General features: G+C 73.7%; 40 protein-coding genes, 1 tRNA gene and 2 pseudogenes (1 of these 43 running past the window's edge). 16 read left to right on the top strand and 27 right to left on the bottom strand.

All coding sequences use genetic code 11. The features are described 5' to 3' along the window. The 8 genes from IF129_RS19095 to IF129_RS19130 all read right to left on the bottom strand — a co-directional run. The coding region (locus tag IF129_RS19095) for a S8 family peptidase (protein WP_224755240.1) at positions 1-1,115 on the bottom strand (1,115 nt) is incomplete at its 3' end. Between the two features lie 177 nt (positions 1,116-1,292). After that, on the bottom strand, positions 1,293-1,967 hold the full coding sequence (locus IF129_RS19100) for a histidine phosphatase family protein (protein ID WP_191210956.1): 675 nt from the start codon (positions 1,965-1,967) through the stop codon (positions 1,293-1,295). Then, positions 1,964-3,052, bottom strand: coding sequence for a phosphotransferase family protein (locus IF129_RS19105; RefSeq protein WP_191210957.1), 1,089 nt, complete (start codon positions 3,050-3,052; stop codon positions 1,964-1,966). The genes IF129_RS19100 and IF129_RS19105 overlap by 4 nt, the downstream gene beginning before the upstream one ends. Continuing rightward, complete coding sequence (locus IF129_RS19110) at positions 3,049-3,801, bottom strand: SDR family oxidoreductase (protein ID WP_191210958.1); 753 nt, start codon at positions 3,799-3,801, stop codon at positions 3,049-3,051. The genes IF129_RS19105 and IF129_RS19110 overlap by 4 nt, the downstream gene beginning before the upstream one ends. After that, complete coding sequence (locus IF129_RS19115) at positions 3,798-4,670, bottom strand: SDR family NAD(P)-dependent oxidoreductase (protein WP_191210959.1); 873 nt, start codon at positions 4,668-4,670, stop codon at positions 3,798-3,800. Before IF129_RS19115 ends, IF129_RS19110 begins: the two co-directional genes overlap by 4 nt. Then, a complete protein-coding gene (locus IF129_RS19120; protein WP_191210960.1) occupies positions 4,667-5,926 on the bottom strand; it encodes an acyl-CoA dehydrogenase family protein in 1,260 nt (419 codons plus the stop codon). Before IF129_RS19120 ends, IF129_RS19115 begins: the two co-directional genes overlap by 4 nt. Before the next feature lie 129 nt (positions 5,927-6,055). Then, positions 6,056-7,732, bottom strand: coding sequence for an FAD-dependent oxidoreductase (locus IF129_RS19125; protein ID WP_191210961.1), 1,677 nt, complete (start codon positions 7,730-7,732; stop codon positions 6,056-6,058). A gap of 30 nt (positions 7,733-7,762) precedes the next feature. Continuing rightward, positions 7,763-8,686 carry an AurF N-oxygenase family protein gene (locus tag IF129_RS19130; RefSeq protein ID WP_191210962.1) on the bottom strand — a complete coding sequence of 308 codons (924 nt, stop codon included), beginning with the start codon at positions 8,684-8,686 and terminating at the stop codon, positions 7,763-7,765. A 332-nt stretch (positions 8,687-9,018) separates the two neighbouring features. On the opposite strand from IF129_RS19130, the gene IF129_RS19135 reads away from it, so the two are divergent. Then, on the top strand, positions 9,019-10,575 hold the full coding sequence (locus IF129_RS19135; RefSeq protein ID WP_191210963.1) for a PstS family phosphate ABC transporter substrate-binding protein: 1,557 nt from the start codon (positions 9,019-9,021) through the stop codon (positions 10,573-10,575). Between the two features lie 96 nt (positions 10,576-10,671). Here IF129_RS19135 and IF129_RS19140 read toward each other — a convergent pair whose 3' ends face one another. The 5 genes and pseudogenes from IF129_RS19140 to IF129_RS19155 all read right to left on the bottom strand — a co-directional run bounded on the left by IF129_RS19140 (position 10,672) and on the right by IF129_RS19155 (position 19,196). After that, positions 10,672-14,292, bottom strand: coding sequence for a TIM-barrel domain-containing protein (locus IF129_RS19140; protein ID WP_191210964.1), 3,621 nt, complete (start codon positions 14,290-14,292; stop codon positions 10,672-10,674). A 160-nt stretch (positions 14,293-14,452) separates the two neighbouring features. Next, positions 14,453-14,751: pseudogene (locus tag IF129_RS26505) on the bottom strand (hypothetical protein). Between the two features lie 94 nt (positions 14,752-14,845). Further along, positions 14,846-15,376, bottom strand: coding sequence for an NUDIX domain-containing protein (locus IF129_RS19145; protein WP_191210965.1), 531 nt, complete (start codon positions 15,374-15,376; stop codon positions 14,846-14,848). 125 nt (positions 15,377-15,501) lie between these two features. Next, positions 15,502-17,997: a leucine--tRNA ligase gene (gene leuS, locus IF129_RS19150; protein WP_191210966.1), complete on the bottom strand. Its 2,496-nt coding sequence runs from the start codon at positions 17,995-17,997 to the stop codon at positions 15,502-15,504. A 194-nt stretch (positions 17,998-18,191) separates the two neighbouring features. Continuing rightward, positions 18,192-19,196, bottom strand: coding sequence for a LacI family DNA-binding transcriptional regulator (locus IF129_RS19155; RefSeq protein WP_191210967.1), 1,005 nt, complete (start codon positions 19,194-19,196; stop codon positions 18,192-18,194). A 197-nt stretch (positions 19,197-19,393) separates the two neighbouring features. Here IF129_RS19155 and IF129_RS19160 point away from each other — a divergent pair, with 197 nt between their 5' ends. The 6 genes from IF129_RS19160 to IF129_RS19185 all read left to right on the top strand — a co-directional run bounded on the left by IF129_RS19160 (position 19,394) and on the right by IF129_RS19185 (position 27,574). Continuing rightward, complete coding sequence (locus tag IF129_RS19160) at positions 19,394-21,010, top strand: HAD family hydrolase (protein ID WP_191210968.1); 1,617 nt, start codon at positions 19,394-19,396, stop codon at positions 21,008-21,010. Between the two features lie 81 nt (positions 21,011-21,091). Next, positions 21,092-22,018 carry a hypothetical protein gene (locus tag IF129_RS19165; protein ID WP_224755241.1) on the top strand — a complete coding sequence of 309 codons (927 nt, stop codon included), beginning with the start codon at positions 21,092-21,094 and terminating at the stop codon, positions 22,016-22,018. Next, positions 22,015-23,769, top strand: coding sequence for an ABC transporter ATP-binding protein (locus IF129_RS19170; RefSeq protein WP_191210969.1), 1,755 nt, complete (start codon positions 22,015-22,017; stop codon positions 23,767-23,769). Before IF129_RS19165 ends, IF129_RS19170 begins: the two co-directional genes overlap by 4 nt. Then, entirely contained in the window at positions 23,766-24,596 is an 831-nt protein-coding gene (locus tag IF129_RS19175) for an energy-coupling factor transporter transmembrane component T family protein (RefSeq protein WP_191210970.1), read from the top strand. Before IF129_RS19170 ends, IF129_RS19175 begins: the two co-directional genes overlap by 4 nt. A gap of 253 nt (positions 24,597-24,849) precedes the next feature. Next, on the top strand, positions 24,850-26,694 hold the full coding sequence (locus IF129_RS19180; protein WP_191210971.1) for a GmrSD restriction endonuclease domain-containing protein: 1,845 nt from the start codon (positions 24,850-24,852) through the stop codon (positions 26,692-26,694). Between the two features lie 223 nt (positions 26,695-26,917). Next, on the top strand, positions 26,918-27,574 hold the full coding sequence (locus IF129_RS19185; protein ID WP_191210972.1) for a DUF6308 family protein: 657 nt from the start codon (positions 26,918-26,920) through the stop codon (positions 27,572-27,574). Positions 27,575-27,695: 121 nt separating this feature from the next. Here the strand turns inward: IF129_RS19185 and IF129_RS19190 are convergent, their stop codons facing one another. The 4 genes from IF129_RS19190 to IF129_RS26800 all read right to left on the bottom strand — a co-directional run bounded on the left by IF129_RS19190 (position 27,696) and on the right by IF129_RS26800 (position 32,690). Beyond that, a complete protein-coding gene (locus IF129_RS19190; protein WP_191210973.1) occupies positions 27,696-27,884 on the bottom strand; it encodes a DUF397 domain-containing protein in 189 nt (62 codons plus the stop codon). Positions 27,885-27,998: 114 nt separating this feature from the next. Beyond that, positions 27,999-29,936, bottom strand: a complete 1,938-nt coding sequence (locus IF129_RS19195) for a M4 family metallopeptidase (RefSeq protein WP_318153831.1) — start codon at positions 29,934-29,936, stop codon at positions 27,999-28,001. Between the two features lie 492 nt (positions 29,937-30,428). Then, positions 30,429-30,500 (bottom strand) — tRNA-Arg (locus tag IF129_RS19200). A gap of 75 nt (positions 30,501-30,575) precedes the next feature. Further along, positions 30,576-32,690 carry a helix-turn-helix transcriptional regulator gene (locus IF129_RS26800; RefSeq protein ID WP_318153832.1) on the bottom strand — a complete coding sequence of 705 codons (2,115 nt, stop codon included), beginning with the start codon at positions 32,688-32,690 and terminating at the stop codon, positions 30,576-30,578. Between IF129_RS26800 and IF129_RS26520 the strand changes: the two genes are divergently transcribed. Next, positions 32,676-33,017 carry a hypothetical protein gene (locus IF129_RS26520; RefSeq protein WP_224755291.1) on the top strand — a complete coding sequence of 114 codons (342 nt, stop codon included), beginning with the start codon at positions 32,676-32,678 and terminating at the stop codon, positions 33,015-33,017. The genes IF129_RS26800 and IF129_RS26520 overlap by 15 nt on opposite strands. A gap of 339 nt (positions 33,018-33,356) precedes the next feature. On the opposite strand, the gene IF129_RS19210 is transcribed toward IF129_RS26520, so the two are convergent. Both IF129_RS19210 and IF129_RS19215 read right to left on the bottom strand, forming a co-directional pair. Further along, on the bottom strand, positions 33,357-35,486 hold the full coding sequence (locus IF129_RS19210; RefSeq protein WP_191210974.1) for a Xaa-Pro dipeptidyl-peptidase: 2,130 nt from the start codon (positions 35,484-35,486) through the stop codon (positions 33,357-33,359). A gap of 457 nt (positions 35,487-35,943) precedes the next feature. After that, a pseudogene (locus tag IF129_RS19215) lies at positions 35,944-37,239 on the bottom strand (M20/M25/M40 family metallo-hydrolase); the annotation flags it as partial. 261 nt (positions 37,240-37,500) lie between these two features. Between IF129_RS19215 and IF129_RS19220 the strand changes: the two are divergent. From IF129_RS19220 to IF129_RS19235, 4 genes are all read left to right on the top strand, one after another. Then, complete coding sequence (locus tag IF129_RS19220; protein WP_191210976.1) at positions 37,501-38,445, top strand: AurF N-oxygenase family protein; 945 nt, start codon at positions 37,501-37,503, stop codon at positions 38,443-38,445. Positions 38,446-38,519: 74 nt separating this feature from the next. Then, complete coding sequence (locus IF129_RS19225; protein ID WP_191210977.1) at positions 38,520-39,233, top strand: TetR/AcrR family transcriptional regulator; 714 nt, start codon at positions 38,520-38,522, stop codon at positions 39,231-39,233. A 10-nt stretch (positions 39,234-39,243) separates the two neighbouring features. Continuing rightward, the gene (locus IF129_RS19230) at positions 39,244-39,501 is read left to right on the top strand and encodes a hypothetical protein (protein WP_191210978.1); all 258 of its coding nucleotides are present in this window, start codon (positions 39,244-39,246) and stop codon (positions 39,499-39,501) included. A 126-nt stretch (positions 39,502-39,627) separates the two neighbouring features. Further along, positions 39,628-41,175: an NlpC/P60 family protein gene (locus IF129_RS19235; protein WP_318153833.1), complete on the top strand. Its 1,548-nt coding sequence runs from the start codon at positions 39,628-39,630 to the stop codon at positions 41,173-41,175. Here the strand turns inward: IF129_RS19235 and IF129_RS19240 are convergent. The 5 genes from IF129_RS19240 to IF129_RS19260 all read right to left on the bottom strand — a co-directional run bounded on the left by IF129_RS19240 (position 41,165) and on the right by IF129_RS19260 (position 47,068). Continuing rightward, complete coding sequence (locus IF129_RS19240; RefSeq protein WP_191210979.1) at positions 41,165-42,397, bottom strand: styrene monooxygenase/indole monooxygenase family protein; 1,233 nt, start codon at positions 42,395-42,397, stop codon at positions 41,165-41,167. The genes IF129_RS19235 and IF129_RS19240 overlap by 11 nt on opposite strands. 94 nt (positions 42,398-42,491) lie before the next feature. Next, positions 42,492-43,094, bottom strand: coding sequence for a GTP-binding protein (locus IF129_RS19245; RefSeq protein WP_224755260.1), 603 nt, complete (start codon positions 43,092-43,094; stop codon positions 42,492-42,494). A gap of 118 nt (positions 43,095-43,212) precedes the next feature. Continuing rightward, entirely contained in the window at positions 43,213-43,626 is a 414-nt protein-coding gene (locus tag IF129_RS19250) for a DUF742 domain-containing protein (protein WP_191210980.1), read from the bottom strand. Continuing rightward, a complete protein-coding gene (locus IF129_RS19255; protein WP_191210981.1) occupies positions 43,623-44,111 on the bottom strand; it encodes a roadblock/LC7 domain-containing protein in 489 nt (162 codons plus the stop codon). Before IF129_RS19255 ends, IF129_RS19250 begins: the two co-directional genes overlap by 4 nt. Then, a complete protein-coding gene (locus IF129_RS19260) occupies positions 44,108-47,068 on the bottom strand; it encodes a sensor histidine kinase (RefSeq protein ID WP_191210982.1) in 2,961 nt (986 codons plus the stop codon). Before IF129_RS19260 ends, IF129_RS19255 begins: the two co-directional genes overlap by 4 nt. A gap of 733 nt (positions 47,069-47,801) precedes the next feature. Here IF129_RS19260 and IF129_RS27115 point away from each other — a divergent pair. After that, positions 47,802-48,275 carry a hypothetical protein gene (locus tag IF129_RS27115; protein ID WP_381479750.1) on the top strand — a complete coding sequence of 158 codons (474 nt, stop codon included), beginning with the start codon at positions 47,802-47,804 and terminating at the stop codon, positions 48,273-48,275. A 71-nt stretch (positions 48,276-48,346) separates the two neighbouring features. On the opposite strand, the gene IF129_RS19270 is transcribed toward IF129_RS27115, so the two are convergent. Both IF129_RS19270 and IF129_RS19275 read right to left on the bottom strand, forming a co-directional pair. Continuing rightward, complete coding sequence (locus IF129_RS19270) at positions 48,347-48,799, bottom strand: MarR family winged helix-turn-helix transcriptional regulator (protein ID WP_318153834.1); 453 nt, start codon at positions 48,797-48,799, stop codon at positions 48,347-48,349. A 201-nt stretch (positions 48,800-49,000) separates the two neighbouring features. Beyond that, on the bottom strand, positions 49,001-49,855 hold the full coding sequence (locus IF129_RS19275; protein WP_224755242.1) for a rhomboid-like protein: 855 nt from the start codon (positions 49,853-49,855) through the stop codon (positions 49,001-49,003). 241 nt (positions 49,856-50,096) lie between these two features. On the opposite strand from IF129_RS19275, the gene IF129_RS19280 reads away from it, so the two are divergent. The 3 genes from IF129_RS19280 (at position 50,097) to IF129_RS19290 (ending at position 56,132) form a co-directional block, all read left to right on the top strand. Further along, positions 50,097-50,861: a response regulator transcription factor gene (locus tag IF129_RS19280; protein WP_191210984.1), complete on the top strand. Its 765-nt coding sequence runs from the start codon at positions 50,097-50,099 to the stop codon at positions 50,859-50,861. Positions 50,862-50,868: 7 nt separating this feature from the next. Beyond that, positions 50,869-51,984, top strand: a complete 1,116-nt coding sequence (locus IF129_RS19285; protein ID WP_191210985.1) for a sensor histidine kinase — start codon at positions 50,869-50,871, stop codon at positions 51,982-51,984. 308 nt (positions 51,985-52,292) lie between these two features. Then, positions 52,293-56,132 carry a multifunctional oxoglutarate decarboxylase/oxoglutarate dehydrogenase thiamine pyrophosphate-binding subunit/dihydrolipoyllysine-residue succinyltransferase subunit gene (locus IF129_RS19290; RefSeq protein WP_191210986.1) on the top strand — a complete coding sequence of 1,280 codons (3,840 nt, stop codon included), beginning with the start codon at positions 52,293-52,295 and terminating at the stop codon, positions 56,130-56,132. A 91-nt stretch (positions 56,133-56,223) separates the two neighbouring features. Here IF129_RS19290 and fxsT read toward each other — a convergent pair whose 3' ends face one another. Then, positions 56,224-57,671: the end of an FxSxx-COOH system tetratricopeptide repeat protein gene (gene fxsT, locus IF129_RS19295; RefSeq protein ID WP_191210987.1), read on the bottom strand. It continues 1,576 nt past the right edge of the window; 1,448 of the gene's 3,024 nt are visible here — the last part of the coding sequence; its start codon lies beyond the right edge, outside the window; its stop codon occupies positions 56,224-56,226.

Genomic DNA, 57,671 nt, shown 5'->3' on the forward strand with positions numbered 1-57,671 from the left:
CTCCCCTCCAGATACAGGGCCGCCGCACCGGCGGCGTGCGGGGTCGCCATCGACGTCCCGCTCATCGTGCTGGAGCCGGTGTCGGAGCTGTGGCTCGCGGAGGTGATGTTGCCGCCCGGGGCGAAGAGGTCCAGGCAGCGGCCGTAGTTGGAGAAGCCGGAGCGGCCGTCGCCCCGGTCCGTCGAGCCCAGCGTGATCGCCTCGGGGACGTCGCCGGGCGAGGTCCCGCAGGCGTCGGTACCGGAGTTGCCCGCCGCGATGGCGAACTGGATGCCCGCGTCGATCGCCCCCCGGGTGGCGTCGCGCAGGGCCTGCGGTTCGGCGTTCGGGCCGCCGGAGGTGAGGCTCATGTTGCCGACGGAGGGGCCGTCGGCGTTCTGGGCGACCCAGTCCAGGCCCTCGATGGCGTCGCGGTCCGGTGCGCTGCCGTCACAGCCGAGGACGCGGACGGCGACGAGGTCGACGTCCTTGGCGACGCCGTACTCCGCGCCGCCGATCGTCCCGGCCACATGGGTGCCGTGGCCGTTGCAGTCCTGCGCGGTGCCGTCCTCGTCGACGAAGTCGTAGCCGTGCGAGGCGCGGCCCTCGAACGTCCGGTGGCTCGTGCGGATACCGGAGTCCAGCACGTAGGCGGTGACGCCCGCGCCCGTGGCGGGGTAGGCGTAGGCGTCGTCCACGGAGCCGTCCACCCGGTCCAGCCCCCAGGACGGCGGCGAGGGCTGGGTGCCGCCCGCGGCCCGCACGAGCTGCGACTGCTGGACGTACCTCACCTGCGGGTCGGCGGCCAGTCGTCGGGCCTGCGCGGCGGTCATGTCCGCCGCGAAGCCGCGCAGGACGCTGGTGTAGACGTGGTCCGCCGTCCCGCCGTAGCGGTCGGTCAACTCCTCGGCCTGCGCGGCCACCCGCGCCTCGGCGCTCGCGGCGAGCGACGTCGCGCCGTCGAGGACCACGATGTACTGGCCCTCCAGCGCCCCCGGCGCGCCGGCGCCGACGACGGTGCCCTCGGCCGCGTGCGCCGGACCCGCCGCCAGGCCCACCCCGGCCAGCGCACCCGTCATGGCCAGGCCCGTGCACCAGGCCGTCAGCCGACGGCGCCGTGTTCGGACGAGCTTCATTGCCTGCCTCCGCATCGATGGCGACACCACGGCGTCCCCGGCCGTGGCGCCCCCACGATGGGGCCGGGGACGGGCCGGAACAATCCGGGCAACGGTAGGTAGGTGCCGGGTACGTGGCCGTGCGGGTGCTGCGGAGGTGCCCCGTGGGTGCCGTGCCCAGGCGCCCCGGAACCGCCGTCAGCGGTAGGTGAGGAGGGCGGGCGTGGCGTCGAGGTGGTCGTGGGCGTTGAAGGTGACGCAGGTCAGCCCGCGTCGCCCGGAGACGACCTTGGTGACCCCGGTGTTGACGGTGACGGGGTTGAGGACGCGCCACAGGGAGGCGTCACCGGCCAGGAGGCGCGAGACGACGAGCGAGACGGGTCCGCCGGACGTCACCACCAGCGTCGTCCCGCCCCGGGCGGCACGCTCGGCGGCCCGCGTCAGGGCGGCGTGCACGCGGGTGGTGAAGGCGCCGAACGGCTCGGCGTAGTCGGCGTCGTGCTCCCCGCCCGCCCAGCGGGCCGTGGCCCGCTCGAACAGCTCCTGGAAGGCGCGCGGGGAGGAGGCCGGACGCCCGGCGGCGTCCGCGAGCGGGGTGTGCGCGTCCACGACGTCCAGGTGGTCGAACTCGTCCCAGCCCGCGTCGGTCTCGACCTCGGGCGGGACCGTCCAGCCCGCACCCGCCAGCAGCGCGGCCGTCGTCTGGGCGTGGCGGGTGAGTGCGCCGCGCACGAGACGCCCGGGGACGACGCCCCGGGCGGCCAGGGACGCGCCGAGGAGGCGGGCCTGTTCGTGGCCCGCCTCGGAGAGTACGTCGTAGTCGGCGGCGCCGAAGGACGCCTGGCCGTGGCGGACGAGCAGGAGGACGCTCACCGCCGCGCCCGCCGCATCACGCGCAGGCAGCGGCGTTCGAGCAGCCGCGTCATGACCCAGAAGTGCCGGAACGCGGGGTTCGTGGTCTGCCGGTGGTGGTAGCGGTAGTAGATCTGCTGGCAGATGACGGCGAGCCGGAAGAGGCCGAAGACCTCGTAGAACGCCCACTCCCGCTCGGTGAGGGTCAGGCCCGTGCGGGAGGTGTAGTACGCCACGACCTCCGCGCGGGTGAGCATGCCGGGCAGGTGCGTCGGCTGGCGGCGGAAGCGCCGGAACACCGGCCCGTCGCCCGCCTCGACCCAGTAGGCCAGGGCGCCGCCGAGGTCCATCAGGGGGTCGCCGAGGGTGGCCATCTCCCAGTCGAGCAGGCCGACCGGCCGCGTCGGGTCGTCGGGGTCGAGGACGACGTTGTCGAAGCGGAAGTCGTTGTGGATGAGGCAGATGCGGCGATCGCCCGGCTGCTCCGCGTCCAGCCAGGACATCACCTTCTCGAACGAGCCGGTGTTCCACGTGCGGGCCCTGCGGTAGCGCTGCGACCACCCGGCGACCTGCCGTGCGACGTAGCCCTCGCCCTTGCCCAGGTCGGCGAGGCCGGCCTCGTCCGGGTCGACGGAGTGCAGGGAGATCAGCAGGTCGAGGACGTTGACGCACAGCTCCCGGGTCCGCTCCGGCGTGAGTTCGACGTCCGGTGGCAACTCCTTGCGGGGAATGGGCCCGACCAGCCGTTCCATGACGTAGAACGGCGAGCCGATGACGGACTCGTCCGCACAGAACGCCACCATCGCCGGGACGAACGGGAAGACGGGGGCGAGCCGCTCCTGGATGCGGTACTCACGGCCCATGTCGTGCGCGCCCCGCGCCTTCTGGCCGCGCGGCGGGCGGCGCAGGATCAGGTCGCGGCCGGGGTGGCGCAGCAGGTACGTGAGGTTGGACGCGCCGCCGGAGAACTGCCGCACCCGCGGCCCGCCCTCCAGGCCGGCCGGGTCGTCGGCGTGCTCCCGCAGCCATCGGGCGACGGCGTCGACGTCGAAGGCGTCCTCCTCGCGGACCTCACGGGCTCCGGAGACGCGCTCGGCCCCGCTCACACCAGCCTCCGGACGACGGAGAGGGGCAGGACGCGCAGGGCCAGCCCGATCGGCACCCACGGCCAGGCCGGGACGTACGCCGTGACGCGGCGCCGCTCGATGGCGGCGACCATCGCCCGGACCCCGGTGGGGGTGTCGACCATGAAGCGCGTCTTCTGCGCGACGTGGGCGTTCATCTCCGAGCGGATGTAGCCGGGGTAGACCACCGAAACGTCCAGTCCGGGCACGCGCTCCGAACGCAGCCCCTCGGCGAGCGCGGCGACGCCCGCCTTCGTGGCGGCGTAGGTCGTCATGGCCTTGCGCATGCCGCGCAGCGCGGACATCGAGGAGATCATCACCAGGTGGCCCCGGCCCTGCGCGCGGAAGACCTCCAGGGCCGCCTCGCTCTGGGCGAGGGCGCCGACGAAGTTGGTCATCGCCGTCTCCCGGTTGGCGTCGTGCCGTCCGGTGCCCAGGGCCGCGCCCTTGCCGAGGCCCGCGTTGACGATGACGCGGTCGATCGTGCCGAAGTCCTCGGCGAAGGCCCGGAAGACGGTGTGGACGGCCTCCCCGTCGGTGACGTCGAGGGCGCGCGCCTCCACCCGACGGGCGGGGTGCGCGGCGGCGATCTCCTCCACCAGCGCCTTCAGCCGGTCGCTGCGCCGGGCGCACAGCGCCAGGTCGTACCCGAGCGCGGCGAACTGCCGCGCCATCTCCTCACCGAGGCCGGCGCTGGCCCCGGTGATGAGGATCGTGCCCTTGCCGCTCATGCCTTTCGCTCCCGCTCCCGCTGCTCGTCCGTTGGCCGGTCCGTTCCGTGCCGCCGGTCCGCTCCGTCCTGCTCCGCTCGTGCCTCGCCCTGCCGGATGCGTTGCCCGAAGCGGTACATCTGCCGGTCGTAGAGCGGCCGCAGGAGCCGTTTGGCCCAGTACGCGCGCCGTCCCGGCCCGTCGGTGAGGATGACCGGTCTGCCCGTACGGACCCCGGCCATGACCTTGGCGGCGATCTGGTCGGCGTCCAGCGGGGACCGGCTGATCAGCCGGGTCGCCACCTGCTCCATCAGCGGGTCGCTGCCGGGCAGGGACGCCGCGAGGTCGGTGCGGAAGAAGGACGGGCAGACGACGGACGTCGTCACGCCGTAGGGCGCGAGCTCGTAGCGCAGCGTCTCGCTGAGCGCGACGACGGCCGCCTTGACGGCGTTGTAGGAGCCGCTGGCCGGCGGGTGCGTCAGCCCGGCCATGGAGGCGGTGTTGACGATGTGCCCGGAGCCCTGCCGCTTCATCATCGGGGTGAACGTGCGGCAGCCCCGCACGACGCCGAAGAGGTTGATGTCGGTGATCCACCGCCAGTCGTCCATCGGGAGGACGTCGATGCGCCCGCCCGCCGCGACCCCGGCGTTGTTGACGAGGACGTCCAGACCGCCCCAGTGCTCCTCGACCCAGGTGTGGGCGTCGGCCCAGTCGGCGTCGGAGGTGACGTCGAGCCTCAGGAACGCCTCGCCCGGGGGCGGCGCGCCGGGCCGGTCCGCCGGGTCGGTCCGGTCGGTGACGAGGACGCGGTCGCCCGCCCGCGTGAAGGCGGCCGCCAGCGCCGCGCCCAGCCCGGAGGCGCCGCCGGTGATCAGGACCCGCCGGCTCATCGCCGCGCCCCGTACTTGGCCAGCTCCAGCCGGGCGACCATGCCCCGGTGGACCTCGTCGGGCCCGTCGGCCAGCCGCAGGGCGCGGGCGGTGACCCAGGAGGCGGCGAGCGGGACGTCGTCGGAGAGCCCGGCGCCGCCGTGCAGTTGCATCGCGAAGTCGATGACCTGCTGCGCCATGTTCGGGGCCGCGACCTTGATCTGGCTGACCTCGCTGAGCGCGTGCAGCGGTCCGCCCTGGTCGAGCTTCCAGGCGGCGTGCAGCACGAGGAGCCGGGTGGCGTCGATGGCGATGCGGGCGTCCGCGACGCGCTCGCGGTTGCCCCCGAGGTCGACCAGCGGCTTGCCGAAGCCGACCCGGGACAGGCCGCGCTCGCAGGCGAGTTCCAGGGCCTTCTCGGCCAGGCCGATGAGGCGCATGCAGTGGTGGACGCGGCCGGGGCCGAGGCGCCCCTGGGCGATCTCGAAGGCGCGGCCCGGTCCGGCGACGACGTGGGACAGCGGCACGCGGACGTCGGTGAAGGAGACCTCGCCGTGGCCGTGCGGCTCGTCGTACACGCCCATGGTCGGCAGCATGCGCTCCACCCGCACGCCCGGGGTGTCGCGCGGGACGATCACCATGGAGTGCCGGTGGTGCCTGTCGGCCTCCGGGTCGCTGAGGGCCATGACGATGAGCACGTCGCAGTCGGAGTGCCCGACGCCGGTGGACCACCACTTGCGGCCGTTGACGACGACCTCGTCGCCCTCGACGTCGGCCCGCAGCGCCATGTTCGTCGCGTCGGAGGAGGCCACGTCGGGTTCCGTCATGCAGAAGGCGCTGCGGCTGCGGGCGTCGAGGAGCGGTTCGAGCCACCGCTCGCGCTGCTCCGCGCTGCCGTACTTGAGCAGGACCTCCATGTTGCCGGTGTCGGGGGCGTTGCAGTTGAAGACGTGCGGGGCGAGGAAGGAGCGGCCGGTCTGCTCGGCGATCGGCGCGTAGTCGGTGTTGCTGAGCCCGGCTCCGCCGTCGGTGCCGTAGCGCTCGGCGTAGGGGCCCTCGTGCCCGGCGGGGAGGAAGAGGTTCCACAGCCCCTGGGCACGGGCCTTGGCCCGCAGCTCGGCGATGAGGGGCAGCGGCTCCCAGGGGTCGCCGGCGCCCGCGCGGCGGGCGGCGATCTCCCGGTGGTAGGCGGCTTCGGCCGGTTCGATCTCGGCGCGGATGAAGGCTCGCACGCGCTCGGTCAGGTCGGCCGCACGAGCTGAGGGGGCGAAGTCCATGGGCCGACCCTAGGACCTTGTTGAGCGTTGCTCAATAGCGCCGGGATCAGAATCACACCGGCCGCACTGTGCACGTGCACAGTGCGGCCGGAGGTGGGGCCGAAGGTCGGCCGGGCGTGCGGACGCCGGTCAGCGCGGCAGCAGACGGCGCGGGCCGCGCGCGGTGGCGACCAGCTCCTCCACCGTCGCCAGCTTGACGCGCGGACGTCCGTCCCGGCGCCCACGGGCCTCCTCGGCCCGTTCGATGGCGGCCAGCCCCCGGGCGTCGACGAGGTGCCGGCTGCGGCGCCGGGCCAGCCGGCGGAAGGCCCTCGCCCCGCCGGACGGCGCGGGCAGCGTCCCGGCGGCGGCGTCCGCGATCAGCGAGCCGACGGTCTCCGCCGCGCACGTGCGGTTGGCCCCGATGCCTCCGGACGGACCGCGCTTGATCCACCCCACGACGTACGTCCCCGGCCGGCCCGCGACCCGGCCGGCCTCGTGCGGCACCGTGCCGCTCGCCTCGTCGAACGGCAGCCCCGGCACCCCGACCCCCCGGTAGCCGACGGCCCGCAGCAGCATCCCGGCCGGGATCTCCGCCTCGCCGTCCGCACCGCCGACCCGCAGGGCGCGGACGCCTCCCCCGCCCTCCCCGGCTCCCTCGGCGCCGCCACCGAGGGCCGCCACCGGCGCGGAGCGGAACCGGAGGACGATGCGGCGCTCCGGCCCGGGCGGACGCGACCAGTCCACCCGCTCGCGCTCGGCGCCGCGCAGCGCGGCGGCCCGGTCCTGCGGCCCGGCGGCGTCGAGCGCTTCGGTGATCAGCGGGTCGTGGGCGTCCACGACCAGCCGGACGCCGTCCAGGTGCGTCAGGGCGAGCAGTTCGGACCGCGTGCAGGCGGCGTCCTCCGGGCCCCGACGGCCCAGCAGCACCACCTCGCGCACCCGGCTGCGGCGCAGGGCGGCCAGCGCGTGGTCGGCGATGTCGGTCCCGGCGAGTGTCTCGGGGTCGGCGACGAGGACGCGCGCCACGTCGAGGGCCACGTTGCCGTTGCCCACCACGACGACCCGCTCGGCGGAGAGGTCCACCGCGTCCGGGGCGACCTCGGGGTGGGCGTTGTACCAGGCCACGAACGTGGTCGCCGCGATGCTGCCCGGGAGGCCCTCGCCGGGGACGCCGGTGCGGCGGTCCGCCGAGGCGCCGACGGCGTAGACGACGGCGTCGTGGTGCGCGGCCAGTTCGTCCGGGGTGACGTCCCGGCCCACCTCCAGGCCGAGCGCCATCCGCACCCGGGGGTGGTGGTGGAAGCGGGCGAACGTCTCGCCGACGCCCTTGGTGGCGGGGTGGTCGGGCGCCACGCCGTAGCGCACGAGGCCGCCGGCCACCGGCAGCCGGTCGACGAGGGTGACCTCGGCGTCGGTGTGCAGCAGCAGGTCCTCCGCCGCGTACATCCCGGCCGGTCCGGTGCCGACGACGGCGACCCGGAGCGTCGGGAAGTCCGGCGGCAGCACGCGCTCGAAGCGGGGGCGGCCCCAGGCGTGGAAGTTCGGCCCGGCCACGGAGGTGCCGGGGTCCCGGCCCTCGAAGTACGCCGCGTTGAGGGCGGCGTACTCCTTCTGCCCGTCCGGCAACCGGTCCACGGGGACGACGGCGTCGACCGGGCAGGCGTCCGCGCAGGCGCCGCAGTCGATGCACGCCCGGGGGTCGATGTGGAGCATCTCCGTGCTGCCGAAGGCGCGTTCCTCGGGTGTCGGGTGGATGCAGTTGACCGGGCAGACGGCCACACAGGTGGCGTCGTTGCAGCAGGTCTGGGTGATGGCGAAGGCCATGGTGACGGTCAGCTCGCTCGGATCAAGGGGTCAGATCAGGTGCGCGCGCCGGTAGAACGCCAGCGCGGGCTTGGTGAGGAGGCGGGCGGAGGCGAGGAACTCCATGAGGCCCGAGCAGCTGGAGCGCATCATCGCCTTGTGCTGCTGGTTCGCCTTCGCCTCGGCGATGGCCCGCTCGGCGTCCAGCCCGGCGTTCTCGTACACCTTCTTGTTCACCATGCTCGTGACGATGAAGTAGGAGGCGACGGCGACGACGAAGGCGTTGATCTGGCGACGCGCCCACCCCGCCCCGCGCAGCCGTTTGCGCGTCTCGTCCCGGGCGAACTTCATGTGCCGGGACTCCTCGACGACGTGGATGTTGTTGATCGTCCGGACGAACGGCACCACCCGCTCGTCGCGCATCCAGTCGCGCTGCATGACGTCGAGGACCTCCTCGGCGACGAGGATCGCCGCGTACGCCGCCTCGCCGAACGCCAGCGTCTTGAAGGCGCGGCCCAGTTCGAGGACGAGCCGGTGCGGCCGGTAGGCGGGGGCGCCGAGCTTCTGCGCGCCCCGGGCGAACATGATCGAGTGCCGGCACTCCTCGGCGATCTCGGTCAGCGCCCACTGGAACTCCGCGCCGGTCGGGTCCTTGGCGTAGATGTCCCGCAGCACCATCTGCTGGAGGATCATCTCGAACCAGATCCCGGTGCTGGCGACGGACGCCGCCTCCTGCCGCGTCAGCTCCTTGCGCTGCGCCTCGCTCAGCTCGTTCCAGTACGCGGTGCCGTAGAGCGTGCTCCATTCGGGGCTCGCGCCGTGGAAGTCCTTGTCCAGCGGTGTCTCCCAGTCGACCTCGGTGGCCGGGTCGTACGCGAGCTGGGCGGCCGAGTCGAGCAACCGGCGGGCGACGTCCTGCTCGTCGGGCCGGTCCGCGCTTGTGGACAGGTCGGGCCGAACGGTGCTGCTTGCCATGGCGGAGCTCCTCGTTTCGCGTGCGGGGTCCCTGGTCGACGACGGCGGTGGGGCGGGCGGCCACCCCTTGTTAGACAGACCGTATAGCAAGCCTCGGAGGCTTTCCTACCCCTCGGTAAGAAGTTTGTGCCCCGCACGCACGCGCCCCCCGTCCCAGTCCGCGCGACGGGTGAGCCCCCGAGCCCGCGCCGAAGCGCCGTCCGGCCGCGCGCCAACACCGGATGAACGTCCGCTGAAATGCGCCCGGGCCCGGCCCACCGGCCCTGCGGGCGGCGTACGTTGGTGCGCCCGGCCGCCGCACACCCGGCCGGGCCGTGCGAGGGGGGACGGTTGTGCAGGCGATTCCGTGGGACGTCGTGCTCACGCTGCTGGGCGTGCTGGTGCCCGTCGTGGCGGCGCTGTACGAGTTCGTGCTCGTCGGCCGCAAACGGCTCGGGTACCGCATCCAGATGGACACCCCGGCCTTCGACGGACGGTACGGGGAGCCGTCCGTGCTCGTGCGGCGGCCCTCGCTGGTGCTCGTCCGCATCGAGAACAACGGGTCGACGAACATCGACGAGTCGGACTACGCCGTCGCGGGCGACGACCCGGTCGGCCTGCGCGTCCGCTTCCCCGAACGACGCGTCGTGCGCGCCTACACCTCCGAGGTGAGCGACCCGGGGCTGGAGCACGCGACCCCGATCCCCGAGCTGAACGCCCTCCCGGCCGAGGGCGCCACCGACGAGCGCGGCAACGGACTGCTGAAGCTGCCGAAGGTCCCGCTCAACCGCGCGCAGTACTACAAGGTGCTGGTCCTCCTGGACGAGACGGAGCTGGGCGTCGAACGCCGCCCCTCGTCCGGCCAGCGGCCCGAGCCCGTCATCGAGGGCGCCATCAAGGGCGGCAGCGTCCAGCACACGAGGAGCCGCACGGGCGTCTCCCGGGGCTCGGTGGGGATCATCGCCTCGCTCGTCGCGATCATCCTGGCCCTCGGCTACGTCGCCGACACCACCGAGGGCCAGGGCCCGCCGATCGACTGCGCCACCGGGCGGCTGACCCTCGTGGGCTCCACCGCCTTCGAGCCGACCCTGCGCGAGGCGACGCGCGCCTACACGCGGACCTGCCCCGGCGCCGCGTTCACCGTCGAGACCAGCGGCAGCAGCGAAGGACTGCGGCAACTGGACAGCGCGGGCGACGCGGCGGAGTCGGGCCACCCCGACGTCCTCGCCTTCACCGACGGCAGGAAGGCGGACGGCCAGCCCCAACTACTCCCCCGCCCGGTCGCGTTCACGCTGTTCACCCTCGTCGTCCACCGGGACGCCGAGGTCCAGGACCTCACCCGGGAGCAGCTGAGGAAGATCTACCGGGGCGAGATCCGCAACTGGAGCGAGATCGGCGGCGCCGACCTCCCGGTGCGCCTGGTCGGCCGGTACTCGAACTCCGGCACGCGGCGCGTCCTGGAGAACCGCGTCCTGGACGGCGCCCCCGAGCCCAACCTGACGTCCGACGACTGCCGCACCCGGCGCCCCCGCACCGAAGGCCCCGCCCTGCGCTGCGAACGCGGCTCCACCTCCGACGTCCTGGACACCGTCGTCGGCACCCCCGGCGCCCTCGGCTACAGCGCGCTCCCGGCGGCGGCCCGACGCACCGACGCACTGCACCTCGTGCGCATCGACGGCGAACGCCCCGACGTGGAGGCCGCCGACCGGGGCGCCTACCCGTACTGGGACACCGAGTACGCCTACACCTACGGCGAACCGCCCGCCCACTCGCTCGCGGCCGGCTTCCTGCGGTACCTCACCCACCAGGTCGGCCGGGACGTGATCCGCGCGGGCGGCCACCGGCCCTGCGCGGAGCTGCGCAACCCCCAGCTGTGCCGCCCCGAACCGACACCGCCGCCCGGCGGGTGAGGCGCGTGGGCGGCGAGGGCCGTCCGGTGACACGGGACCGGAGCCGTGCGGACGGGGGGGTGCGCCGCACGGCTCCGGTGGTTCGGGGGACGGGGGTCAGTTGGCGATGGTCGTCCACCGCGCGGCCGGGGCGCCGTCGTCGGTGGCCTGGACGACGAGGCCGTCCTCCCGGGCGGCCAGGGACAGACCGCTGTGCTTGGCCTTCACGGTGAGGGTTCCGTCGTCGTCGGTGATCTCCCACCGCTGGTTGGCGGTTCCGGTGCAGGTGTACTGGACGACCGCGGCACCGTCGTCCGCCGAGCTGCCCGCGACGTCGGCGCACAGACCGCTGCCCGCGTTCTTGAGCCGGTAGGTGCCGTCGTCGTCACGGGTGACGTTCCACTTCTGCGCGGGTGAGGCGGACTCCCCGGCGAGCCGGAGCTGCCCGGCGTTCTCGTCGCCCGGGGCCGCGAGCCGGCCCCCGCCCGAGCCGCTGACCAACGCGTACTGGCCGTCCTCCACCGGAGGAGGGACGACCTCCTCGGTGCCCGTCGTCAGCGCGAAGACGTGCACGGCGCTGTTCTTCGGCAGGGTGACGGCCGCGACCCGCTTGTCCGGGTCCACGCGCAGGGTCGTGGTGTAGAGGCGGTAGTCGATGTCCGGATAGGCCGGGCCGGAGCGGGTGTTCTTGCCCTTCGTGCTGAGAGCGGTCTTCGCGCCGTACGTGTCGGTGGGCAGGCAGCACCAGTTGGGGAAGCCCAGCGTCTCCTCGGCGGTGGAGCCGTCGGTGTAGTGGACGGTGGCCGTGCCCCCGGCGGAGCCGCTGGTGCCGGTGCCGAGGAAGGCCAGGGCGTTGCCCCCCGCGTCGCCGGGGACCTTGACCGTCTGCCCGGTGGCGGCGACGTTGTCCCGCGTGCCCGGCTCGGCGTCCGGCCAGGTGAACGAGAAGCCGTTCGCCTCGACCGTGGCGCCGGGCGTCGCGCCCTGCTCCGCCAGCCTCTCGGCGATGAAGCTGGAGCCGCCGCCGTCCAGGTCGCCCGGCTCCGGGTCGTCCGACGCCGTCACGCCGACGTTGTTCGCCGCCGAGGCGAGCGAGGCGTGCGCCAGGGTCGTGCCCGTCCCCGCCCGGACGTCGTAGGTCGTGCCCCGGGTCCGGTAGCGCGCGGCGGCGGTCAGCTCGTGGCGTCCCGGCTCGGCCGAGGCCGGGGGCGTCACCGTGTAGCCGACGGTGAACGTCTGCCCGTCGCGCAGGGCCTTGCGCGTCGTCGCGCCCCGCGCCGTGACGTCCCAGCCCTCGGGGGCGGTGACGGTGGTGCGGGTGACGTCGACGGGCTTGCCGGTGTCGTTGGTGAACGACGCCGTGACCTCCTGCGCGGCCTCGGGCGAGCCGATCACCGGCGTCGTCAGGTCGAAGGCCACGCTGCGGTCCTGCGGGTGCGTGCCGCCGACCGACCCGGCGCCGTCGATGCGCACGGTCGCCGTGCCGTCGGTCGGCACCGTGGCCGTCCGGATGTGGACGACGCCGCTCGGGGCGTCGTAGTACCAGCCGGAGTCGGCGGCGTTCAGCGCAGCACGGCTGCGGTACTCCGCGAGGTTGCGCTTGCCGGCCCGGACGCGTGCCGGCTCGGTGTTCGTGTGCACGCTCAGGCCGTAGCGCCGTTCGGCCGGCTTGCCCTCGTAGGCGCCCTCCAGCGCGCCGACGGAGACCGTCACCGGGCCGCGCTCGCGGGCCTCGGGCGCGGTGACCTCGAACCGTTGCGCGGCCGACTCACCGGCCGCGTGGGCGCGGGTGCGGCCGTCGTCCTCGTACAGGGTGAAGGAGGAGGTGCCCTGCGGGTAGACGTCCAGGTCGAGCTGCCCGGCGGCCTTGCCCTCCTGCCAGTCGAGGGTGCCCTCGGGGAACATCGGCACGATCGCGCCCGCCCGGACGAACAGCGGCAGCGTGTCCAGCGGCGCCCGGTAGCCGTCCAGCGTCCGCCCGCCCTCGTGGACGCGGCCGGTCCAGTAGTCGACCCAGCGGCCCTCGGGGAGGTAGATGCCGTCGCGGACGTCGCTGTCCTCGTAGACGGGCGCCACCAGGAAGTCGTCCCCGGCCAGGAACTCGTATTTCGCCTCGTCGCCCCAGGTGTTCGGGTCGTCCGGGTAGTTCAGGTACAGCGGGCGGGTCGGCCCGACGCCGTCCTTCGAGGCGTTCGCGCTGTGCGTGTAGAAGTAGGGCAGCAGCCGCTCGTGGAGCAGCATGTACTTCCGGTTGATGTCGGTGTACGGCTGGCCGTAGCGCCAGGGCTGCTTGTCGGACGCCGCCCAGCCGCTCATCAGGTACGTCATCGGCAGGAACATCTTCCACTGCATGTCGCGGACGTACGTCTCGGGGCTGCCGCCGAAGATGCCGTCCACGTCACCGGTGGTCATGTGCTGGCCGGACATGGTGGAACCGGCGTAGGTGGGGATCTGCCAGCGGATGTAGTCCCAGGTGCCGGACTGGTCGCCGCTCCACATCGCGCCGCAGCGCTGCGTACCGGCCCAGCCCTCCACCGTCAGGACGGTGGCCCGGTCCTCGCTGTGCTCCTCGATGCCGCTCTGCGACTCCTCGCAGGCGTCCAGCGCGAACCGGTACCCGGGGCCGACCCAGGCGACGTCGGTCTTGCGGACGCGGACGCCGGCGGAGACCTCCGACTCCTGCTCGGTGAGGTCCGACTCCGTCCACAGGCCGAGCTCCGCGCCGCGCTCGTGGAGCATGTCCGCCGTCTCGGGCAGCTGTTCGTAGCCGCAGCCGTAGCCGTCGTTGACCAGCATCCAGCCCAGCGGCAGCCCGTGCTCGGTGTAGCCGTCCGCGATCTCCTTCGCGTCCCGCAGCGTCTCGCGCTCGCCGCGGTTGGCGTTGTGCAGGTAGCAGTCGGCGTCACCGATCTCCAGGGCATACATCGGCATCATGGCCGGACGGCCGGTCAGCTCGGTGTACCCGTCGATGACCTCCTTGGCGTCGCCGACGAAGTAGTAGGCGTCGAAGCGCTGTTCGTCGTGGGTGGTGCGCACCGGGGAGCGGAAGTCGTAGGCGCCCGGCGCGAAGGTGTTGCGCAGGACGCCGTAGCCCTGACTGGAGAGGTAGAACGGCACGGCGTTGGGGTTGCCGCCGTCGTTCCAGTCGTAGTCGCGGGTGATGTCGATCGTCTCGTCGCGGTGGCTGAAGCGGCCGTTCTGCATGCCGCCGCCGAAGAACTGCTCGCGCTCGCCCTGGGCGAGCGTCTGCACGGTGCCCTCGTCCGACCACGCCAGCGGCGCCGTCTCGCGCCACAGCTCGCGCCCGTCCTCGTCGGCGAGGGCGAGCGTGGCGGGCGACTTGGTGATCGTCAGCGTGGCCTCGTCGGAGCGGATGACGTAGGCGTCGTCGGTCTCGGTGTGCGTGGACCCGGCGCCGTCGTGGTCGCGCCCCACGACGATGTCGGCGTCGGGGGCGTCCGGGTCGTCGGGGTCGTCGTTCGCGGGGTCGGAGAAGGTGCCGTCGGGGGCGAGGTGGACGCGGACCAGGTCGTCGTCGTGGAACGTCACCCGCAGCTTCGCCTCGCCCGAGGACACCGTGTAGGTGTCGCCTTCGGCGGAGAAGCCGGTGACGTCCCCCAGGGAGTGGGCGGACGGGGCGGCGGGCGCCGCGGCGTGCAGCGGCGCCGCAGCGCCGGTGGCGATCAGGGTGGTGGCCAGGACGGAGACGAGCAGGGGTGCTCTGACCGCATGGTTCATGAGCAGGCTCCGATACAGGGAAGGTGCCCTCGATGAAACGGCTCGGAACACGCATTCGTCAACACCAAGGATGCAAGTTCTTGCTCATTTCAGCGCCACACGAGTCATGAACACGCGCCACGCGCACCGTGCATGCACGCCGCGCGACGTCCCGCCGACCTCAGCGCAGCTTCTTCCCCGACAGCACGCACACCGTCTCGTGACGCCGCGGCGAGCCGTCCGGACCCCGGACGTCCCAGGCGTCCGGCCGCCGGTCGAACGCCACGTACCCCAGCCGCCGAGGGCCACCGGCGGTCCGTCCGCGACGCAGACCGCCAGGTAGTCGACCTCACCGAGCCGGGCCCGCTCCAACTGCCGTGCCACGTTGGCCAGATGCAGCTCCGAGCCCGCCCGGCCGCACTCCCGGAGATCCGCCGGACGAAGATCGCGCACCGTGAGCCGGTCCGCCGTCCCGCTCATGCTCGTCGCCTCCCGGCCGCCCAACCTCCGCCCCCGCCCAGCCCGTGCAACCGGATTCCCCGCACCACCGGGCGGCGGCCCCACCGGGGCGGGGCTACGCCGTGAGGGGGGCGGCCTCGTCGCAGAGGTAGGCGCGCATCGCCGCCGTGTGCGTGGGGAAGGCGAGGTCCACGGGCTCCGTGAGCACCAGCCACTCGGTGGCCTCGGCCGTCGGCCGGGACACGGGCAAGGTCTCCTCGGCCCGCTCGGGCAGGAGGGCGAAGAGGTTGAGGGTGGCGACGGCGCTCCGCGCGCCGAACAGGCGGACCTGCGCGGCGTCGGCCGTCAGCCCCGTCTCCTCCCACAGCTCCCGGACGGCGGCCTGCTCCCAGCTCTCGCCGAGCTCCATGTAGCCGCCCGGCAGCGCCAGCTGACCGCGACAGGGCTCGATGTCCCGCCGCACGACGACCAGCCCGCGCCCGCCCGAGGACAGCGCGACGGGCTGGAGGGCGACGGCGACCGGGAGCGGGTTGGCCCAGCGTGTCTCGCCGCACCCCGGGCAGTCCCTCGGCCACCCGGCGTCGGCCGCGTAACCGGTCCCGCAGTAGGGGCAGTGGGTGAACCTGCGACCGGGGGTGTACGCCATGGCGAACGGTTCCTCTCTGCGACGGCGCCCCACGGGCGCCCCGACGGCGGCGGCCCGTACCGCGACGCTCCCGCACGGGCACCCCCGCCCGCCGGCGCCGGCCGACGGGCGGGCGGAGCGCGGTGTCAGCCGCGCGCGGGCACGAAGTTGACGAGCTTCGGGGCGCGCACGATCACCCGGGCGACCTCGGCGCCCCCGAGGGCGGCCTGCACCTTCCCGGACCCGAGCGCCAGCCGCTGGAGCTCCTCCTCGCCGATGTCCGGCGCCACCTCCAGCCGGTCGCGGAACTTGCCCGCCACCTGCACGACGCACGTCACCCGGTCCTCGACGAGCAGCGCCGGGTCCGCCTCGGGCCAGCCCGCCCGGAGCACCGAGGGCTCCCGGCCGAGCCGGACCCAGCAGTCCTCGGCCGTGAAGGGCGCGAAGCAGGCCAGCATGCGGACCAGCGCGGACGCGCCCTCGCGGACGGCCTCGTCGCCCGGCCCGGGCGTGCGGTCGACGGCCTGCCGCAGGATGTTGGTGAGCTGCATCAGCCGGGCGATGCCGACGTTGAAGCGCTTGGCCTCCATCGCCTGCGTCGCCTCGTCCACCAGCCGGTGCACGGCCACCCGCAGCTGCTGGTCCGCGTCGCCGGACGCGGGGGCCGCCGCACCGACGTCCCCGGCCAGCCGCCACACGCGGGCGAGCCACTTCACCGAGCCGGCCGGGGAGACGTCCGCCCAGTCGATGTCGTCCTCGGGCGGGCTGGCGAACAGCATCGTGACGCGCACGGCGTCGGGGCCGTGCTGGGCGATCTGCTCCTGGAGGTTGACCAGGTTGCCCAGGCTCTTGCTCATCGCCTTGCCGTTCATGATCACCTGACCCTGGTTGGTCAGGCGGGTGAACGGCTCGGTGAAGGGGACCATCCCGAGGTCGTGCAGGACCTTGGTGAGGAACCGGGCGTACATCAGGTGGCCGGTGGCGTGCTCCTTGCCGCCGACGTACTCGTCGACGGGCAGCCAGGCGGCGATGCCGGCCGGGTCGAAGGGGCCGTCCTCGTAGTGCGGGTTCGGGTAGCGCAGGAAGTACCACGAGGAGTCCACGAAGGTGTCCATCGTGTCCGTGTCCCGGCGGGCCTCGCCGCCGCAGGAGGGGCAGTCCGTCCGCACCCATGCGGCCGCCGTCTCCAGCGGGGCCTTGCCGCCCTCGGAACGCAGCGTGTACCCGCTCTCGGGCAGCGTGACCGGCAGCCGGTCGTCCGGGACGGGCACCGCGCCGCACGCGTCGCAGTACACGATCGGGATGGGCGTGCCCCAGTAGCGCTGGCGGGAGAGCAGCCAGTCGCGCAGCCGGTAGGTGACGGCTCCCTGGCCGACCTCACGCTGCTCCAGGTCGGCGATGACGCGGGCGATGGCCTCGTCCTTGCGCAGGCCGTCGAGCGAGCCGGAGTTGACGAGGACGCCGTCCCCGGCCGTCGCGACGCCCGTCTCCGCCGGGTCGGCCTCTCCGGTGTCGACGACGACGCGCACCGGCAGGTCGAAGGCGCGGGCGAAGTTCAGGTCGCGCTGGTCGTGCGCGGGGACGGCCATGACGGCACCCGTGCCGTAGTCGGCCAGCACGTAGTCGGAGGCGTAGACGGGCAGCTTCTCGCCGCTGACCGGGTTGAGCGCGTGGCGGCCGAGGAAGACGCCGGTCATCGGGCGGTCGATCGCCAGCCGGTCCATCTCGGCCTTGGAGGCCAGGCCCGCCCGGTACTCCTCGAACCGGGTGCGGTGCTCGGCGTCGCACAGCTCGTCGGCCAGCGCGGAGTCGGCGGCCACCACGAAGAACGTCGCCCCGTACAGCGTGTCCGGGCGGGTGCTGAAGACGCGGACGGGCTCGTCGCGGCCCTCGACGGCGAAGTCGATGTGCGCACCGGTGGAGCGGCCGATCCAGTTCCGCTGCATGCTGAGGATCTCGTCCGGCCACTTGCCCTGGAGCTGGTCCATGTCGTCCAGCAGCCGCTGCGCGTACCGCGTGGTGCGGAAGAACCACTGGGTCAGGTTCCGCTTGACGACGTCCGTGCCGCACCGCTCGCACTTGCCCTGGACGACCTGCTCGTTCGCCAGGACGGTCTCGTCGTTGGGGCACCAGTTGACCGGCGCCTCCTTGCGGTAGGCGAGCCCGTGCTCGTACAGCTTCAGGAACAGCCACTGGTTCCAGCGGTAGTACTCCGGGTCGGAGGTGTGGAACCGGGTGCGCCAGTCGAAGGAGATGCCCAGGCGCTCGAAGGACTCGGCCTGGATGTCGATGTTCCCGTACGTCCAGTCGCGCGGGTCGAGGTCCCGCTTGCGGGCGGCGTTCTCGGCGGGCAGACCGAAGGAGTCCCACGCGATGGGGTTCAGGACCTGGTGGCCGCGCATCCGCGCGAAGCGGGCCATGGTGTCGCTGATGCTGTACACCTCGGCGTGCCCCATGTGGAGGTCGCCCGAGGGGTAGGGGAACATGCTGACGACAAGGGTGCGCTTCTCGTCCTTGGGGCTGGCCGGAGTGAGGTCCCCCGCCTCGAAGAGCCGCTCGTCCCTCCACACCCGGAGCCACCTGTCGATGTTGGCGTGCGGGTCGTAGGTCTCCCGGGCGGTGGCCCCTTGCTCGTCAGCCATCTGTTCCAGTCCTCGTCGCGGGCAGTGTCGGGTCCGTCCGGACCCGGTGTGGCGGTGGTGGCGGGATTCGCGCTCCGGGGACGCCGCAGGCCGACCCGGCTACCGCCCCCGACAGGGTAGCGCGGCTGCTCGCCGCGCCCGCCGGTGTGCCGAGGGCCGGGACGGGCGGCCGTCCGGGCCCGGAGTGCCGGCCGTCAGGGCCGGGCCGGGCCGGTCGACGTGCGGGGGACGAGGCGGGGGCGCAGGACCTCGTGGCGGTCGGCCGTGCGCCCGTCGACCGCACGCTCCAGCAGCAGCCGCACGGCGGTCCGGCCGAGCTCCGGGCGGGGCTGGTCGACGCTGGTGAGACGGGGCCTGACCAGCGCGGCGACGGTGCTGTTGTCGTAGCCGACGACGGACAGCCGCCCCGGTACCGGAACGCCGAGGTCGTGCGCGGCGTCCAGCAGCGCGACGGCGGTGAGGTCGTTGTTGGCGAGCAGGGCGGTGGCCCCGGAGGCGACGAGCGGGGCGGCGTGGGCGTGCAACTGGTCGGCGTGCTCCACCGCCAGGACCCGGGGCGTCAGTCCGGCGCCGCGGACGGCGGTCTCGTAGCCGCGCCGCCGCCCCTGCGCGGCCGGGCGGCGGGAGGTGGTGACGAAGACGATCTCGCGGTGGCCGAGGTCGAGGAGGTGCGCCACCGCCTGGCCCGCGCCGGCCGCGTCGTCGTTGGCGACGGTGTCGACGCCCTCGGGCGGGTGCTCGGGGCGGCCGACGACGACGACCGGGGTGCGGCGTGCGGCGGCCCGGAGGGCGTCGCCGTCCACCCAGCTGCTGATCGCGACGACGCCGTCGACGTTCAGCTCCACCAGGGTGCCGAGCTGGGTGGCGAGCCGCTCGGCGTCGCGTCGGCCGTGGGCCAGCAGGACGCCGAACCCCGCCTCGGCGGCGGCCTCCTCGACCCCGGCGACCACGTCGGTGTGGTACGGGTTCGCCAGGTCGGTGAGCAGGACCCCCAGCAGCATGGTGCGCCCCTGGACGAGGCCGCGTGCCAGGGCGTTGGAGCGGTACCCCAGCTGGTCGGCGGCGGCGGTGATGCGCGCCCTGGCGCTCTCGCTGACCCCGGGGCCGCCGCGCAGCGCCAGGGACACCAGCGACTTGGACACCCCCGCGACCCGGGCGACGTCGAGGATCGTGGGGCGGCGCGAGGGGGCGTGGGGCATGCGCCCAGTATGCAGCGAGGCGGCCCCGGACCGACCCGAGACACCCCTACCGCCCCTTGACCTGGAACGTTCCACCGAACCTCCTCGCCACGTACCTGGAACGTTCCAGAACCGACCCGTGCCCGTTGGCCCTCCGGGCGCCGGAAGTTCACCCACCGCTCCTACGTTCGCCGTCACGACACCGATCAGGGGAGCCGATGAACCACCCGCCAGCACACCTGCCGCCCGCCCTCGCCCACCGGCCGGAGGCTCTCCTGCTCGACTTCGGCGGCGTCGTCTTCCACACCGAGAAGCGGCCCGAAGGCCGCCGGGACGCGACCGCCCTGCTCCACCGCGAGCTGGCCACGGCCGGGCACGCGGTGCCCGAGGAGGAGCTGCGGGCCTCGCTCGACGCGGGCCTGGCGGCGCTCAAGGACTGGAAGAACGCCGCCGGCCGCCGTCGCGCGCCCGTCGAGCTGACCCACCGCGAGATCTGGGAGGACTTCCTCGCCTCCGACCTGCCCGAGCCGGTCCGGGCCGTCCTCGCGGGCAGCGCGGGCTGGCTTCTCGGCGCCCTCACACCGCTGCTCGCGGAGCACACCGTCCGCCCCGGCGTCCGCGACCTGCTGCACACCGCGCGGCGGCTCGGCGTCCGCGTGGGCATCGTCAGCAACGCCCACGCCGGGCGCTCGCACCGGGCACTGCTGCGCGAGCACGGTCTGGAGGAGCTGGTCGACGTGCAGCTCTACTCCGACGAGGTCGGCGTCCGCAAGCCGCACCCGGCCATCGTCGAACGGGCCGCGCGGGCCCTGGCGACGCGGCCCGAGCGCTGCTGGTTCGTGGGCGACACCCTGGACCGCGACGTCGCCGCCGGGCGCCGGGCCGGGGTGGCGGCCGTCGTCGTCACCCGCGACAAGCACACCGACCGACCGCCCTACCCCGTCGCCGTCCGGCCGGACGCCGTCTTCGACACCCCCGAGGGACTCGTCCCCGTCCTCGCCGCCGCCCGGGACACCCCGCCCCCGGCCTCCCCGCCCCACACCGGCCCGCAGCGGACCGACAGCCGCCCGGCGGCGCTGCTGCTCGACCACGGCGGCGTCATCGCCAACTCCGTCAAGGACACCGAGGGGCAGCGGGGGTTCGGGCTGCGCCTCGCCGCACGGCTGCGCCGGGCGGGGCACGACGTGCCGGACGCCGCCGCCGTCGAGGCCCTGACCACCGCGCGACGCGCGCACCAGCGGTGGAAGGGCGAGGCCGACGCCGCGCCCCTCGTCCCCGAGGTCACCCCCGTCCAGTACTGGCAGGACTTCTTCGGCACCGCCTTCGGCCCGGACGTGCGGGCCTGGCTGGCCGCCGAGGCCGTCGCGCTCAGCCACGAGTGGGCCCACGTCAAGAGCCGCCCCACCCTGCGCGAGGGCGCGGCCGACCTCCTCGGCCGCTGCCGCGAACTCGCCATCCCCGTCGCCGTCGTCTCCAACACCGTGTGCGGGCGCAGCGTGCGCGAGCGCATGGCCTCCTTCGGCATCGCGGAGCTGGTCGGCGTGCACGTGTACTCAGACGAGCTGGGCCGCCGCAAGCCGGACCCGCTCACCGTCCGCGAAGCGCTGCGCGCCCTGGCCGTGGACCCCGGGGCGTGCTGGTTCGCCGGGGACAAGCCCGGCCGGGACATGGCCGCCGCACGGAGCGCCGGGATCGGGACCACCGTCCTCGTGCGCGGCGGCTCGCTGGACGACGCCGCGCTGGCCCGCCACCTCACCACGCCCGGCCCCACCCGTCCCGACCACGTCGTCACCTCCCTGGCCGAGCTGCTCCCCCTGCTCTCCCCCCGTTCCTGACCGCGCGGTGCGGCGCCCGGCCCCCACCCGGCCGCGGCACCGCCCGCCTCCCCCTCGTCCGACGAAAGGCCACGGCACGCGATGTCCTCGTCCACCGCTCCCCGCACCACCGGCTCACCCCCGCCGGCCGCCCCCCGCCGCTCCCTCGACCCGACCGACCTCGGCTCGGCGCAGAAGCTCATGGTCTTCGTGCTGTCGATGACGCTCTTCGGGCTCGCCAACATCCTCACCGAGGTACTGCCCGAGGTGAAGCTCGGGCCGGTCGAACTCTCCGTCTCCTACCTGGCGTTCGTGCCGGTGGTGATGGTCTGCCTCTTCCACCCGCTGTACGCCGCGCTCGGCGCGCCGCTCGGCGAGATCGTCTTCGTCGACCTGCTGATGGGCGACTTCTCCGGCTTCGCCGAGCTGGAGGGCTACATCCAGCTCGCCCTCGGCCTCTACATCGCGGGCTCGCTGGTGCGCGACCCGCTCCGGCGGGGCCGGGTCGCGCTGGCGGCCGTCGTCGCGGTCGGCGTGGACAAGATGCTCGGCGGCATCGTCGACATCGGGAAGGTGTACGTCGGCGTGGCCGACGCCGAGTACGTCGAGGGCCTCGCGGAGAGCGTCCTGCTGCTGGAGGGCGTCGCCTTCTCCACCGACCTCCTCATCAGCGGCCTGCTGTTCGGCGCCCTGCCCGCCGCCTACCTGGCGCCGCGCCTGCACGGACGCATCGAGCCGCTGCTGGGCCTCGCGCCGCGCGACCCCGCCCGGCCGCTGCGGCTGCGCGCCCGGATCAGCGCCCGGTTCCTGCTGCTCGGCGTCTTCCTGACGTTCGTCGCCATGATCGCCGCGTTCGTGGAGGAGCTGGACGCCAACTTCGGCGTCTGGGAGCCGGGCTTCATCGACCAGTACGGGGAGAGGTTCCTGTGGATCGGCGTCTCGGCCGCGCTGATCGTGCTGGTCGCGGTCGTCCTCGCGGCCCGCGCGTCGGCTCGGTCCCGCGCGGCGCGTGCCGGAGCCCCGCGATGACGGCCCCCGCCCCGCACACCGGTCCGGCGGTCGAGGTCCAAGATCTCGTCTTCCGCTACCCCGGGGCTGCCGACGACAGCCTGCGCGGCGTCGATCTCACCATCGAGCAGGGCGACTTCACCGCCGTCGTCGGTGGCAACGGCTCCGGCAAGACGACCCTGTGCAAGACGTTCAACGGCCTCGTGCCGCACTTCTGGTCCGGCACGTACAGCGGCACCGTCCGTGTCTTCGGCCAGGACACCACCGAGACCGACGTCGCGGCCCTCAGCCACCGGGTCGGCTACGTCTACCAGGACTTCGGCAACCAGCTCGTGCGGCCGACCGTCCACGACGAGGTGTCCTTCGGCCCGGTGAACTTCGGCCTGCCCGACTGGCGCGCGCGGACCGAGGAAGCGCTCGACACGCTGGGCATCGCTTCGCTGAGCGACCGCTACACCTGGCAGCTCTCCGGCGGCCAGCAGCACCTCGTGGCCCTCGCCGGCGTCCTGGCGATGCGGCCCGGACTGGTGGTGGTGGACGAGCCGGTGGCCGAACTGGACCCGCAACGCGCCGAAGAGGTCTACCGCCGCCTGGCCGACGTCAACAGGCGGCTGGGGACGACGGTGGTCGTGATCGAGCACCACGCCGAGTTCGTCGCCCGGTACTGCCGCAGCGTGCTGCTCATGGCCGACGGCGCGCCGGTGTGGCACCTCCCCGTAGCCGAGGCCCTGGCCCGCACCGGGGAGCTCGCCGCGCACGGCATCCCCGCACCCCAGGTGGTGCGGCTGGCCCGCGCGGTCGAGCCCGAGGGGGAGGTGCCGCTGACCGTCGGGCAGGCCGTCGGATGGCTGTCCGCCCGCGCCGCGCGCCCCGTCCCCGACGCCGGTCCCGCCTCACCGCCGGAGGCGCCCGCACCGGCGAACGCACCGCACCCGCCCGGCCCGCCCGTCGTCGCCGCGCTGCGCGGCGTCCGACACGGCTACCGGACCGTGCACGGCGGCCTCACCCCCGTGCTGCGTGACGTGGACCTGGAACTGCGCGAAGGCGAACGCATCGCCCTCGTGGGCGGCAACGGGGCCGGCAAGTCCACTCTGCTGCGCCTGCTCACCGGGCTCAAGGTGCCGCGTTCCGGCACCGCCGAGGTCACCGGGACCGACACCCGTTCCGTCCGGCCCGCCGAACTGGCCGACCGGGTCGCCTACCTCTACCAGCGCCCGGAGCAGATGTTCCTCGCCGACAGCGTCCGGGCGGACATCGAGATGTACCCGCGCGGTCGCCGCCGCCCCGACACCGACGCCCTGGTGGCCGACGTGCTGGACCGTATCCGGCTCAGCGCACTCGCCGACCGGGACGGGCGCACCCTCTCCGGCGGCCAGCAGCGCCGGGCCACCCTGGGGATCGGCCTGGCCATGACACCCGCGCTGCTGCTCCTGGACGAGCCGACCTCCAGTCTCGACACGGCCACCCGCGACGACGTGATCGCCATGCTCGACGCCCTCGCGGACCGTATCCGCTGCGTCGTCGTCGCCACCCACGACATGCACCTCGTCGCCGAGTGGGCCACACGGGTCGTCGCGCTGGGCGAAGGCCGGGTACTCAAGGACGCTCCCCCGGCGGAGTTCTTCGCCGACCGGGAACTGCTGGATCGGGTCCGCGTCGTCCCGCCGCAGATCACCGCGCTGGGCACCGCACTGGGCATGGTGCCGCCACCCCTGACCGTGGACGAGTGCGCCGGACGCCTGTCCACCGCCGTGCAGGAGGCCGGAGCGTGAAGAGGACCGAACGCGACACCCTGAGCGTCGAGTGGGTCAAGCTCGAACTGCTCCGCACCGCCTACGCCACACGCGGCGGCCTGCTCGCCCGCCTGGACCCGCGCGTCGTGCTGTTCTGGTACGTGCTCATGGCGGCGAGCCCCTGGTTCACGCACAACCTGACCGTCCTGGCCCTGCTCTTCGCCCTGGCCGCAGCGGCCGTGGTGACCTGCCGGGTCGGTCCCCTCGTCGTCGGCCTGTTCGTCTTCGGCCTGATCACCGAGACGGGGTACCTCGTCACCGCCGCCTGGTTCTTCGACGGCGACCTCACCACCGTGCTGTCACTGGGCGAACTCACCCTGAAACTCGGCACCGTGAGCATGGCGAGCATGGCGGCGTTCGTGTCGCTGGACCCGGAGAAGCTCTCCGACGCCCTGCTGAGCCTGCGGGCGCCGGCGCTGGTCGGCTTCGGGGTCTCCTACGGGTACCGGATGCTGCCGATCCTCGTCGACGAGTTCCAGACGGTGATCGACGGCTACCGGCTGCGCTCCGCCCCGCCCGCGTCACGCGGCCTGTTCGGGTGGCGGGTGCTGCTGCGCGGCGCGAAGATCACCGTGTACGCCTTCTACCCGATGATGCTCAACACGGCCAAACGCACCCGCACGACGGTGGAGGCCCTGGAGACGCGGGGCTTCACGTACGCCATGGTCCACAGCGACGGCCGCCGCATCCGGCTGGCCCACCTGAGGGTCCGCCCCCTCGACCTCGCCGTCCTCGCGGTCACCGCCGCCCTCATCGCCGCCGCCTACGCCCTCGGCGCCCAGTACCCCACCTCCGCCCGGCTCTGAGCCCGCCACTCCCCCGGCAGTTGATACGCGCCATCACCCACACGGCCGCCCGCAGCGGCCCGAACGCCCCCCTGGCCTCGGCGAATTCCCGAAGGGGGAGGTCGCAGCGGGACGACTGCGGCACAGTGGGACCCGCACGTCGTGGGCCCAGGGGGCCGGCGGGCCTCGCGTCCGCGAACGCGGACCCCGCCCCGTCCCCTCGGCCCCGGCGACCGAGAACCGACGGACGCGTTGTGCGGCACCAGGAGGACATGTGGCCACCGAGACCTTCAGCATCGACAAGCGGCCCCTGGGGGAACTGCTGAGGCAGGTCGAGGCGGGGAAGATCCAGTTGCCCGAGTTCCAGCGCGGCTGGGTCTGGCCGTGGCCGAACATCGCGAGTCTGCTGGCCTCGGTGTCCCTCAACTACCCGATCGGGACGGTGATGCTGCTCCAGGGCGGCGGGGACGTCCGGTTCAAGTACCGGCCGGTCGAGGGGGCCGCCCCGAACGAGCGGGTGGAGCCGGAGTCGCTGGTCCTCGACGGGCAGCAGCGGCTCACCTCGCTCTTCCAGTCGCTGGCGATGGACAGCCCGGTGGAGACCCAGGACGAGCGCAAGCGCCGGGTCAGCGGCTGGTTCTACGTCGACATGGTCAAGGCACTCGACGCGCACGAGGACCGGGAGGACGCGATCCGCTTCGTCCCGCCCTCCCGCAAGGTCGTCAACTTCCGGGGCGAGGTCGTGGAGGACTACTCCACCCGGGAGTTGGAGTACCAGCACCGCTTCTTCCCGCTGCGCTGCCTCTTCGACAACTCCTGGGGCGACGGATTCGCCCGCCACTGGGGCTTCGCACCGGAGGAGATGGAGCTCTGGTACGGCTTCCGGGACGGCTTCATCCACTCCTTCAACCTCTACCACTTTCCCGTCATCCAGCTCGGCAACAGCACACCCCGGCAGGCGGTCTGCCAGGTCTTCGAGAAGGTCAACACCGGCGGTGTCACCCTCACCGTCTTCGAGTTGCTGACGGCGACGTTCGCCGCCGACGAATTCGACCTGCGAAGCCACTGGGAGGAGTGCCGATCCGCCTGGGACGCACCCGAGTACGCCATCCTGCGGGAAGTCTCCAACACCGACTTCCTCCAGGCCGTGACGCTCCTGGCCACCGCCCAGCGTCGGCGCCGGGAGCAGGAGGCCGGCACGGACGAGGAACGCCTGCCGCGCATCGGCTGCACACGCAAGGAGATGCTCGCGCTGGGCCTGGAGGACTACCGGCGCTACGCCCCCGACGTCGTCGCCGGGTTCAAGGCCGCCGCCAAGTTCCTGCGCCAGCAGTTCGTCTTCGACACCCGCTTCCTCCCCTACGGCACCCAGCTCATCCCGCTGGCCGCGATCTTCGCCCTCGCGGGCAACGACGCCGAAACCGCCGGCGCGCAGGAGAAACTGGCGCGCTGGTACTGGTCCGGCGTCTTCGGCGAGCTGTACGGCACGACGACCGAGACCCGCTTCAACCTCGACCTCCCCGATGTCGTCGACTGGATCCGCGGATCGACCCGGGAGCCGCGGACCGTCAGCCAGGCGCAGTTCACCGCGAGCCGGCTGCTGACCCTGCGGACCCGGCAGAGCGCGGCCTACAAGGGCATCTACGCGCTCCTGCTCAAGGCGGGCGCGGCGGACTGGCGGACGGGCGAGAAGGCGGAGGTCAGCGTCTACTTCGACGGGGCGATGGACATCCACCACGTCTTCCCGCAGTCCTGGTGCCAGAAGAACGGATACGACCGCTCCGTCTACAACTCCGTCGTCAACAAGACGCCGCTGACGGCCCGCACCAACCGGATCATCGGCGGCCACGCGCCGTCCGAGTACCTGCGTCGGCTCGCCAAGGCGGCGGAGACCAGCCCGGAGGGCGTCGACCAGCGCGTCGAGACGCACCTCGCCAACCCCGCGCTGATGCGGGCCGACGACTTCGACGGCTTCTTCGAGGAGCGCCGCAAGGTCCTCCAGGACCACATCGCCGCCGCGATGGGCAAGCCGGTCGTCGACGACCACATCCCCAACCAGCGCCCCGAGACGGCCGCCCCCGAGGCGGAGCCCGCCGCCACCCCTCCCCCAGGCCCGTAACCCCGACCCGCGTCCTCCCGCCGGCCCCGACACCCGGCGGGAGGCCCCGGCCCGCCGGCCCCTGATCTTCGCTCCCCTCCAGGCGTCGCTCCCGGCACAGCCGTACCAGCAGCGGATATTCGCGAGTGGAACCCGTGCGGGGCAGTCAACTCGTAGCATGTGTCAGGTCATTGGCCAGCTCAGGCCCAATGCGGTGTGATGCGTTGAGGCCATGGGAGGCCGTATGAGCACCATCAGGGCACTACGCGGTTGCGCCGAGTCCCACCTGCGCTCCTACACGGACCCCTGGGGGCCCAGAGCCTTCCGCACGTACGACCGGCAGGGCGACCCGACGCGGTTGAGCCCACTGGACTGCCTGGCACCGGCACTCCTCAGCGTCCGTACGGACTACAAACAGGTCGTGCCGTTGTTCCGCCCGGACGGCCCCGGAGCTCAGGTCCTCCAGGCCATGGAAGCGGTGCTTGCGGATGAGGCGTGTGCGACCGCCGATTTCCTGGAGGTGACACTGGACCCACCGACGGGGGCCTGGTCCCTCGTCGATCGTGCGCTGGTCGCCACGGGCGAAGCGGGCGGTCGTGGGCTGCCCGGGTTCAAGGCCGTCGCCGTCACCAAGATTCTCCACCGCAAGCGGCCCCGGCTCGTCCCGATCTTCGACAGCAGCGTCTACGAGTTCTACCTCGGCCGGAAGCCCCTGACCGGGGCCTACCGGGACACCCCTCGGCGCCTGTGGCCGCTCCTGCAAGCAGACCTGCGCCGTCACCGGGACTGGATCGAGGGCCTTACGACCCCGATCCGCACGCCCGATGAACGGCCGCTCAGCCTGCTTCGAGCGGCAGACATCATCATCTGGGAACACATGGCGACCGGGTGCACCGCATGACGGCGCCCGCAACGGAGCCGATGTGGCACTGCGGCTCCAGAGCGCCAGCCAGACGCTGGGCAACAGACGTGCCCCGCCCCTGAACGGGATCGGCGCGGGCACGTGATCGTGTGCCGGGGCGTCAGCCCAGCCGGTCGAAGGTGACGAGGTATTCCCAGGCGGTGTGGGTGACGGCGAGTTCGGGGCTCAGTCGGTCCCTGGAGTCCCTGACGTGGACCGTGCCCGCTCTCCTCACCACCTCGATGCACACATCACCGTCGGAACCGCTGGAGCTGCTCCTGAACCAAGACCGTTCATCGGTGCTACTCATAGCGCTCCTCGCACGTGGCGCAGCAGGCTCTTCGTCGTCGGACAGGGCAGGGCGTCGGTCCGCGATGGTGCCCGCGAACCGACGCCCTGCCTCAGGCGGTGCTCACCTCAGCGGTCAGGGTGTGGTGTAGCCGAGGGTGTAGTCGCCGGTGCCGGAGTAGGCGTGGACCCGGTAGCGGTAGTAGCCGGACGTCCCGTCGTAGGCGATCTCCTCGTCCGGCCCGCTGGTCGTGGAACGCGCCACCTCGCTCCAGCCGTAGCCACTCCACTTCTGCAGGTAGAGGTCGAAGTCGGTGCCGTCGGGTCCGTCCAGGCACGCGGTGTGCCGCCCGGAACCGGTCTGGAACCAGCTGCCGTCGGGCTGGATGGCGCTGCCACCGCTGCTCAGCGAGCCGCTCTTGGTGTTCTCGAACTCGGTGCACGTGCCCGGGTCGGGGTCCGTGTCGCCCGGGCGGCTGCCGACGTTGACCGCGGCCCAGGCGTGTGCGACCGCGAGCTGCTCAGGGCTGTCGACGCCGTACAGCTCACCGGCGGCCTGCAGGGTGTGGGTCCGGGCCTGCGCGAACGTCTCGTTCGGCATCATCTTCTCGGCCAGCGCCTTGAACCAGATCCTCTCGGCCTTGCCGATCCCGATGCCGGTCACCGGGTCGTCGTCGTAGGTGGGGCTGTCGTAGGTGACGCCGTTGACGACCTTCTGGCCGCTGCCCTCGGAGAGCAGGTAGAAGAAGTGGTTCGCGATGCCGGAGCTGTGGTGCACGTCCGCGTTGCCGGCGCCCGAGTACCAGTAGTCGAGCGAGCTGCCGTCCTTGCTGGGCTGGTCCATGTAGCGCAGCGGTGTGCCGTTTCCGCGGATGTCGATCTTCTCGCCGACCAGGTAGTCGGCGACGTCCTCGGGGTTGTCGGCGTGGAACTCGACGGCGGCGGCGAAGATGTCGGAGGTGGCCTCGTTCAGCCCGCCGGACTCGTTGCTGTAGATCAGGCCCGCCGTGTTGGAGGTGACGCCGTGCGTCATCTCGTGGGCGGCGACGTCGATCGAGGTCAGCGGCTTCTGGTCGTTGGCCCCGTCGCCGTAGGTCATGCAGAAGCAGGAGTCCTGCCAGAAGGCGTTGGAGTAGGCGTTGCCGTAGTGGACGCGGCTGGAGGCGGCGACACCGTCGCCGCGGATCCCCTCGCGGCCGTGCACGTCCAGGTAGTAGTCCCAGGTGAGGGCGGCGCCGTAGTGGGCGTCGACGGCCGCGGTCTGGCTGTTGGACGGTGAGCCGTTGCCCCAGACGTCGTCGGCGTCGGTGAAGACTCGGTTGCCGTTGTCGGAGTCACGGGTGGTGTGGCCGCCGCGCTGGGTGTCCTCCATGCGGTAGCTGCCGCTGGACCCGCTGGTTCCGATGGTCACCTGGCCGGCGTACATGCTGTTCCCGCTGCCGGTGTGCACGGCCTGGTACTCGTACAGCTTCTCGCCGGTCTTCGCGTCGGTGATGACGTGCAGTTCGTTGGGCGTACCGTCCTTCTGCGTGCCGCCGATCACGCGCTCCCAGGCGAGTGTGGGGTCTCCGTCGGCGGCCCAGATCACCTTGCGCGGGGCGCTGCTGCCCTTGGCCTGGGCCTTGGCGGGCTTCCGGTTCGCGGGCGCCTTGGTGGTGGGCACCGTGATGGGTGCGTCGGTCGCCTTGTCGACGACCTCGATGGCGCCGTCGGGGCCACGGTGCACGATGATCTGGCCGCCGAGGACGGGCAGTCCGGCATACGTGCGCTCGTAGCGGGTGTGGGTGGAGCCGTCCCGGTTCTTGACGACGTCCTTCACCTTGAGTTCGATGCGCTCGCCGAGTTCGAGGACCTGAGCCGTCTCGGCCTCCTGTCTCTCGGCCTGGGCTATCAGCTCGGCGCGTTCGGAGGGGCTGACCTCGGCTATCAACGCTCCGGGATCGAGTCGACCGTCGTCGGCGGCGGCGCTGACCGTGCCTGCCTGGAGGCCCACGGCCACCACGGCTGCCGTGGCGGCCAGGGCGACGGTGGTGCGGACGCGTCTGCTGCCGCGACGCGGAATGGTGGTACTCACGTGATGGCTCCTCAACTCATGTGGGGGGCTGAGATGGTGCAGCCGTGCAGAGGTGAGGCACGGATGGAGTGGGGCGGCCGTAGCCTCGCCCAGAGAATGAGGGAGGGCCGAAGGGACGGTAAGAGGGAAACCCCTTGCCCCGACGAGGCGTCATGCCGCGCGCGGACCGGGAAGAGGCTGGGGTGCGCGCTCCTCCGCCCGACCGGGCGGCGTCGCCGTCGGCCGGGCGTCCCGACGGCCTGCGGCACGCCCGCATCACACGGTGGCTGAACGCGGTCGTGGCCGTGCCTGAGATGGCCCGCCGCGTGGACGGACACGAGGAAGCCGCAGACCGCAAGATCACTACCGCACTGGAAGAGGAAGGTGTCGGAGGTGTGTCGCGACCGCTGAGAACCCATGACAACGGGCGGTACTCAGTGAGACTGAGTACCGCCCGTTGTTCTCGGCACGTGCCCTGGTCAGAGCGCTGATTCCGGCTGCTGACCTGGCGAGTGCCCCCGGCAGGATTCGAACCTGCGCACACGGCTCCGGAGGCCGTTGCTCTATCCCCTGAGCTACGGGGGCGCTGCCGCTGATCGCGGCGACGGGTAGAACCTTACCAGCTTGGAACGGGTGGTCATGAACGGGTTTCGGGCGAGGTCAGGTGGTGGGGTGGGTGGTGTGGAGGAGGGTGCTGAGCTGGGTGCGGGAGCGGATGCCGAGTTTGCGGTAGATGCGGGTCAGGGAGGCCTCGATCGTCTTGACGCTGAGGAACATGCGGGCGGCGACCTCCTGGTTCGTGGCGCCCTGGCCGACGAAGGCGGCGATGCGTTCCTCGCTGACGGTGAGGGTGCGCTCGTCGGACTGGGCGAGGTGGCGGCCGGCCTGGTCGATCCAGGGGCGGGCGTCGTGGCGGGTGAAGAGGGTGAGGGCCGCGGCGACGGCGGAGCGGGCGGGGGCGTAGCGGCGGCGGCGGCGTTCGACGCGGCCGCGCTGGAGGAGGCAGTGGCCCTGTTCGAGGGGCTGGGCGAGGGCCGCGAAGCGGGTGGCGGCGGCGTCCAGGAGGGCCAGGGCGCTGTCGGGGTCGCCGTGGGCGGCGTGGAGGGCGGCCTCGGCGCGGTCGAGTTGGGCGGTGACGCCGGGGCTGCGGGGGCCGGTGGCCAGGGTGGTGCGGGTGGTGCGGAGGAGGTCTTCGGCGGCGGCGAGCTCGCCGAGGCCGGTGAGGCCGGAGGCCAGGTCGGCGTGCCAGCGGAGGGTGGTGGGGGCGTCCGTTCCCTGGGCGCGTTCGAGGTCCTTCAGGCGGCGGAGGGCGGTGACGCCGCCCCGGGTGTCGCCGGTGCGCAGCCGGGCCTGGCCGAGGACGTGCAGGTGCCGGGCGAGGTGGACGGCGTCGTGTTCCTGTTCGGAGGCGAGGACGCCGCGGGCGGCGTAGGCGGCGGCGCGGGCGATGCTGCCGCCGGCGAGTTCGGCGACGGCGGCGCTGTGCCAGGCGGGGCCGGGGCTGGAGCCGGTGACCCGGGTGAGGCGGACGGCGCGGTCGGCGAAGTCGAGGGCTTCGCGGCAGCGGCCGAGGCGGGCGGAGACCTCGGCGAGGGCGGCCAGGACGGCGACGGTCTCCTCCCCGGTGCCGTGGCCCACGGGGGCGAGCATGGTGAGGAGCGCTGCGCGGGCCTCGGGCAGCCGGTCGTCGGCGGCGGCGAAGCGGGCGGCGAGGAAGCGGGGCGTCAGGTGCAGTCGTCCGTCGGGGGCGGCGGGGGCGGGGTGCGGCAGGCGACGGGCGTGGTCGAGGTGGGCGCGGGCGTCGCTGCGGCCGGTGCGGCGGGCGACGTCCGCCTTGACGGTGAGGGCCAGGGCCTCGGCTGCGGGGTCGGCGGCGACGCGGGCGTGCAGGACGGCACGGTCGGCCTCGGCCTCGGCCCGCAGGGGGCGGCCGTCGAGCAGGGCGGCCCAGGCCAGTCGGAGGCGGATGCGGGCCAGGAGGGCGGGGTCGTCGGCCGCGTCGACGAACGCGGCGGCGAAGATCTCGTCCCGGCCGGTGAGGTCCTGTCCGGCGAGGTCGATGAGGGCGAGGCGGACGTGGACGCGGGCGTCGGCCGGGGCGTCGGTGTGCAGGACGGCGTCCGCCGCGCGGTGGACGACGTGCGGGTGCTGGGCCGCCGCGCCGGTGCGGGCGGCGGCGAGGAGCCGGGCGAGGCGGTCGGCGGGGTGGGCGGCGGGGGTGCGTTCGGCGGCCAGGAGGTGGAGTTCGGCGGCGAGGCGGCCGGCGCCCTGGCCCCGGGCGGATTCGGCGGCGGCGGTGAGGGAGCGGGCGAGGTCGGCGTCGGGGTCGGTGGTGGCGAGCGCGTGGTGCCGGGCGCGGGCGGCGGCGTCGGTGACGACGGCGGCCAGGCTGATGTGGAGGGCGACGCGGTGGGCGGCGCCGGCGCGGGCGGCGATGACGTCGGCGGCGGCGGGCGGGGTGAAGCGGATGACCGGGGCGCCGGTGTCGTCGGTGACGACGAGTCCGGCCGTGGTGGCGCGGGCGATGTGGTCGTGGGCGGCGGGGCGTCCGCTGCGTTGGAGGAGTTCGACGGTGGGTCGGTCGGTCAGGGCGGCGGCGAGGAGGGTGTCCTGGGCCCCGGCGGGGAGGGAGGCGAGGCCCGTGCCGATCAGGGTGTGCACCTCGGGCGGCAGCGGGAGGGGCTCTCCGCTCCGGGGGACGCGGTCGGCGTAGGCGCGGGCCAGGGCGAGGAGGAGGCGGGGGTTGCCACCGGAGTCGGCGTGCAACTGGTTCACCAGGCGCAGGGGGAGCCCGAAGGGGTCGAGCAGGTGGGCGGTGTCCTCGGGGCCCAGGGGCGGGACGGGGGTCTCGGCGGTGTCCGGGAGCGGTGGCCAGGGGCCGGTCCCGAGGTCGTGGGAGGGGCTGCGGACGGCGAGGAGTGCGCGGGAGCCGTCGCGGTCGAGGGTGCGGCGCAGCCGGTCGAGGGCGCGGGCGTCGAGGCGGTCGGCGTCGTCGACGAGGACGAGGGAGGGGCGCCGGTGCCGAGCGGTGGGCCGGTGGTCGAGTGCGGCGGCGCGGTGGCGGACGACGCGCTCGCCGCGCGCGCGGGCGGTGGCGGCTAGGGTGGCGAGCAGGGCGGTCTTGCCGATGCCGGCGGGTCCGGTGAGGACGACGCCGGTGCCGGCGGCGAGGTGCGTTTCGGCGGTGCGGAGCAGCGTGGAGCGCCCCGGCGGCGCGGGGGCCGGCGGGGTGAGGTCATCGGCCGGCGGTGCGGCGTGGTCGTCGATGGTGTCCCCCGGGCGCGGTCGGACGGTCGCGCCGACCCTAGCGAGGGGCCTCCGGCGCCCTCAATGGCTTGCGCATGACAATTCTTGACGACGGCGGACGGCGCCGGACGGGCGGCTGCCCGGCCGCGCGGGGGAAGGCGGCCGGGCAGCGGGAGGGGCTACGCACCCGGCCCGTCAGGGGGTGTCGTAGCCGAGGGTGTAGGAGCCGGAGCCGGAGTAGGCGTACACCTGGTACCGGTAGTAGCCCGACGTCCCGGAGTAGGACACCGACTCATCGGGACCGGAGCTGGTACTGCGGTCCACGGTCGACCAGGACGAGCCCGACCACTTCTGCAGGTACAGGTCGAAGTCCGCACCGTCCGGACCGTCCAGACAGGCCCGGTGCGTCCCCGAACCCGAGCTGTAGTAGTAGCTCCCGTCCGGCTGGTGGTCCGCGTCACCCCGACCCGTCAGACTGCCCGTCCGCGTCGACTCATAGCCCCCGCAGGGGCCTTCGCCGGGATCCGTGGCGACGAGCGGCAGGGTGAGGCTGCTGCCGCCGGGTTCGAGGTGGAGGGCGGTGCCGGGGCGGGGGCGCAGGGTGTAGTGGTGGTCGGTGGAGATGACGACGAGGCCGATGCGTCGTCCGGCGCGGAAGACGTGGTCCTTGGGCTGCATGGCGAACGTCAGCGCGTAGGTGCCGCCCTGCCGCAGGGGTTCGCTGCGGTCGGGTCCGTTCCGGTTCTGCGGGTCGAGCCAGCCGCGCGTGACGACGACGGGAGCGTCGTCCGCGCCCTCGGGTCCGTAGTCGACGAGGAGCGCGGTGAGGTTGGCCGCGTCGCGGTTGTCGACGCCTGCCTGGAGGGTGACGTCGGGGACGCCGGAGAGCCGGGCGTCGGCTTCCAGGGGCGCCGTGCGGTAGACGAGGCGGTTGGTGTCGGCCCGGTCCGGGGCGGTGGCGAGGGCTGCGGCGTCGCGGGTGCGTCCGGCGTCGGTGAAGCCCTGCCGGGGTCCGCCGCCGGCCGCGTCCGCGCTCAGGGTGCCGGGGGCGGTGGCGGAGTCGGTGGTGAGGCGCAGGACGGTGTCGCGGGCGGCGGGGTCGGGCCAGTCGGGGTAGCGGTGCCAACTCCCGTCGGCCAGCTGCACGTCGGCGGTGGGCTCGTCCATGATGCCGGTGTCCAGGCCCTTGACGTGTTCGTCGAACCAGCGGGCGATGGTCTCGCGGTGGTCCGCCCGGTCGGCGGGGCCGTGGCCGCCGTTGTGGAGCCAGATCTTGCGCGGCACGTCGTGCGCGCGCAGGGCCTCCCACCACTGGGCGTACTGGCCACCCTTGACGTTCCAGTCGGCCTGCCCGTGCATGACGAAGACGGCGGCCGTGACGTCGTCGGCCTTGCGGACGTAGTCCCTCTCCCGCCAGAACGCCGAGTGGTCGCCGGTGACGCGGTCCTGGGCGGCGGTGAGGGCGGCGATCTCGTCCTCGCACCCGGGGTTGCCGACGACGGCTTCGGCGAGCACGTCGGCGTCCTCGCCCTGGTAGCCGCCGGGGGCGACGACGAGTCCGTTGGCCCGGTAGTAGTCGTACCAGCTGGAGATGGCGGCGATGGGGACGATGGCCTCCAGCCCCTCGACGCCGGTGGTGGCGGCCATGTTGGGCAGTGTGCCGTTGTAGGAGACGCCGAGCATGCCCACGCGGCCGTTGCTCCAGGTGGCCTCGACGCGGCGACCGGAGGCGTCGTAGGCGTCGGCGCGGCCGCCCAGCCAGTCGATGACGGCGGTCGTGCCCCGGGTCTCGTTCCCGTCGCCGCTGGTGGGGCAGCCGTCGGAGTCGCCGGTGCCGAGGCTCTGGCCGAGGACGACGGCGTAGCCGCGCGGCAGGAAGTAGTCGTCGTACCAGCCGGGGAGGTCGGGGGCGGCCTTGGTGACGCTCGGGCCGTCCGCGCCCTCGGCACCCTGCGCGCCCGGGTGCCCTTCCTGCGGCAGCCGCTCGACGTCGACGTCGTGGAAGTCGGCCGGGTTGGTGCCGTAGCGGTAGGGCGTGTGCTCGAAGACGACCGGCAGTCCGGTGGCTCCGGCCGGGCGGGCGATGTCGATGGCGACGCGGTCCGGACGCCCGTCGTGGTCGGTGTCGACGTCGGTCTCGACGTAGAGCCGTTCCTCGACGACGGCGGCCGGTCGCGCCGTCCCGGGACCGGCGGACGTGCCGGGACCGGCGGTCGTCGCGGGACCGGCGGCGGCCGTGGCGGGGGTGGTGCCGGCGAGCAGCGGGAGGGCGACGGCGAGGGTGAGGGCCGTCGCGGCGGCGGCACGGCGGGGGGTGCTGCGCATGGGGGTGGGGCGTCCTTCCGGTGGTGCGGTCGGGACCGCCGGGCAGGTACGGGAGGGGGCGGGGGGCGCCGGTGTGCGGGTGGAGGCGCACACCGGCGCCGCTCGGTGGTGTGGCTATGTCACCGCCGGGTCAGGGGGTGTCGTAGCCGAGGGTGTAGGAGCCGGAGCCGGAGTAGGCGTACACCTGGTACCGGTAGTAGCCCGACGTCCCGGAGTAGGACACCGACTCATCGGGACCGGAACTCGTACTGCGGTCCACCGTCGACCAGGACGAGCCCGACCACTTCTGCAGGTACAGGTCGAAGTCCGCACCGTCCGGACCGTCCAGACAGGCCCGGTGCGTCCCCGAACCCGAGCTGTAGTAGTAGCTCCCGTCCGGCTGGTAGTCCGCGTCACCCCGACCCGTCAGACTGCCCGTCCGCGTCGACTCATAGCCCCCGCAGGCGGAGGTCCCGTTGACCGTCAGGCGGTAGGTGGCGGTCTTCGCGGTGTCCGTCCCGGTGCCCCTCACCGTCACGGTGTACGTGCCGGACGCCGCTGCGGCGGCGGCCGTCAGCGTCAGCTGGGACGACTCCCCCGAGGTCACGGACGACGGGCTGAAGGAGGCGGTCACGCCCTGCGGCAGGCCGGAGGCGGAGAGGGACACCGACTGGGCGGAGCCCCGCGTGGTCTCGGTCGCCACGCTCGCCGTGACGGCCGCGCCCGCGTCCACCGAGCCGGAGGACGGGGAGAGCGCGAGGGAGAAGTCGTTGGCGGACTGCTCGCCGCCGACGGTCCACACGGCGTGGGCGATGGCGTCGGCGTTGCGGTTCAGGGCGCCGTCGTCGATGTTGCCGATGCCGTCGCAGGAGCCGTGGTAGCAGGGGTCGTAGGCCCGGCCTGCGGTGCCGCCCCACAGCTGCGCCTCGGCGGAGGTCTTGCGGCCCTCAGCGCCGGTGAAGGTGCCGCCGGCGGCGATGCCGACCTCGATGAACGGGCCGTAGTCGCTGCGACCGCTGAAGTCGGTCCCGCGCGTGGGCCAGTTGATCGAGTCGAAGTAGTCCTCCAGGACGGTCTCCAGGTAGGCGGAGCCGTCGGGGCCCGGACCGGCGCCGACGCCGTCGGAGTTGTCGCCGTCGTAGATGAAGTAGCCGGGGTTGGGCGAGCCGATCATGTCGAAGTTGTAGTAGCCGCTGATCCTGGCCTGTTCGGCGGAGGAGAGGCTGTCGACGTAGCGGCTGGAGCCGATCAGGCCGAGTTCCTCGGCGCCCCACCAGGCGAAGCGCAGGTGCTTCTGCGGCTGGTGGTCGGTGCGGGCGACCTCCAGGGCGACTTCGAGGATGGCCGCCGAGCCCGAGCCGTTGTCGTTGATGCCGGCGCCGGAGGTGACGCCGTCGAGGTGGCCGCCGACCATGAGGACGTCGTCGGGGTCGCCGCCGGGCCAGTCGGCGATGAGGTTGTAGCCGGTGGCGCCGAAGTAGGTGAAGGACTGCACGCGCGTCTGGAAGCCGACGGCGTCGAGCTGGGCCTGCACGTAGTCGACGGACGCCTTGTAGCCGGGGCGGCCGTGGGCGCGGTTGCCGCCGTTGGCGTCGGCGATCCGCTGGAACTCGTTCAGGTGTTCCTTGACGCCTGCGAGCGAGATGTCGGGCGCGGCCGCCGCGGCGGCAGTCGTGGGGGACTGCTGCGGCTGTGCGCCGGCGCTTCCGGTGAACGCGAGGCCGGATATGGCCAGGGCCAGGGCCGCGACCGGGGCCGTCAAGCGTCTCAGCATCTCTTCCTCCCTTCGTGTCCCGTCCGGGCCCACCACCGGGCTCGGACGTGGGCCGGGGTGGCCCGGGGTCGAGGGTAGGAACGGCGGGCTCCGCCGGAATCAGGGAGAACCCTTGTCGTGCGGGGCGGAGTCGACGCGGAGCGCGAAAAGTCGGCGTCCCGGGTCTTGACGCTCTTGCTGACGAGCAGTCTCATAAAAGGACCGTCGATGTGACCGCCGGTAACGCATCACCGTGCCCCGATTCCGCAGCGAGGTGCCCCCATGCCCACAGCCTCCGCCCCCGGTACCGACCCCACTCTGCTGCGCGACGCACTCGGCCGCCTCAAGGACCGCGAGGCGGTCGCGGAACGGCTTCTGGAGGCGTCCCGCAAGCACTCGTTCGACCCGGACCGGGAGCTGGACTGGGACGCGCCCTTCGAGGAGGGCAAGTGGTTCTGGCCGCCGGAGCTCGTCTCGCTCTACGACACCCCGCTGTGGCGGCGGATGCCGGAGGAGCAGCGCAGGGACCTGGCCCGGCTGGAGGCCGCGTCCTTGGCGTCGCTGGGCATCTGGTTCGAGATCATCCTCATGCAGCTCCTCGTGCGGCACATCTACGACAAGCCGCTCACCAGCAGCCACGTGCGGTACGCGCTGACGGAGATCGCCGACGAGTGCCGGCACTCGATGATGTTCGGCCGCCTCATCACCCGGGGCGGCGCGGAGCCGTACCCGGTGAGCCGGCTGAACCACAACATGGCGCGGGTGCTCAAGACCGTCTCCACGACGCCCGGTTCGTTCGCCTGCACGCTGCTGGGCGAGGAGATCCTGGACTGGATGCAGCGGCTGACCTTCCCCGACGAGCGGGTGCAGCCGCTGGTGCGCGGGGTGACGCGCATCCACGTCGTCGAGGAGGCGCGGCACGTCCGGTACGCGCGGGAGGAACTGCGCCGCCAGATGGTGACGGCGCCGCGCTGGCAGCGGACGGTCACCCGGCTCAGCTCCGGGGAGGCGGCCCGCGTCTTCTCGGTCGCCTTCGTCAACCCGCAGGTCTACACGGACGCCGGGCTGGACCGGCGGGAGGCGCTGGCGCAGGTGCGGGCGAGCGCGCACCGCCGGGACGTCATGCGGGCGGGGGCGAAGCGGCTGACGGACTTCCTGGACGAGATCGGGGTGCTGCGCGGCACGGGGCGTCGGCTGTGGGTGAGCTCGGGCCTGCTGGCCGCGTGACGCCCCGCTCCCCCGGCCGGCCCGTCCCGCCCTGGCCGGGGTCGCCGGGGCACCCCCCGGTTACCCTGCTCAGCATGACTGCCCCCGCATACCGCCGACTGAGCGTGGACCAGCGGCGGGCCCAGCTCATCTCCACGGCGCTCGGCCTCTTCGCGCAGCGCCCGCCGGAGGAGATCACCCTGGACGACGTGGCCGCTGCGGCGGGGGTGTCCCGGCCCCTGGTCTACCGCTACTTCCCCGGCGGCAAGCAGCAGCTGTACGAGGCGGCGCTGCGCAACGCGGCGGACGCGCTGGAGAGCTGCTTCGACGAGCCGCACACCGGGCCGCTGACCGAGCGGCTGCTGCGCGTGCTGGACCGCTACCTGGCCTTCGTGGAGCAGCACGATGCCGGGTTCACCGCGCTCCTGGCGGGCGGCAGCGTCGCGGAGACGACGCGGACGAGCGCGATCGTGGACGAGGTCCGCCGGACCGCCGCCGACGTCATCCTGGGCCACCTGGAGATCGCGGAGCCGCGCACGCCGCTGCGGATGGCGGTGCGCACGTGGATCTCGGCGGTGGAGGCGGCGTCCCTGATCTGGCTGGACGAGGGGAGGGAACCGCCGCGCGAGGAGCTGCGGGACCTGCTGGTGGACCAGTTCGTCGGGCAGTTGATGGTCGCCGCGAGCCGGGACGAGCAGGTGGCGGGCGTGGTCGAGATGGCCGTGGCGCGGGAGCGGCCGGAGGGCCCGGTGGGTGAGCTGTTCCGTCGGCTGGTGCCCGTGATGGGCGTCGGCTCCACGCTCCTGTGAGACTGGACGCGTGAGAAGCGAGAGGACGACGTTCGTGGGCGGGCCGCTGGACGGCCGGGTGCTGGACGTCCTGCTGGGCCCGACCGGACGGCCGCCGAAGTGGTACGAGGTGCCGGTGCCGGACGCGGCGGGCGGCGCCCCGACCGTGCACGCCTACCGGCTGGAGGCGGCGGGCACGGGTCGGCTCGGCCTGCCGCGCGGCTGGCGGTACGTGTACGAGCCGGAGGGACGGCCACCGCGCAACTGGCCCCTGCGCCGACGGACCTGAGGAGGGCGCGGGCGCGGAGCGGTGCCCCGTGGGGGTGGTTCCGGGTGGGCCGGTTGCCCTACCCGACGGCGACAATATGACGATCTGACCTCCGTATCGCCTTGGGTGGACGGCGGAGGTGATGTCGTGTCAGTCGAACCCCGACGGCGTTCCCGGTACCGGGCCGCCGGGCTGTGTGCCACGACGGCCGCGGTGCTCGCCCTCACCGCACCGCTCGGCCCGCTGACGTCCCCCGCGACCGCGGGACCCGCCCCGCTGGACGCACCCCGGGACCGGCCCGACCGGCCGCGCGAGGACCCGGGTGGCGCGGGGAAGAGCGGGCCGGGGCGCGACACCGCACCGCCGGACCCGGTGTGGCAGGGGCCGCTGACCGGACCGCCCCGGCACCCGGACGAACCGCCGCGCCACGCCCCCCGCACTCCCGACGCCCCCGGCCCGACGGACCAGGACGGCAGGCCGCCCGCCGAGGAGGCGCCCGGACGTGCCCCCACCGCCCCGGAACCGGAGCGCGCCCCCGCCGCCCCGCCGCGCTCCGTCGGGGAACTCCTCGGCGAGCTGCGCGCCCTCTACCGGGACGCCTCCTCGGCGACCGACGACTACAACGCCGCCGAGGAGGCCCTGCGGGAACACCGCGCGACCGCGGACCGGCTCGGCCGGCGGCTCGGCCACGTCCGCGCGGAACTGGCCGCCGCACGCCGGGCGGCCGGGCGCCTGGCCCGCGAGCAGTACCAGGGCGGCTCCCCCGGCCTCGCCCCCTACCTGCGGCTGCTGCTCGCCGACGGCGATCCGCAGGAGGTCTTCCACCGGGGCCACCTGGTGGGCGAGGCCGCGAAGAGCCAGGCCGGCGTGGTGCGTCGGGTGGCGGCGGCCGAGCAGCGGCTGGAGCGCGCCGCCGAGCGGGCCCGCGGGGCCCTGGCGCGGCGGCAGGAGCTCGCCGAGGAGGAGGCCGAGCGCCGCGACGCCGTCCGGGAACGGCTCGACGAGATCGCCGGGCTGCTCGCCTCGGTGAGCGACGCGCAGCTCGCCGCCGTCCGGGAGCTGGAGCGCTCGCAGACGGCGACGGCGCAGCGGGCCCTGCTGGAGGACGGGAAGGTCGGGGGCACCCCCGCCGCGCCCACGACCCCCACGGCGGCCGGGGCCGAGGCCGTGCGCTCCGCCCTGGCGCAGGTGGGCAAGCCCTACCGGTGGGGGGCCGAGGGCCCGGAGTCGTTCGACTGCTCGGGGCTGACGTCGTGGGCCTGGGCCCGCGCGGACCGCGCCGTCCCGCGCACCAGCCAGGAGCAGTGGCGACGGCTGCCGCGCGTGGACCTGGCCGACCTGCGGCCGGGGGACCTGGTGGTCTACTTCCCCGAGGCCACGCACGTCGCCCTCTACCTCGGGGACGGGCAGGTGGTGCAGGCGCCGAGGCCGGGGGCGGCGGTGAAGGTCTCCCCGCTCGCCGCGAACCCGCTGCTCGGCGCCGTCCGCCCGGACGCGGACGGGCGGCCGCTGCCCGCCTACACGCCGCCGCCGCTCCCGCCGGGCGCACGCGAGGGCGCGGACACGGGGTACGCCTCGGCCCAGGCACCACCGACCCCGACGCAGGCCCCACCGCAGGCACCGACGCGAGGCGCGGGCGCCGACGACCCGTCCGGCGCCGCGCCCGACGCCGCGACGCCGGGCGTCAGCCGGTGACGGAGGCCAGGTACGCCTCGGTCTTCGCCGGGTCGTAGAACCACTCCTCGAAGTCGGCCGGGTTGTTGAAGCCGTTCGCGAACCGGTCGGCGACGGGCTGGAGCTCGCCCGCCGCGCCCAGCATGTTCACGACGTGCTCGGGCGGCGGGGCGAGCATCGCGTTCGTCCACGTGGTGACGTGCCGCGCGGTCTCCCAGTAGCGGTCGAACGTGGCCTGCATCCACGCCTCGTCGAAGGGCCGGTCGCCGTGTTCGAGGATGGCGGCCAGGTAGGCGGCGGCGCACTTGGACGCGGAGTTGGAGCCCTGGCCCGTGATCGGGTCGTTGGCGACGACGACGTCGGCCACGCCCAGCACCGCACCACCGCCGGGCAGTCGGCCGACGGGCTTGCGCACGGTCGGGGCGTAGCGTCCGGCGAGGGTGCCGCCCGCGTCCGTCAGTTCGACCTTCGTCGCGCGCGCGTACTCCCAGGGCAGGAACTTCTCCATGAGTTCCAGCGTCGTCGCCAGGTGCTCCGCCGGGTCCTTGATGTCCCGGAAGACGTCGAGCGGGCCGCCGGGGACGCCTTCCCAGAAGAGGGTGTCGCAGCGCCCGGACGTCGTCAGGCAGGGTATGACGAACAGCTCGCCGACGCCGGGCACGAGGTTGCAGCGCACGGCCTCGGTGTCGGGGTGCTCGGGGCGGGGGCCGAGCCCGTGCACGTAGGCGACGGCCAGGGCGCGCTGCGGGGCGTCGTAGGGGGAGCGTTCGGCGTCCCGGGCGAACATGGAGACGAGTTCGCCCTTGCCCGCCGCGACGAGGACCAGGTCGTAGGTCCGGGCGAAGAAGTCCAGGTCGGAGACGGCCGCGCCGTGGACGACGAGCTGGCCGCCGCGCTGGGCGAACGTCTCCAGCCAGCCGGCCATCTTCAGCCGCTGGTCCACGGACTGGGCGTAGTGGTCCAGGTGGCCGAGCCAGTCGATGGCCCGGGAGCCGTCGGGGGCGGCGACGGAGACGCCGAGCCCCTGGACGCGGGGCGCCTGGCTCTCCCAGAAGTTGATCTGCGTGTCGCGCTCGTGCTGGAGGGCCTGGTCGAACATGCACTGCGTGGACATGACCCGGCCGCCCCGGATCTCGTCCGCCGTACGGTTCGACATGACGGTGACGTCGTAATCCTGCGCCTGCAGGCCCAGCGCGAGCTGGAGACCGGCCTGCCCGGCACCCACGATGAGAATTCTGCGCATGTCGCACCTCTCCTTGAAACGGTGACGCGGCCTCGCACCCCCGGACGGGGCCGGCGGTGCTGGTGGACGTGTGGGGGGGCTGGGGAGCGGGACCTCAGGCGGGGGTGAGCGCGACCGCGTGGCCGACGAGGGCCATCAGGGCGTCGACGACGCTGTCGGTGCGCCGCGCGTCGATGACGACGACGGGCACGTGGTCGGGGACGGACAGCGCCTCGCGCACGTCCTCGACGTCGTAGCGGTGCGTCCCCTCGAAGTGGTTGACGGCCACGACGTAGGGGATGCCGCAGCTCTCGAAGTAGTCGAGGGCCGGGAAGCAGTCGTCCAGCCGGCGGGTGTCGGCCATGACCACCGCGCCGATGGCGCCCCGGACGAGGTCGTCCCACATGAACCAGAACCGCTGCTGGCCGGGTGTGCCGAACAGGTACAGCACCAGGTCGGCGTCGAGGGTGATGCGCCCGAAGTCCATGGCGACGGTGGTCGTCGTCTTCTCGGGGGTGGCGGCGAGGTCGTCGGTGTCCTCGCTGGCCTGCGTCATCACCGCCTCGGTGGTGAGCGGCTCGATCTCGGAGACCGCGCCGACGAAGGTCGTCTTGCCCACGCCGAACCCACCGGCGACGACGATCTTCGTCGCGATCGGTGCCCGCGAGGTGTCGCTCTCCCACGCGTGGAGCGTCTCGGCCGGCTGGACGGGGGCCAGGGGCGCGGGGCCGGTCAGGGCGTCGGGCCCGGACGCCGAGGGCCGCTCCGGTGCCGCGGTCGTGGAGGCGGCCGACGCGCTGGGCCCGGCCGGTGCGGATGGTGCGTTCGGTGCGGTGTCAGAGTCGGCGTAGTCCACCCAACACCCTTTCCAGTAGTGCGCGGTCGGGACGTCCGGCGCTCTCGCGGCCGGTTCCGTAAACACGGATGCGGCCCTGGTCCGCCAGGTCGCTCAGCAGGACCCGCACCACTCCCAGGGGCATGCGCAGCAGGGCGGCGATCTCCGCGACCGTGCGCATGCGGCGGCACAGCTCGACGATCGCGCGCATCTCCGGCATCACCCGGTCGCGCAGGCCCTCGCGGCTCAGACCGGGGAGTTCGCGCAGCGGCTCGGGCGCCTCGATGGCGGCGACGTAGGTCTCGACCAGCAGGACGTGGCCGAAGCGTGTGCGACCGCCGGTGAGCGAGTAGGGGCGGACCCGGGCGGGTTTGCGGTCGGCTCCCCGCACGGGCAGGGCGGGGTGCGCGGTCACTGGTCCAGCTCCATCGTCTTGCGCAGCTCGGTGCGGAGTTCGGGGGTGAGGACGTGCCCGGCCCGGCCCACGAACAGCGCCATGTGGTAGCCGATGACGTTCATGTCGCAGTCGGGGGTCGCGTACACGCCGAGCAGCGAGCCGTCGCTGATGGACATGACGAACAGCGCGCCGCCCTCCATGGCGACCATGGTCTGCGTGACCCCGCCGCCGTCCATCAGACCGGCCGCCCCCGTGGTGAGCGAGCCCAGCCCGGAAACGATCGTGGCCAGGTCCGCGCTCGACCCTCTGGGCCCCGCGACGACCCGCGCGCCGTCCGGACCGGCGCCGGACTGCGCCGGGTCGGAGGACAGCAGGAGCAGTCCGTCGGAGGAGACCACGGCGACCGAACGGATGCCGGGGACCTCCTCGACCAGATTGGCCAGCAACCAGCGCAGGTTGTCGGCTTCGCTGCGGCGTGTGTCCGCGGTGGTGGACGCGTTCACTGACGTGCCTCCTCGGTGCCACCCATGTCGTCCGCCCCCGGCCGGTCGTCGGACGGGCCCGGCCCTTCGGCCGGTTCCCCTCCGGTCCGGTCGGCGGACGGTTCGTCGGCGGCGATCCGCGCCGCCGCCTCGCGCAGGCCCTGGCGGGCCCCGCTCTGGAAGCCGCCGAGCCGCTTGCGCAGCTCGTCGGCGGTCACCCCGCCACGGTCCGGGGCGCCGGTGGCACCGGACCGGGGAGGGGGACTGGTGAGGTGCGGGGTGCGCTTGGGCAGCCCCTTGTCGGTGAGTCGGCGCCCGGCGGGCCGCTGCTCACCGCTCTCCGCGCGGGACGGCGGCGGCTCGTCGACGGCACGGGCGTGCTCGTCCGGCTCGGCGGGCTGCGCGGGCAGCCGGACCGCGGCGGGCGGCGGCGCGGACGCGGCGGGGACGGCCGGTTCGTTCTGCCCGGGGGCCGGACCCCGCCCTTCGGGGGCGGGGGCGGCCGGTGCGGTGTCCGGGGCCGAGCCGTCGCCGGGGTTCCCCGGAGCGGGATCGGGCAGCCGCCGGGCGGCGAGCCGGCGTCCGGGGCGCGGGGGCAGGGCGTTGGAGTTGGCCTCCGCCACCGAGCCCGGCATGCCGGTCGGCGTCTCCCCCGGCGCCGCGGCGCCCGGGACGCCGGGCGCGGGGCGGTCGGGCAGAAGGGCGCGCGGGAGCACGGCCACGGCGGTGATGCCGCCCTGACGCTGGGGCCGCAGCTGCACCCGGATGCCGTGGCGGGCCGCGAGCCGGGCGACGACGTAGAGCCCGAGGCCGAGGCCCCCGGCCCCCTGCCCGTCCGGCTCCGGGGGACGACGGTCCCCCGGCTCCCCCAGCCGCTCGTTCAGCTCCACCAGACGGTCGGCGGCCATGCCGATGCCCTCGTCCTGGACGGAGAGCATGACCTCGCCGTTCTCCAGCAGCCAGCCGGAGAGCTCGACCCGGGCGTCCGGCGGCGAGAACGAGGTCGCGTTGTCGAGGAGTTCGGCGACGAGGTGGCTGACGTCGTCCGCGGCGAAACCGGAGACCTGGGCGTGCGGCGGCAGGGAGGTCAGCTCGACGCGCTCGTAGCGCTCGATCTCGCTGAGCGAGGCCCGCAGGACGTCCAGCAGGGGGACGGGCTGGGGCTGGTGTCCGGCCGCGTGCTCGGATCCGGCGAGCAGCAGGAGGTTCTCGCCGTGCCGCCGCATCCGCGTGGCCATGTGGTCCAGGGTGAAGAGGGTCTTCAGGCGCTCCGGCTCGGCCTCCTTCTCCTCCATGGACTCGATGAGGGCGAGCTGGCGCTCGACCAGGCCGAGGCTGCGCAGCGCGAGCTGGACGAAGGTGCCGTGCACGGCCCCGTCCCGGCCGGTCAGCTCGGCCCGCAGCGCGTCCCGTTCGGTGCGCAGCCGTGTGCACTCGGCGCCGAGGCGGTCCCGCTCGGCATCGTGTCCGGCCGTCGCCTCCCCCGCCGTGCGGGCCCGTTCGTCCAGCCCGGCCGCCACGTCGCGCAGGGTGTTGACCGCGCGCACGACGTCGGCGAACTCGTCGTTGCGGCCGGTGTACCGCACCGGTTCCTCAGCGACCGGGTCGGCGGCCACCCGCATGCTGCCCCGGCGCACGGCGGCGAGCGGGCGGGCCATGGACCGGGCGGCGCTGATGCCCGCCCCCGCGGCCAGCAGCACCGCGGCGCCGAGCAGGGCGATGCGGAGCTGGAGCGCGGTGACGTCGTCGTCGCGGAGCTGTTCGAGCCGGGCCACCTCGGCGCCGGCCAGGGCGGAGTGGACGCCCCGCATCCGGTCGATGCGGGTGGTGAGGGCGGAGGCGACGCGCTCCGGGCTGACGTCCAGCTCCGCGTCGGTCAGCTCGGGGCGGTCGGCGAGTTCGTCGAGGTAGGTCTCCGCGGTGGTGACGTCGGTGCCGTTGACGGTGCTGCCGAACGTCTCGCGGGTGCGGTCCGGGGCCAGCCGCTCGAAGTCGGCGAGGGCACCCTGCTCGCGGACGCGGGCCGCCTGGGCTGCCGAGGCGAGGCGGCTGTCGCCGTCCTGCTCGGTGAGGACGCCCAGCAGCAGGCCCCGGGTCGCCGACGCCTGGGCGACGGCCCGGCCGAGGTGCGGCAGGGCGGCCGCGGTGTCGTCTCCGGCGCGGGCGGGCAGCTCCCGGGCGGCGGCCTCGGCCACGCCTCCGAGGGCGAGCACGATGTCGGTGTAGCCGGAGTGGGCCGCCTGCGCGTCCTTCGCCCCGCCGTCGGCCGCCTCGGCCTCCTGCCGCAGCTCGGGGAGACGGTCCAGCAGGGCTCGCACGTCGCTGGGGAGTTGGGGACGCAGCTCGGCGACCTTCCGGTCCACCCGGGAGCGGGACGCCGCGTCGGCCTCCTCGTCACCGGCCGCGACGGCTCCCGGGCGGCGGACGGTGTGGTTGACGGGCGACGCGGCCCCGGACGTACCGGTTCCCGTCGCGCCGGGGGTTCCGGTGCCGCCGGGGGTGCCCGGGTCGGGGACGCCGGTACCCCCCGTCGCGGTGCCCGGAACGCCCGGGTCGGGCACGCCCGGGTCGGGCACGCCCGGGTCGGGCACGCCCGGGTCGGGCACGTCCGGGTCGGTGACGCCCGGGTCGGGCAGGCCCGGGTCCGGTGCCGCAGCGCCGGGGACCTCGGCCTCGGGGACGTCCGGCGCCCTGTCGGCGCCGCGTTCGGCCAACGCCCGGACGGTGTCGTCCCGCTCGTCCGCCACGGCGTGGGCGAGGGAGACCGCCAGGCGGGCCGTCTCGGCCCGGTCGACGAGGTCCTGCGCCTGCGCCACGTCGGACGTTCCGGTGACGATGCTCGGGACGCCGGCCGCCACGACGGCGACCGTGCACAGGGCCACCGAGGCGAGCAGCCGGTTACGGACCCGGGCGCGGCGGCCGGGTGCCTCCTGGGGGGCGTCCTGCCGCTGACGGCGGCCGCCTCGAAGTCGCTGCATCCCCACCCGTGCTCGCATTCTCCTCACCGCCGTCCCGGTGCGACCGGGTAGGCGACTCCTACGGCGCGGCGGGACGAACGGATCGGCGCCACACCGCACAACGGCATACGACCCTGCACGGGTCGTCCGGGCGCGGGTGGGACTTCCTCTTCCCGGCCACTCGAAAAAGTGAACCTCACCCGCGAGTTGCGGAACAACTCCGACCATTGTCGCTGTCACGCGCCACCGGCACGTCAGGGTTGGAACCTTCGGCGGAGCGTGGAAGGATGCGCGCCCGCAGCGGCGCGGACCGCGCGATTCCGAAGGAACGGCGCGAAGTTCAGGGACCGGGCGGAGTCCCGATCCGGCCGGTCGCGGGCCGGGCCCGCCGCGGCGGGCCGCGGGGCCGGCCCTTCGGCACACTGGGCGCATGCGCGTAGAGATGGCCACGTTCCCCGGCTCCGCCGAAGTCCCCAACCAGGACCACGTTTCGGCGGCACTCCCCGCCTCGGGCACCGGCGGCGCGCTGGTCGTCCTGGACGGGGTGACGCCCCCCGCGGGGGACGACGGATGCCGCCACGGAGTGCCGTGGTACACCGCTCGACTGGGGGCCGGATTGCTCCAACTGTCCGGTTCGCGACGGGACATGACACTGGCCCAGTGCCTCGCGCGAGCAGTGGTCCATACCTCCGACGGGCATCGCTCAACCTGTGACCTTTCTCACCCCAGGACGCCGCAGGCAACCGTCGTCCTCGTGCGCTGGGACGACGAGGCCGTGGAACACCTCGTGCTCTCCGACTCCGTCCTGCTCCTCGCCTCCCCGACGGGCGCGGTGACGCCCGTCCTGGACCAGCGGCTGGACCCGGTGCGCGCGGCGGCGAGCACGCTGCCCCGCGCGGAGCGCGCCGCCCGCGTCGAGGCCCGGCGCAACGTCGCCGGCGGCTTCTTCACCGCCGCCGCGGACCCCTCCGTCGCCGAGCGGGCCGTCACGGGCACGACGCCCCGCGAGCGGGTCCGCTCACTGGCCGCACTGACGGACGGCGCCACGCGCTGGACGGAGACCTTCGGCCTCGGTGACTGGGCGGCCCTGCACACCGCGCTGTGCGAGCAGGGGCCCACGGCGGTACTGCGTCGGGTGCGGGCGGCCGAGGCGGCGGACCCGGAGGGCGTCGACCATCCCCGGGGCAAGGCGTGCGACGACGCGACGGCCGCCCTGGTGGTCCTCTGACCGCGCGTCCCCGGCCGCGGACGCCGGGCCCGGGGTCAGCGCGTCCCCGGCCGCGGACGCCGGGCTCGGGGTCAGGCGTGCGGCTCGTGCGGAGCGTTCAACCGGTGCAGGAGGCGGGCCAGCTCGGCGATGTCCGCGCGCTCCCACCCGGCGAGACGGCGCAGGTACCGCTCGCGCCGCGCCCCGCGCACCCGGGCGAAGCTACGCCGACCCCGCGCCGTCAGCTCCACCAGGAAGGCCCGCCCGTCGGCCGGGTCGGGGCTGCGGGCGACCAGGCCGAGCCGCTCCAGGGCGGTGAGCTGACGGCTCATGGTCCCCTTGCCGACGCCGAAGTAGGCGGCGAGCGCGGTGGCGCGCTGCGCCCCCGCCTCGTCGAGCCGCAGCATGATCCCGTAGGCGGCCGGTTCCAGGTCGGGATGGAGCTCGCGGGCCATCTCGCCCGAGGAGGCGCGCGCCCGGCGCAGGAGCACCGACAGTTCGCGCTCGAGGTCGAGCACCTCGGGGGCGGACCCCTCGTCCTCCACGTCAGCTTCCTTTCACCCACCGCTGCCGATCGGCGAGCGCCCCGGGACCGGGCCGCGGTCCGTCCCGCCGCCGTCGCCTCCGGCACTCTGCCGGGACCGACGGAGGCCAGTATTTCGCAGCCGGGCGGGCCCGCGCGCCACGCGGGGCGGGCCGCTCGCCCCGGCCGGGAACGCCGTTCCGCCGGGTCGGGGGGCCGGGTTTCAGGCGGGGTGGGGGTGTGCGGCGGAGCCCTGGCGCTGGTAGCGGCGCAGGGGCAGCCAGAGCGCGATGCCGGTCAGCAGGGCCAGCAGGTGGCTCCAGTCCGTCACCGGGTCCTTGAGCGTGACCAGGTCGGCCACGACGAGGGTGGCGAGGGCGCCGAGCAGGAGCCAGCGCGCCCACACCACGCGCAACACCCCCGCGAGCGCGCCGGCGCAGGCCAGCACACCGCAGCTGATGCCGTAGTCCAGTCGGCTCAGCGAGGACTCGGGAAGGTGGTCGAGGGCGACCGCCGCCGCGACGGTGAGCTGGGTGGCGAGCGTCGCGAGGACGTGCCCCGCGACGAACACGGCGGCCGTGCGCCAGCCACCGACCCGGCGCTCCAGGCCGGTCAGCGCGAAGACGAACCCGAAGGCGACGGGGGCCAGCAGCGGTCCGTTGTAGAACATCGCACTCGCCACGAGGACGAAGAGCGGCTCCTTGGACAGGTTCTGCACATCCGTGCTGGACCCGGCCAGCCAGCGCCCGACGACCTCCGGGTCGCCGAACTCCGTCAGCAGGGTGGTCGCGACCAGGAGCAGCAGGTAGCAGAAGGTGAACGGCGTGCCCTTGGGGTCGGGCAGCAGCCGGGCCAGGTGGCGGTGCGGAGGCAGGTGGGGCGGCTGGGGCGGAGTGCCCCGCCGGGACTCCGCGCGACCGGGGCGCGCGCCCTGCCGCGCGTCCGCCGGGCCGGGCGTCCGCGTGCTCCCCTCGCCGCGCGGCGCGTCCTCGCCGGACGGCGCCGGGGACGGCCCGCCGGACGCGCCGGTGTCGCGCTCGGTGGGCCGGGTGCGTGCCGCTCGTGCTGTGGTCCGCATCGACGGGCTCCCTTCCGTGCGCGGGTACGTTCGCCGGCGTCGGGGCCGCCGCCGTCCGCGTCCCGGTCCTCGGTCAATGTCAGTGGTCGACGCCACACCTGTCAACCGGCCGTAAGGGCATGTCATCGTACGCCGGACCCGGCCGGTCCCGGCCCGGTGCGGGCCCGGCATGGCCCGGCGGCCCGCACCCCCTCTACGCTGCTGCCACACACCTCGGGGACGGCACAGGCAGGCGGGGCAGATGGAGCACACGAACACGGCGCAGTCCCAGGGCGGCGCGGGCGCGGCGGCCACCCCCGGCGCGCAGCGGCGCGTCCTGGTCGTCGAGGACGATCCGACGATCGTCGAGGCGATCGCCGCGCGGCTGCGCGCGGAGGGTTTCGCCGTGCAGACCGCCGCCGACGGACCGGCCGCGGTGTCGGCCGCCGAGAGCTGGAACCCGGAGCTGCTCGTCCTGGACGTGATGCTCCCCGGCTACGACGGGCTGGAGGTGTGCCGCCGCGTGCAGGCGCGGCGGCCGGTGCCGGTGCTCATGCTGACGGCCCGCGACGACGAGACGGACATGCTCGTCGGCCTCGGGGTCGGGGCGGACGACTACATGACGAAACCGTTCTCCATGCGGGAGCTGGCCGCGCGCGTGCACGTCCTGCTGCGCCGCGTGGAGCGGGCGACCCAGGCGGCGGCCGTCCCCCCGGCGGGCTCGCTGCGCCTGGGCGAGCTGGAGATCGACCACGCGCAGCGCCGCGTACGGGTCACCGGGCAGGACGTGCACCTGACACCCACCGAGTTCGACCTCCTGGTGTGCCTGGCCAACTCGCCGCGCGCGGTCCTCTCCCGCGAGCAGCTGCTGGCCGAGGTGTGGGACTGGTCCGACGCCTCGGGCACGCGCACCGTCGACAGCCACATCAAGGCGCTGCGCCGCAAGATCGGCGCCGAGCGCATCCGGACCGTGCACGGCGTCGGCTACGCGCTGGAGTCCCCCGCGCCGGCCGGCGACGGCGCCTGACCCCCGGGTGAGCGGCTACCGGCCGACGGCCGGCCCCTCCGGATGCCGGGCCCGGGCCGAGCGGCCGTCCCTCAAGGCCAGAACCTGGGCCGCGCTGCGCCACGTGGACCCCTTCCGCTCCGTCAAGGGTGCGCTCGGCTGGCTGGTCAGCGTCTCCGTCGGCATCACGACGTTCCTCATCGTGGTCGCCCTCAACGTGGCGATCGAGCTGCGCGTCATCGTCATCCTCGCGGTGATCGCCTCGCTGCTGATCACGCAGTTCGTCGCGCAGCGCCTCGCGGCCCCGCTCGACGAGCTGACGGACGCGGCGCGCGCGATGGCCCGCGGCGACTACGCACGCCGCGTCCAGTTCGACCGACGGGACGAGCTGGGCGAGCTGGGGGCCACCTTCAACGTGATGGCGGCCGACCTGGAGGCGGCGGACCGGCACCGCAAGGAGCTCGTGGCGAACGTGTCGCACGAGCTGCGCACCCCCATCGCGGCCCTGCGGGCGGTGCTGGAGAACGTCGTGGACGGCGTGTCGCGGCCCGACCCGGAGACGATGATGACGGCGCTGCGGCAGACCGAGCGGCTCGGTGGCCTGGTCGAGCAGCTCCTGGACCTCTCCCGACTCGACCACGGCGTCCTGCCGCTGCGGGCGCGACGCTTCGAGGTGTGGCCCTACCTGGCGAACGTGCTCAAGGAGGCCAACATGAGCAAGCGCCAGGGGCACGCGCGCACGGACGTGCACCTGCACCTGGACGTCTCCCCGCCGGAGCTGACCGCGCACGCGGACTCCGAGCGGCTGCACCAGGTGGTCACCAACCTCATCGACAACGCCGTCAAGCACAGCCCGGCGCACGGCCGCGTCACCGTCTCGGCCCGGCCCGGGCGGCAGCCGCAGGGGCTGGAGCTGGAGGTGCAGGACGAGGGGCCGGGCATTCCGGAGTCGGACCGGGAGCGGGTCTTCGAGCGGTTCGGGCGGTCGGCGAGCGCCGATTCGGGCGACGGCGGCACGGGACTCGGCCTGGCCATCGCCCGCTGGGCGGTGAACCTGCACGGGGGCCGGATCCGGGTCGCGGAGTCGCCCCGGGGCTGCCGCATGGTCGTCACTCTTCCGGGTCTCGGTCGGCTGCCGGAGTGACGTAGGCTCGGCGACGGCGCCGTCCGTCGGTGTCGGGGAGACGTCTGTTCGGCCACCCGGGTGTGAAACCCGCGTGAACCGGTAACGCCTTCGAAAGGCTGTGGCACTCGATGGCCGCAGTCGTGGGCCGACGTACCCGGAACAGGCGAAACCCTGTGTCTTTCCCACCTCCGCGCGCCCTGAAACACCGCCCCAGATGTGACGTGCGCGACGACTGGCCGGTCCGGACTGCACCGAACGGCCTCGGGGGCGTAGCCTTGATTCCCGCTGTCCACCACCATGTGAAGCGGAAGAGGGCGGTTGCCGCCGTGTCGTCACAGTCCCCGAAGACCTCGAGCATCTCGACCGACCAGGACGGGCAAGGAAAGAGCCCCGTCACCGGTTTCGGTCACAACGAGTGGCTCGTCGACGAGATCTACCAGCAGTACCTCCAGGACCCGAACTCGGTAGACCGGGCCTGGTGGGATTTCTTCGCCGACTACAAGCCGGGCCAGACGACGAGTGCGGAGCCGCAGGCTCCCGCAGCCGCCGCCCCCGCGCAGGCCGGGCCCGCTCCGGCCCCCGGGGAGAAGCCCGCCGGGCAGCCGCAGGCCACGGCCCGGCCGGCTCCGCCGCGCGCGCCGCAGCCGGCCGCCCCGCAGGCCCCGGCCGAGCAGCCGAAGGCCGCCGCGCCCCGGCCCGCGCCGCAGGCCGAGCAGCCGAAGGCGCAGGCCGCCACGCCCAAGGAGCAGCCGAAGAGCGCCCCGGCCGGCGAGGAGCCGAGCACCGGCCCCGAGTACGTGACGCTGCGCGGCCCCGGCGCCGCCGTCGCGAAGAACATGAACGCCTCGCTGGAACTGCCGACGGCCACCTCCGTCCGCGCGGTCCCGGTGAAGCTGCTCTTCGACAACCGCATCGTCATCAACAACCACCTCAAGCGCGCCCGTGGCGGCAAGGTGTCCTTCACGCACCTCATCGGCTACGCCATGGTGCAGGCGCTGAAGGCGATGCCCTCGATGAACCACTCGTTCACCGAGAAGGACGGCAAGCCCACGCTGGTCAAGCCCGACCACGTGAACCTCGGTCTGGCCATCGACCTGGTGAAGCCGAACGGCGACCGTCAGCTCGTCGTCGCCGCGATCAAGAAGGCGGAGACCCTCACCTTCTTCGAGTTCTGGCAGGCCTACGAGGACATCGTCCGGCGCGCCCGCAACGGCAAGCTGACGATGGACGACTTCTCCGGCGTCACCGCGTCGCTGACCAACCCCGGCGGCATCGGCACCGTCCACTCCGTGCCGCGCCTGATGCCCGGGCAGGGCCTCATCGTCGGCGTCGGCGCGATGGAGTACCCGGCGGAGTTCCAGGGCACCTCCCAGGACACCCTGAACAAGCTGGGCATCTCCAAGGTCATGACGCTGACCTCGACCTACGACCACCGGGTCATCCAGGGCGCGGCGTCGGGCGAGTTCCTGCGCCAGATGCACCAGCTGCTGCTGGGGCAGAGCGACTTCTACGACGAGATCTTCGAGTCCCTGCGCATCCCCTACGAGCCGGTGCGCTGGAACCAGGACATCGACGTCTCGCACGACGACGAGGTCACCAAGGCCGCCCGCGTCTTCGACCTCATCCACTCCTACCGGGTGCGCGGCCACGTCATGGCCGACACCGACCCGCTGGAGTACAAGCAGCGCAAGCACCCCGACCTGGACATCGCCTCGCACGGCCTCACCCTGTGGGACCTGGAGCGCGAGTTCGCCGTCGGCGGTTTCGCCGGCAAGTCGATGCTGAAGCTGCGCGAGATCCTCGGCGTGCTGCGCGACTCGTACTGCCGCACCACCGGCATCGAGTACATGCACATCCAGGACCCGAAGCAGCGCAAGTGGATCCAGGACCGCGTCGAGCGCCCGTTCTCCACCCCGGAGCGCGAGGAGCAGCTGCGCATCCTGCGCCGCCTGAACGCCGCCGAGGCGTTCGAGACGTTCCTCCAGACGAAGTACGTCGGCCAGAAGCGGTTCTCGCTGGAGGGCGGCGAGTCCGTCATCCCGCTGCTCGACGCCGTCATCGACTCGGCGGCGGAGTCGCGGCTGGACGAGGTCGTGGTCGGCATGCCGCACCGCGGCCGGCTGAACGTGCTCGCCAACATCGTCGGCAAGTCGTACGCGCAGATCTTCCGCGAGTTCGAGGGCAACCTCGACCCGAAGTCCATGCACGGCTCCGGCGACGTCAAGTACCACCTGGGCGCCGAGGGCACCTTCACCGGCCTGGACGGCGAGGAGATCAAGGTCTCGCTGACGGCCAACCCCTCGCACCTGGAGGCCGTCGACCCGGTCGTCGAGGGCGTCGTCCGCGCCAAGCAGGACATCATCGGCAAGGGCGGCACGGACTTCACCGTCCTCCCCGTCCAGCTGCACGGCGACGCGGCCTTCGCGGGCCAGGGCGTCGTGGCCGAGACGCTGAACATGTCGCAGCTGCGCGGCTACCGCACCGGCGGCACCGTGCACATCGTGATCAACAACCAGGTCGGCTTCACGGCGGCGCCGGAGGCGGCCCGCTCGTCGATGTACTGCACCGACGTGGCGCGCATGATCGAGGCCCCGATCTTCCACGTCAACGGCGACGACCCGGAGGCCGTCGTCCGCGTGGGGCGGCTGGCGTTCGAGTTCCGGCAGGCGTTCAACAAGGACGTCGTCATCGACCTCGTCTGCTACCGCCGCCGGGGCCACAACGAGACGGACAACCCCTCGTTCACCCAGCCGCGCATGTACAACCTGATCGACAAGAAGCGCTCGGTGCGCAAGCTCTACACCGAGTCGCTGATCGGCCGGGGCGACATCACCATGGAGGAGGCGGAGCAGGCGCTCCAGGACTTCCAGGGGCAGCTGGAGAAGGTGTTCACCGAGGTCCGCGAGGCCGCCGTGACGCCGGGCCAGGAGGAGTCGGCCCCGCCGAAGCCGGAGTTCCCGGTCTCGCTGGACACGGCGGTCAGCCAGGAGGTCGTCAAGCGGATCGCCGAGTCCCAGGTCAACATCCCCGACCGGATCTCCGTGCACCCGAGGCTGCTGCCGCAGCTCCAGCGCCGCGCGGCCATGGTCGAGGACGGCACCATCGACTGGGGCATGGGCGAGACGCTCGCCATCGGCTCGCTGCTGATGGAGGGCACCCCCGTCCGGCTCGCCGGCCAGGACTCGCGGCGCGGCACGTTCGGCCAGCGCCACGCGGTGCTGATCGACCAGAACACCGGCGACGACTACACGCCGCTGCTGTACCTGACGCAGGACCAGGCCCGCTACAACGTCTACGACTCGCTCCTCAGCGAGTTCGCGGCGATGGGCTTCGAGTACGGCTACTCGCTCGCCCGCCCCGAGGCGCTGGTGATGTGGGAGGCCCAGTTCGGTGACTTCGTCAACGGCGCGCAGACGATCGTGGACGAGTTCATCTCCTCGGCCGAGCAGAAGTGGGGTCAGACCTCCGGTGTGACGCTCCTCCTGCCGCACGGCTACGAGGGCCAGGGCCCGGACCACTCCTCGGCCCGCATCGAGCGGTTCCTCCAGCTGTGCGCGCAGAACAGCATGACCGTCGCGATGCCGACGCTGCCGTCGAACTACTTCCACCTGCTGCGCTGGCAGGTGCACAACCCGCACCACAAGCCGCTGGTCGTCTTCACACCGAAGTCGATGCTCCGGCTGAAGGCGGCGGCCTCCCGCACGGAGGAGTTCGTCTCCGGCGGCTTCCGCCCGGTCATCGGCGACACGCTGGTGGACTCCGGCGAGGTCAGTGCCGAGGCCATCCGCAAGGTCGTCTTCTGCTCCGGCAAGGTCTACTACGACCTGGACGCCGAGCGCAGGAAGCGCGGCGCGACGGACACGGCGCTCATCCGGATCGAGCGGCTGTACCCGCTGCCCGCCAAGGAGATCCAGGACGCCCTGGCGCCCTTCACCAAGGCCCAGAAGTACGTGTGGGCCCAGGAGGAGCCGGCCAACCAGGGGGCGTGGCCGTTCATCGCGCTGAACCTGGTGGACCACCTGGACCTGATCATCGGCGCGGCACCGGACAACGCGGACCGGCTGCGCCGGGTCTCGCGTCCGTCCTCCTCCTCGCCGGCGGTCGGTTCGCCGAAGCGGCACGCGCAGGAGCAGGCGGAACTGGTCGCGGAGGTCTTCGACCTCTGACACCCGCGCCGTCCCGTCACGGGCGACCGCGTCACCCCGGGGCCGGGTCTCTCCACGGAGGGGCCCGGCCCCGGGGCGTCGCGGGCCGGGATCAGCCCATGGCCGCCTCGAAGTCCCAGTAGGGCCGGACGCGGCGCTGGGCGGAGAGGGTGTGCGGGTGCTGCGCCCCCAGGGCACGCGTCAGGCGCTGCAACACGTCCTCCTCCTGCTTGTCGGCCTCGGTCCGCTCCCGCAGCGACCGCAGGTCGGCCGCGAGGGCCGTCTGCGCGGACAGCGTCAGCGGATGGTCCTCGCCCAGCGCGTGCCGGGCGCGGCGCAGGGTGTCGCGACTCAGCTCGGCCGCGTCCTCCAGCCGGTCGTTGAAGTTGCGGCCCCGGGCGGCGTTCAGCGCGCAGCCCAGCACCCACGGGTGGTCCTGCCCGAGGGTGACCGCGAGCCCGGCGTAGGCGGACTCGAAGACGGCCATGGCCTCCGCGCGTTCACCGGCGGCCTGCAGGACGAGCCCCGCGTTGGACAGCATGCCCGTGGTGATGGGGTGGGCCGGGCCCAGCACACTGCGGAAGACGGCGGACGCCTGGTCCAGGTGGTCGCGCGCCTGCCCGAGGTCCCCGTGCTCGCGCAGGTAGTTGGCGTAGTCGGTCTGGAAGACGGCGGTCTGGTGGTGGGCACCGCCGTAGGTCTGCTCGAACTGTTCGAGCAGGCTCGCCATGACCCGGCCGACCTCCTGGTGGGGGCTGCCCGCCCGGCGTTCGCACAGCACGAGGTTGTAGCGGGCCCACAGCGTCTGCGGGTGCTGCGCGCCGAGGACCTGGACGTGCAGGCGCATGCCGAGCTCCTGTCGGGCCAGTGCGTCGCGGTAGCGGCCCATCAGGCGCAGGTCGCGGGCGCAGGCGGTCCCGGAGTAGAGCGTCGCCGCGTGCCGGGAGCGCAGCAGGGACTCGCGCATCCGCAGCGTCTCGACGTCCATCTCGTAGGCCTCGGCGTAACGGCCGAGCATGCGCAGGGCGAGCGCGACGTTGTGCCGGTTCGTCAGCGTGGTGTAGTCCTCGGGGCCGCGCAGCAGGAGGGCGTTCTCCAGCACTTCGCGCTGGAGCTGGAGGGATTCCCGGTACTGGCCGAGGTAGTGCAGGTCCTGGGCGTAGGAGTTGCTGGCGGTCAGCAGGGCGTGCTGGTCGGGCTCCGCGCCGGCGCGGAGCCGTTCGAGCATGCTGCGGTCCAGCTCGTAGGCCGTGCGGAAGTGGCCGCTGTTGCGCAGGATGTTGCCCTGCTGGGTGGTGAGCTCCAGCATCGCCCGCGAGTCGGGGGCGAGGAACTCCGACCACTCCTGTCGGACGCGTTCGGCGAGCTGGCGGCCGAGGACGTACTCCCCCGCGCGCAGGCAGTAGCGCAGGCAGTTCAGCACGGTGGCCTGAACGCGGGCGTTGGTGCTGATGAGCGCCCCGGACGGCTCCAGGTGCGGAAGCAGCTCGGCGTAGCGCGGCCAGTTCGCCGCTTCGAGCGGCTGCCCGGGGTCCGCCTCCGCGAGCACCCGGCGCACGA

This window comes from Streptomyces chumphonensis, from assembly GCF_014779715.1.
Classification (GTDB): domain Bacteria; phylum Actinomycetota; class Actinomycetes; order Streptomycetales; family Streptomycetaceae; genus Streptomyces; species Streptomyces chumphonensis.

Bases quoted from the DNA above. Each gene is read 5' to 3' on its own strand.
- IF129_RS19110 (WP_191210958.1), bottom strand. From the start codon at position 3,801: ATGAGCGGCAAGGGCACGATCCTCATCACCGGGGCCAGCGCCGGCCTC.
- IF129_RS19115 (WP_191210959.1), bottom strand. From the start codon at position 4,670: ATGAGCCGGCGGGTCCTGATCACCGGCGGCGCCTCCGGGCTGGGCGCG.
- IF129_RS19120 (WP_191210960.1), bottom strand. From the start codon at position 5,926: ATGGACTTCGCCCCCTCAGCTCGTGCGGCCGACCTGACCGAGCGCGTG.
- IF129_RS19125 (WP_191210961.1), bottom strand. From the start codon at position 7,732: ATGGCCTTCGCCATCACCCAGACCTGCTGCAACGACGCCACCTGTGTG.
- IF129_RS19130 (WP_191210962.1), bottom strand. From the start codon at position 8,686: ATGGCAAGCAGCACCGTTCGGCCCGACCTGTCCACAAGCGCGGACCGG.
- IF129_RS19140 (WP_191210964.1), bottom strand. From the start codon at position 14,292: ATGAACCATGCGGTCAGAGCACCCCTGCTCGTCTCCGTCCTGGCCACC.
- IF129_RS19145 (WP_191210965.1), bottom strand. From the start codon at position 15,376: ATGGCGTACACCCCCGGTCGCAGGTTCACCCACTGCCCCTACTGCGGG.
- leuS (WP_191210966.1), bottom strand. From the start codon at position 17,997: ATGGCTGACGAGCAAGGGGCCACCGCCCGGGAGACCTACGACCCGCAC.
- IF129_RS19155 (WP_191210967.1), bottom strand. From the start codon at position 19,196: ATGCCCCACGCCCCCTCGCGCCGCCCCACGATCCTCGACGTCGCCCGG.
- IF129_RS19160 (WP_191210968.1), top strand. From the start codon at position 19,394: ATGAACCACCCGCCAGCACACCTGCCGCCCGCCCTCGCCCACCGGCCG.
- IF129_RS19165 (WP_224755241.1), top strand. From the start codon at position 21,092: ATGTCCTCGTCCACCGCTCCCCGCACCACCGGCTCACCCCCGCCGGCC.
- IF129_RS19170 (WP_191210969.1), top strand. From the start codon at position 22,015: ATGACGGCCCCCGCCCCGCACACCGGTCCGGCGGTCGAGGTCCAAGAT.
- IF129_RS19185 (WP_191210972.1), top strand. From the start codon at position 26,918: ATGAGCACCATCAGGGCACTACGCGGTTGCGCCGAGTCCCACCTGCGC.
- IF129_RS19190 (WP_191210973.1), bottom strand. From the start codon at position 27,884: ATGAGTAGCACCGATGAACGGTCTTGGTTCAGGAGCAGCTCCAGCGGT.
- IF129_RS19210 (WP_191210974.1), bottom strand. From the start codon at position 35,486: ATGCGCAGCACCCCCCGCCGTGCCGCCGCCGCGACGGCCCTCACCCTC.
- IF129_RS19220 (WP_191210976.1), top strand. From the start codon at position 37,501: ATGCCCACAGCCTCCGCCCCCGGTACCGACCCCACTCTGCTGCGCGAC.
- IF129_RS19225 (WP_191210977.1), top strand. From the start codon at position 38,520: ATGACTGCCCCCGCATACCGCCGACTGAGCGTGGACCAGCGGCGGGCC.
- IF129_RS19240 (WP_191210979.1), bottom strand. From the start codon at position 42,397: ATGCGCAGAATTCTCATCGTGGGTGCCGGGCAGGCCGGTCTCCAGCTC.
- IF129_RS19260 (WP_191210982.1), bottom strand. From the start codon at position 47,068: ATGCAGCGACTTCGAGGCGGCCGCCGTCAGCGGCAGGACGCCCCCCAG.
- IF129_RS19275 (WP_224755242.1), bottom strand. From the start codon at position 49,855: ATGCGGACCACAGCACGAGCGGCACGCACCCGGCCCACCGAGCGCGAC.
- IF129_RS19280 (WP_191210984.1), top strand. From the start codon at position 50,097: ATGGAGCACACGAACACGGCGCAGTCCCAGGGCGGCGCGGGCGCGGCG.